Here is a 57,671-nt window from a genome sequence, read left to right on the forward strand (position 1 = left end):
TAAGCGTGTTCTGATCGCCGGTGGCGGCAATATTGGCGAGCGCCTGGCAGAAGCGATCGAAAGCCGCTACAACGTGCGCATCATCGAGAAGAACAAAAGCCGGGCCGACTATCTGTCACAGAACCTGGATAAAACCATCGTGCTGCACGGCAGCGCCTCGGACAAAGAACTGTTGATCGAGGAGAATATCGAAGACGTAGATATTTTCTGCGCTCTGACCAATGATGACGAAGCCAATATCATGTCCTCAATGCTGGCCAAACGGCTCGGCGCGCGCAAGGTCATGGCACTGATCAATAACCCTGCGTATGTCGACCTGGTACAGGGCGGCGAAATCGATATTGCCATTTCACCATCCCAGGCCACCATTGGCACGCTGCTGACCCATGTGCGCCGCGGCGATATTGTTAACGTTTACTCACTCCGTCGCGGGGCAGCTGAGGCCATCGAAGCCGTCGCACACGGCGACTCGCGCTCCTCCAAGGTGGTGGGACGCAAGATTGGCGAGATCAACCTGCCGCCGGGCACCACCATCGGCGCCATCGTCCGCGGCGAGGACGTCTTGATCGCCCATGACTCGACGCTGATCGAGCCCGAAGATCACGTCATCCTGTTCGTGATCGACAAAAAACATATCCGCGACGTCGAGCGCCTATTCCAGGTCGGGCTGACGTTCTTCTAATGGCCACTCTCCCGATCAACAGCCACTAAGGACGCGCATGCAGTTCACCCAAATTCAGCGCATTCTCGGCATTTTGCTGATGCTGTTTTCCACCAGCATGCTACCGGCCGTTGCGGTTGGCTTTTTCTATGGAGAGCAGGCCCGCGAAGCCTTTATGGTGGCCTTTTTGATCACCATGGTCGCAGGCTTTCTGATCTGGTTTCCCGCCCGTCACCAGCGCAACGAGCTGCGCACCCGCGACGGTTATCTGATTGTGGTGCTGTTCTGGCTGGTCTTGGGGCTGTTCGGGGCGGTGCCTTTGTATCTGCTGGACATGCCAGATCTGAGTGTTGCCGATTCGGTGTTCGAGTCCTTTTCCGGGCTGACCACCACAGGCGCCACGGTGATCACCGGCCTGGATACCTTGCCTCGGACATTGTTGTACTACCGGCAGCAATTGCAGTGGTTCGGCGGTATGGGGATCATCGTGCTGGCGGTCGCTATCCTGCCCATGCTGGGCGTTGGCGGCATGCAGCTGTACCGCGCAGAGATGCCCGGGCCGCTCAAGGAAAACAAGCTGACACCGCGCATCGCGGAAACCGCCAAAGTACTCTGGTTTATTTACGCAGGGCTGACGGTAGCCTGCGCGCTGGCTTACTGGGCGGCTGGCATGGAGCTATTCGACGCCATAGGTCACAGCTTCTCCACCGTAGCGATTGGCGGTTTCTCCACCCATGACGCGAGTATCGGCCATTACAACAGTTCGCTGATCGAGCTGATCTGCATCCTTTTTATGCTGATTTCCGGCATCAATTTCGCCCTGCATTTTCTTGCCTGGCGCTTTCGTTCGCTGAAAAACTACTGGCAAGACCCAGAATGCCGTGCCTATATCCTGATCCTCGCCGCCTTGTTTTTAGTGTGTTGCGTGATCCTGATTCACTTCCAGTACTATGATGTCTGGACCTCCATCCGCTACGCCGCTTTCCAGACCGTTTCCATTGCCACCACCACCGGCTTTGGCGTAACCGACTTTGCTGCCTGGCCCACCGTATTGCCCTTCCTGTTGCTTTATGCGAGTTTTATTGGCGCCTGTGCCGGGTCAACCGGGGGCGGTATGAAGGTTATCCGAGTACTGTTGCTGTACAAGCAGGGCTCGCGCGAGACGAAGAAACTGCTGCATCCGCACGGTGTGTTCCCCGTGAAGCTGGGCAACAAGGCGGTGCCTGACCGGGTCGTGGAGGCGGTGTGGGGATTCTGTGCGGTGTATGTTTTTGCCTTCGCCGTACTGTTTTTGATATTGCTCGGCACCGGGCTGGATTTCGTCACGGCTTTTTCAGCGTTGGCCGCCTGTATCAATAACCTCGGGCCGGGTCTGGGCGAAGTGTCCGCGCACTACGGTGATCTTTCGTCCACAGTCAAATGGATCCTCAGCTTTGCCATGCTGCTGGGCCGGCTTGAGGTGTTCACGCTGTTGGTGCTCTTCACCCCGATGTTCTGGCGGCGCTAGCGATTAGCCGCCCGCTTCGGAGTCAGTATCCAGGAAGGCCAACCCGATGCCTTCGCCTTCGATGGCGCGCTGCACCACCATGGCCAGCACTGGTGCTTCAATAGGCATGTCCTGAACCTGGCCCTGCACTTCGGTGCCGGCTGGGAGCACCACCAGATCCGAATTTTCAACAAACACCCCGCCATCTGAAAGGTCGCGGGTGAAACCATACAAATCACCAATATCTGGATGGCTGATCTTGATACGGCAACGCATGGGTGTGCGCGGATGTTGTCGCTGATTGGACATGTTGTTTATCCCCCCTGACGCGTTCTATTGATGGCTCAATACCATTTCTTCTCGCCCGGCGGGCGCTTCTTGAAGCGTTTCATGCTCCACATATACTGACTGGGCCAGCGTCGTACGTAGCTCTCGATGGTCTTGCTCATACTGGCCACAGCAGCATCAGCGTCCTCACTGTAAAGCGACTCGGGCGCCGCTTCCACTATCACTTTGAATCCGCTGTTATCCGCCAGCCGCAGGCAGTGTAAATAGATCGCCTGGGCATCGTTGCCCTTGAGCAGATTGGGTACGAACTTACTGGTCAACGCCTGAACAGCAAAGAAGGGCACGAAGAGGCCACTTTTCAGCGCCGGCTCCGGGTCCGCCGGGATGCCCACGGCACCACCCTTGCGCACTTCGCGCATGACGCTGATGATGCCCTCGCGGGTCGAGGGGGCAACCTTATTGCCCAATTGCACCCGTTGCTTTTTAAGCAGGTCATCCACCGCTTTCTGTTTTGGTGGGCGGTAGAAAATGACCGGTGAGCACTGGGAGCAATACCAGTGATTCAACACCTCCCAGTTGCCCAGGTGGCTGGTGATGCCTACCACGCCCTTACCCTCGGCCAGCGCCGCCTGCAGGATATCCATACCCTCGACCTCTTTGATCAGCCCGACAGTCTTCTGCGGGGTCCACATCCAGGCGCAGGCGCTCTCGGCAAAGGCGCGGCCGGTATCCAGCAGTGTCTTGCCAACCAGCTCCTCGCGTTCCTGCTCGCTCAGCTCCGGCATACAGTGTGCAAGGTTGGTTCTGACCACCTCACGCGAACGGTTGGGCAGCTTCCACATCAACCAGCCCAGGGCGGCGCCACAGCGTTGTGCCACGCCGAAGGGCAGGCTGGAAAAGAGTTTTAGAAATCCGACAATGATGGCGCCCTTGAACCGCTCCACTCGCTAACTCCCTCGTATATTATTCAGCCATTGTAAAGGCAAGCACGCCGTGCGGCGAGAACGCCGCGCCGGTCCGGCGCCGTCCGGCTCATCCCGTGCTCAAACAGGGGTAGCGGAAACAGTCCGTGGTGTGATCCATGACCATGCCCGTGGCCTGCATAAAGGCATAACAGATAGTCGGGCCAACAAAGGTAAATCCGGCCTTTTTCAGCGCCTTGCTCATGGCTTCTGCTTCATCGGTCTTGGTGGGTATCTGGCTGATGCCGTTGAAGTGATTGATCAACGGCCGGCCGCCGACAAACTGCCACAGCCATTCGCCAGGATCAGTCTGCTCGCTCAGGCGCAGCCAGGCCTGGGCATTCTGCCGTGCGCCTTTGACCTTGAGCCGGTTGCGGATGATGCCGGTATCCTCCAGCAGGTCGAGCAGATCATTATCAGTCAGATTGGCCATAAACTGCGGATCAAAGCCGCGGTACACCTCGCGGTATCGATCACGCTTTTTCAGGATGGTGATCCACGACAATCCAGCCTGAAAGCCATCGAGTAACAGCTTTTCAAACAGCCGCTGGGCATCGTATTCGGGCACGCCCCACTCGGTATCGTGGTAAGCCTGATAGACCGGATCGGCGGAACACCACTGGCAACGCTGCAGGGGATAATCGGAACTGGACATTAACCCTCCGGAGACAGATCTATGTGCCATCGCATGCGCTCAGACCTGTTCAATTCGGTCTGGCTGGATGCGGATGCGACCAAGCTTCATCAGCCCGCCAATGGCTTTCTTGAAATTGCCTTTGCTGACACCAAACTCGCGGGCGATTAGTTCCGGCGGGCTCTTGTCGCTGATCATCAGCACCCCATCATGCTCCTCTAGCCGTTGCATGATCTGCTCCTGCAATACATCAGCGGCCTCGCTACCAACCGGCTGCAGACTCAGGCTGATCTTGCCATCCGGGCGGATTTCCTTGATGTAACCGACTTCCTGCATACCGCTGCGCAGAAATTTGAAGGCTTCGTTCTTGTGCACCAGGCCCCAATGTTGACCATTGATGATCGCCTTGAAGCCCAGGTCGGTCACACCCGCGATCAGCAGACTGACTTGCTCCCCGACCTTGTAACGCACTGGTAGCTTGTCCAGATGGCGATCCAGGTGCGCGGTCGCAGTGATACGTCGGGTGTGCTTATCCAGATACAGATAGACCACGCAGTAATCACCCACCTCTAGCGGACGCTTTTCCTCGGAGTGCGGCAGCAGCACATCCTTGGGTAGACCCCAGTCGAGAAACAATCCGACCCGGTTGATCTCTGCGACCTTGAGGCTGGCGAAGTCGCCGACCTGCGCTTTGGGCGTCTCGGTGGTGGCGATCAATTTATCTTCGCTGTCGAGGTAGATAAACACATTCAGCCAGTCCTCGACTTCAGTCGGCGTGTCCTTGGGAATATAGCGATTGGGTAGCAGAATCTCGCCGTCCGGTCCGCCGTCGAGGTAAAGGCCAAAGCCGGTATGCTTGACGATTTGTAGGGTGTTGTAACGCCCGATAGCGGCCATATGGGTATTCCCGAATGAAGGTAAGAGCATTGTAGCAGCCTGTCCAATGGGACAAACCAGGTAACTAGACGCAGAGCCCGATATTCATTACGTCTTCCTGTGCCTTTTGACAACTGGCAGGCCGAGATGGAGAGCAGGCGCGGGCGCCTGGCAAATTGCCCTGCCAAATCCACGCCATTCCTGTATGTCCGGGGCCGTCTGATTGTATACTGCGGCCTTTATTTTAAAGCCTAACCGGACAAATCACGTGACTCAGACCAATCCAGCCACGCAAAGCTTCCAAGGCCTGATCCTTGCCCTGCAGAGTTACTGGGCAGAGAAGGGCTGTGTGATCCTCCAGCCCTACGATATGGAAATGGGCGCTGGCACCTTTCACACGGCCACCTTCCTGCGCGCCATCGGCCCGGAAACCTGGCACGCCGCCTATGTGCAGCCTAGCCGCCGTCCCTCTGACGGCCGCTACGGCGACAACCCCAACCGCTTGCAGCACTACTACCAATTCCAAGTGGTGTTGAAACCCAATCCCGGCGATATGCAGGAGTTGTATCTGGATTCGTTGAAACATATTGGTGTGGACACCCAGGTGCATGACGTCCGCTTCGTCGAAGACAACTGGGAGTCGCCCACGCTGGGTGCCTGGGGCCTGGGCTGGGAAGTCTGGCTGAACGGTATGGAGGTCACCCAGTTCACCTACTTCCAGCAGGTCGGCGGTGTCGAGTGCTATCCGGTGACCGGCGAGATCACTTACGGGCTTGAGCGGTTGGCAATGTACCTGCAGGGCGTCGATTCGGTCTACGACCTGGTGTATTCCGACGGCCCGTTCGGCAAGGTGACCTACGGTGATGTGTTCCATCAGAACGAGGTTGAGCAATCAACCTACAACTTCGAACACGCCAACGTCGAGAAGCAACTGGAGCTGTTTGATTTCTACGAAAGCGAAGCCAACCGTCTGATGGCTGCCGAGCTGCCGCTGCCAGCCTACGAAATGGTGATCAAGGCCTCCCACGCCTTCAACCTGCTGGATGCACGCCGGGCCATTTCCGTGACTGCGCGTCAGCAATACATACTGCGTGTGCGCACCCTGTCACGCGCCATCGCCCAGAGTTATCTGCAAGCCCGCGCCAAGCTCGGTTTCCCGATGGCCACGCCCGAACTGCGTGACGAAGTACTGGCCAAACTCAAGGAGGCCGAATAATGCTGGCTCAGGATTTTCTGGTAGAACTGGGCACCGAAGAGCTGCCCCCCAAATCGCTGAAGACGCTGGCCGAAGCCTTTCTCGCCGGCGTTGAAAAAGGCCTGAATGAGGCCGGACTGGAGTTCCAGAGCGCACGCCATTACGCAGCGCCTCGGCGTCTGGCCATTCTGGTCGAGCAACTGTCGACCCAACAGCCTGACCGCACACAACAGATGGACGGCCCACCACTGCAGGCGGCCTTCGACAGCGAAGGCAAACCGACTAAGGCCGCTGAAGGCTTTGCCAAGAAGTGCGGCGTGTCAGTTGCCGAACTGGATCAGAGCGGCCCCAAGCTGCGCTATGTACAAAGCATCCCCGGACAACCTGCGGCAGATCTGCTACCGGGTATTGTCGATGCAGCGCTAGCTGCTCTGCCGATTCCCAAGCGCATGCGCTGGGCAGCGAGCAAGACCGAATTTGTGCGTCCAACCCAGTGGCTGGTGATGCTCCAGGGCGACTCGATCATCCCTGTCGAGATCCTCTCCCAGCACGCCGCGCGTACCTCTCGCGGGCACCGCTTCCATCACCCGGAAGAGATCCGCATCGGTATTCCCGCCAGCTACGCCGACGACCTGCGCAAGGGTCACGTGATTGCCGATTTCGCCGAGCGCCGCGAACTAATTCGCCAGCGCGTCGAACAGCTGGCCGCCGAGCAGCAGGGCACTGCGATCATGCCCGATGACCTGCTCGATGAAGTTACTGCACTGGTCGAGTGGCCGGTGCCGCTGGTGTGTAGCTTCGAAGAACGCTTCCTCGACGTGCCCCAGGAAGCCCTTATCTCGACCATGCAGGACAACCAGAAGTACTTCTGCCTGCTCGATGCCAATGGCAAGCTGCTGCCACGCTTTATTACCGTGGCCAATATCGAATCCAAGGACCCGGCGCAGATCATCTCCGGTAACGAGAAGGTCGTGCGCCCGCGCCTGACGGACGCCGAGTTTTTCTTCCTGCAGGACAAGAAAACCCCGCTGGAAAGCCGTAATCAGCGCCTGGCCAATGTGGTATTTCAAGCCCAACTGGGCACCGTGTTCGACAAGGCCCAACGCATTTCCAGCCTGGCCGCCTTTATCGCCGGGCAGATCGGCGGGGCACCGGACAAGGCCGCGCGTGCCGGTCTGTTGAGCAAGTGCGACCTGGCCACCGAGATGGTCGGCGAGTTTCCCGAGCTGCAAGGTATCGCCGGTTATTACTACGCCAAGCATGATGGCGAGGCCGAGGATGTCGCCCTGGCGTTAAACGAGCAATATATGCCTCGCGGTGCAGGCGCCGAACTGCCAAGCACCCTGACTGGCGCTGCGGTAGCGCTGGCGGACAAGTTGGACACTTTGGTCGGCATCTTCGGTATCGGCATGCTGCCCACCGGCAGCAAGGATCCCTACGCACTGCGCCGCGCCGCGCTCGGAGTCCTGCGGATTCTGATCGAGAAGGGCCTGGAACTGGACCTGCACGCGGCAATTCAGGTCGCAGTGCAACAGTACGGGGACCGTGTGAAGGTCGAGAATCTGGCCAATCAGGTACAGGACTTTATCTTCGACCGGCTGCGCGCCCGCTACGAGGACGAGGGTATCGACGTCGCGGTATACCAATCAGTGCGCGCCGTCTGCCCGGCCTCGCCGCTGGACTTCGACCAACGCGTACAGGCGGTGCAGCTATTCCGCCGTTTGCCTGAAGCCGAAGCCCTGGCGGCAGCAAACAAGCGGGTATCCAACATCCTGTCCAAGGCCGACAGTCCAGTCGCGGCAGAGATCACGCAGGAGCAACTGCAGGAGCCAGCCGAACAAGCGCTGGCCGACGCCATTGTCGAGGCCGAGATGGCCGTAACGCCGCTAGCTGCGCAGCGCCAGTACAGCGCCGCGCTGGAGCGATTGGCGAGCCTGCGCGAGCCGGTAGACGCATTCTTCGATCAGGTATTGGTCAACGCCGAAGATCCGGCGGTACGGGCCAATCGCTATGCGCTACTGGCGCGCCTGCGCGGGTTATTCCTGGGTGTCGCCGACATCTCGCTGTTGGGATAAAACCTTCTATTAGCTTATACGCGGAACCGGGGCCACACTGCCCGGTTCAACGCTTGCAGCTTGCAGCTGGGGTTCTATGAAACTGATCATTCTTGATCGCGATGGTGTTATCAACGAAGACTCGGATGCCTTCGTCAAAAGTCTGGAAGAATGGCTTCCGCTACCAGGCTCGATTGATGCCATCGCGCGCCTGAGCAAGGCTGGCTGGACAGTGGCGATAGCCACCAATCAGTCCGGGTTGGGGCGCGGGTATTTTACTGAAGAAACGTTGCAGACGATGCATCAGCGCTTGATCGACTTGGTCGCAGAGCAGGGCGGCAAGGTGGATCTGATCCGCTACTGCCCGCACGCACCGGACGCCGGCTGCGATTGCCGCAAACCTGCGTCCGGCTTGTTCAAGCAGATAGCCGAATACTTTGACCTATCCTTACAACAGGTCCCTACCGTTGGCGACAGCCTGCGTGACCTGGAGGCTGGGGTAGCCGTCGGCTGCCGACCCTTCCTGGTCCGCACCGGCAAGGGCGCACTAACCGAACACAAAACGCTGCCCGAGGGTACGCTGATTTTTGACAACCTGGCCGCTGTGGTCGATTACCTTCTGGAAACTGAGCCATGTCTGTGCTGATGCCCCTGCGCGTCATTCTTTTCTATCTGCTGCTGGCGGCCAGCGCTGGTATCTGGGGCTTGCTGATGCTGATCATCACGCCCTTTATACCCTCCGCTAAGCTGCGTTCAAAGTTGATTATCAGTTGCTGGAGCCGCATGGCCATATGGCTTACCAAGCACCTGGTGGGCATCGACTATGAAGTAATTGGCCGCGAGAATATTCCCGATCAGCCGGGCGTTATCCTCGCCAACCACCAGAGCACTTGGGAAACCTTTTTTCTGCAGCAGGTCTTTCAGCCGCAGACGCAATTAATCAAAAAGGAGCTGCTCTATGTGCCCTTCTTTGGCTGGGCTTTCGCGCTAGCTAAACCCATTGCCATTGATCGCAAAAATGGTCGGGACTCACTCAAGCAGTTAAGCCTGATCGGCGGCAAACGTCTGGCTGAGGGCTTCTGGATTTTGGTGTTCCCCGAGGGCACGCGCATGCTACCCGGCACCACCATCAAATTCTCCCGCGGCGGGGCTGCATTGGCCTGCGCCAACAATGCGCCGGTGGTGCCTGTGGCGCACAATGCCGGCGAGTTCTGGCCTAAGGTGGGCTGGGGCAAGCGCCCGGGCACCATCAAGGTCATGATTGGCCCGGCGCTGTACCCCAAGGGCAGCGATCCCCGTGCTATTGTAGAAATCAACAAGCAGACCGAAGCCTGGATCAATCAGGCACTGGCTTCCCAACGCGGGGAATAACCAGGCGGTTTTTTTGCATGAACCTGTGCAAAAGCCTTTTGCAGTGATAGGGAGCTGTGCCGTATGGAGGTCAACGACTACTTGCGACGCCTGGCCGAACTCAAGGGTTCGGACCTATTTCTTAGCGTAGGTGCGCCGGCGACCATCAAACGAGAAGGTGCCTTCGTTAAGCTTGGCGAAGAAAAGATGGCGAAGGGCTCAGTAAAATCAATGGCTTATGCATTGATGAGCGAGAAACAGATCGACGAATTCGAGCGCGATCTGGAAATGAACCTGGCCGTTGGGTTGCAGGGCGTGGGTCGCTTCCGCGCCAACATCTACGTGCAGCGCGGCGAAGTCGCCATGGTCATACGCTATATTAATCATCTGATTCCCAGCTTTAACGACCTCGGTCTACCCCCGGTGCTCGGCAAACTGGTGATGCTCGACCGCGGTTTGATTTTGGTCACCGGCTCCACCGGCTCGGGTAAGTCCACTACCTTGGCGTCCATGCTTGACTATCGCAACAGCAACCGCGCCGGACATATCATCTGTATTGAAGACCCGATTGAATTCCTCCATCAGCACAAGGAATCCATCATCGATCAGCGCGAAGTCGGGCTCGATACCCACAGCTTTGCCGACGCGCTGCATAACGTGTTGCGCGAGGCCCCCAACGTGATCATGATCGGTGAGATCCGCGACCGCGCCACCATGCAGCATGCGCTGCACTACAGTGAAACCGGTCATTTGGTGCTGGCCACCATGCACGCAACCAATACCGTGCAGGCGGTTGACCGCATGGCCAACATGTTTCCGGAAGAGGCGAGAGGTCAGGTTTTAGGGGATATAGCAGCTAATCTGGCAGCCATTATAGGTCAGCGCCTGGCCACAGGTATCAGCAAACCGCGCCTGCCCGTAGTCGAGGTAATGGTCCGCACGCCCTATATCGTCAACCTGATTGCGCGGGACGAGACCCAGGATATCCGTGCAGCAATGACCCGCGCGACCGATGACAATACGCTCCAGACCTTCGACCAACATCTATTCCAACTGCTGACCGAAAAAGCAATTACGCTCAAGGAAGCCATGCGTCTTGCCGACTCGCGCAATGATCTGATGCTACGGGCAAAGATGGAATCCACCTCGGCTCCGACCACCGCTGCCGCTCCGCGCCCGGCCGCACCACCTCCGCTTAGCGAAAAAGACGCCAGTTCCTTCGATGCGGATCTGACTGACGATTTCAAATAGATTGCGCGAACAAGCTCAGGCGGTTTTGATCCAGGCCAGATAATCCTGTTCAAGCTGGGCGTTCAGCTCTTCTTTGTTCAATCCTGCACCCTGCAGCGCTTGCCAACGTTGCACCAACCAGCCGATAAACATGGACCGCGAAAAAGGACAAGGCGCGAGCGCATTGAGGTGCTCGGTCAGCGTTTCCAGCTGTCCGACAACCGATGAGTGATCTTGCATAGGAGTTTCTCTAACGACATTGAGGGCCCGTACAGACCTGCGCGTCGTCTAAACGCGGCAGGTCGTGCAAAAGGAGAAAGAGGCGTTGTGTCGACGGGCGATAAAATCGACATTCGACGCCATATATAAATCAACGAGTTACGATTAGAATGGGCAATATTAATGTCACGGTTACGCCAGATAAATTGACATTTCTTGCGTAGTCACTGGCTCGGTCATTCACACCAGACAGCCCATATTTACACCCTGTCAATATGTTACAGCTATGCGTCGTTACAGGCACTGGAAAATGAATCGCCCCAGGTTTCGTAGCCACGTTAGAGCCTTGCAATTGAGATACCCAGGACGTGGCTACGATACTGATGGCGCTTCGATCCTCACGCTCACTGCTTTGATCTCTCACATCAATAGAAGACTAACCCCTGACTTGTTTCACACCTACCAGCAGGTGCGTAGCCTCCCGTTGCTCTCTTTTCAGCGTAAAGGGAGCATGCTCCATCGACCATCCGAACAAACGAATCGCCCCACAAGAGCATCCTGACCAGTGGCACCGTGTGCCTGCCTTAGCCAGTCAAAAAGCTGTTGATGCGTAGAATCGCTTACTTGATAGTCGATGTATGCTTTGTAATCACAGTTGTAACCAGACAAGCCTACAGCCTTTTCACAGGCAACTTTTGTAAAGTCCCCAATTCTTAAACTGCTAGAGGCAACTCCCAAATTGATGTCCTTGTTCCCTGCAGCCTCTACCGCCGAGCGCATTTCATTCTCGGTTGGCTCGCGGCTGGTCTTTGGACACTGACCTCCTTCCGCCACCGGTGAAGGCACATCGACACTGCGAGTAAACGCAAACTGACTGCAAGCACCAAGGCTAGTGCGATCGCGGACCTGAATACTATCGCCATTCTTGGACAGTAGACCATTGAAACTACCCCAGCTCTTGTGAGAGTCCTCTTCGTCTGCGAAATAAACCCACTCCCCCTCCCAGCCAGATGAAAATCTCAATTTTACGGGAAAAGATATTGGATCCTGTCTGTCCGGGCCATACCCGTGGTGCCGAAATTCGGCGCTTTTTCCTTTGATTTCTATTTCTAAATCGACAGCACCCAGCGGGCATGTTGTACGACCTGTCCAGAGGCCCGTTAAATCAGGTTCCGCCGCAAAAACAGGCTCCAAGCCAGACAACGAAAAAATACCGATGCACATCAACCCAAGAATAGCCAACCGATGTAATAGCGCTTTCCCCATGATAGATCTCCTATTGTTCAACGCTAGAATTAAACCTGCGCGTCACCGAAGATGCTTCCAGATGATAATGGCTAGGCCGATTACGCGTAGTGGGTCAAGCAGACTAAAACCAGGGAGGGACAGCTGCCCCTTGACCGTTCTAGAGAGTAAAGTAGAGAACCTACTGAAGCGCAATAACCACAAGTTAGAGAACCACGTCCCACCTGCGAGGTGGAGCGAGTTCAGGTCCGATGAGAGGGTCAGCATAACGAGCGACGACCTCTGGCTGAAACTGCGGAGCGTCACGAACCGGCCAAGGTAATTGTCGCTCTATACTCATGGTTGGCATCCCTGAAATAAAACAATAGCCAAAAGACCATTGCAAGATAACGGACCTGCTATTCCAGAGGCTAAACAATCACGGCAGGGGTGTGCTACAAGGGCAGCCGTGCCCGACTGCGTTGAACCAGCTATCCAGTTTCAATCTGAGTGGACTGCTTTAGTAAGACAACTCACCTTAATATTTTTAACAAGAATATATAAGCTATTGATTTAATTAAAAAACCCCGACATAAGTCAGGGTTTTTTAGCCGTCACATGACAAGAACTTGTACAAACATGACAATTAACCTGCCCCTCGACAACGTGATTACACGTCGAGGTTGGAGACCGCTAGCGCGTTGGTTTCAATAAACTCACGGCGTGGTTCTACGTGATCACCCATCAAGGTGTTGAAGATCTGATCCGCAGCAATCGCGTCTTCGATATTCACGCGCAACATACGACGGCTTTCCGGGTCCATGGTGGTTTCCCATAACTGATCCGGGTTCATCTCACCCAGCCCTTTGTAGCGCTGGATAGTATGCCGGCGGGCGGTTTCGCTCATCATCCACTCCAGGCCTTCCTTGAAATGAGTGATTGGTTTTTTCTTCTCGCCGCGCTGCATGTACGCGCCTTCTTCCAACAGGCTCTGCAGCTTTTCGCCCAACTCAGCCATGGTGCGGTAATCATTACTGCCAAAAAGGTCACGATTGAACGTACAGTAGCTTGAGAGGCCGTGAGAGATCGATTCCACCTCAGGGAGCCATAGGCGGCGCTCTTTGTCTTCACGCAGGCTCACAGCGTATTGCAGGCCTGATTTCTCGCCAGTTTTGACCATGGTTTCGAACTGCGCGACCCAGTTCTGCATAAACGCTTTGTCCGCCAGATTATCCAGCGTCAAGCGGGGCAGATAGATAAAGTGCTCCATCAACTCCAGCGGATACAGCCGCGACAAGCGTTTCAGGGTCTTCATTACCGAGCGGAACTCTTGGACGATGCGCTCCAGACCTTCACCGGTGATGCCGCGTGCATCTTCGTTCACAAACAGATAGGAGTCTTCGAGCGCCGACTGGGTCAGATATTCCTCCAACGCCTCGTCGTCCTTCAAATACTGTTCCTGCTTACCCTTTTTGATCTTGTACAACGGCGGCTGAGCAATGTAGATATAGCCACGTTCGATCAGCAAGGGCATCTGCCGGAAGAAGAACGTCAGCAGCAACGTACGAATGTGTGAGCCGTCGACGTCAGCATCGGTCATGATGATGATGTTGTGATAGCGTAGCTTGTCGACGTTGAACTCATCACGGCCGATACCACAACCCAGTGCGGTGATCAGGGTGCCAACTTCGGCAGAGGAAAGCATCTTGTCAAAGCGGGCTTTTTCCACGTTGAGGATCTTGCCCTTCAACGGCAGAATGGCCTGGGTCTTGCGGTTACGGCCCTGTTTCGCCGAGCCACCCGCAGAGTCACCCTCCACTATGTAAAGTTCGGAAAGAGCCGGATCTTTCTCCTGGCAGTCAGCCAATTTACCCGGCAAACCGGCGATATCCAGCGCACCCTTACGACGAGTCATTTCACGCGCCTTGCGGGCAGCTTCGCGCGCACGTGCGGCGTCGATCATCTTACCCACTACCGCTTTCGCTTCGCTCGGTTTTTCCAATAGATAGTCGGCAAAGGCTTTGTTCATCTCCTGCTCGACGGCGGTTTTCACCTCAGATGAGACCAATTTGTCTTTGGTCTGCGAGGAGAACTTGGGATCAGGCACCTTGACTGAAATAATCGCCGTCAGACCTTCACGAGCGTCATCGCCCGAGGTGCTGACCTTGAGTTTTTTCAGCAGACCTTCTTGCTCAATATAGCTATTCAACGTGCGCGTGAGTGCACTACGGAAACCAGCCAGGTGAGCACCACCATCGCGCTGCGGAATATTATTGGTAAAGCACAGAATGCTTTCATTAAAGCTGTCGTTCCACTGCATCGCCACTTCGACGGCAATGCCATCGTCGCGCTGCAAATCAAAATGAAACACCGAGTTGATGGTCGACTTGTTGACGTTGAGATAGTCAACAAAGGCGCGCAAGCCACCTTCATACTTGAATAGCTCTTTCTTGCCGGAGCGCTCATCAGAGAGATGGATACCTACGCCGGAATTCAGAAAGGACAATTCGCGTAAACGCTTGGCGAGAATATCCCAGCTGAAGCTGATGCTGGTGAAGGTTTCCGCAGACGGTTTGAAGTGAATCTGCGTGCCGCTGGTGTCAGTGTCACCCACCTCTCTCAGGGGCTGCTGGGGCACGCCGTGGCTATAGGTCTGCTCCCATACTTTACCGGCCCTGCGAATGGTCAAGATGAGCTCTTCAGACAGCGCGTTGACCACTGAAACACCCACACCGTGCAGACCACCCGACACCTTGTAGCTGTTATCGTCGAATTTGCCACCGGCATGCAGTACGGTCATGATGACCTCTGCCGCAGAAACACCTTCCTCGTGCATATCGACGGGGATGCCCCGGCCATTATCTCTAACAGTAATGGATTCATCGGTGTGCATGACAATGCTGATGTCGGTGCAGTGACCGGCGAGCGCCTCGTCGATTGAGTTATCAACTACCTCGAACACCATGTGGTGCAGACCGGTACCGTCGTCCGTGTCACCGATGTACATGCCGGGGCGTTTCCGCACGGCATCAAGGCCTTTAAGTACCTTGATACTGGATGAATCATAGGCTCTATTTTCGGTCATATTCTCGTCACTCCAGACAGCGTTCGGTCTGCACAATGTGCCCATGTTCCACGTGGAACATCGACAAGGATGTTTCGGTTTGCCAGCAATTCGCCAGCTGTTCTGCTTCTACACCCGTAATAAACACCTGACAATCGAGGGCTTCTAACAGCCGGCACAGGGCATTACGGTGCTGCTCGTCTAACTCGGAAGGCAAATCATCCACCAGGAAAATGCAGTCCTGCTGGCGACCACGCTCCTTTAATAGGTGCCCTTGGGCTATCTTCAGGGCACATACGACCAACTTCTGCTGCCCGCGGGATAACACTTCAGCAGCATTCATCCCCTTGATCCTTAACCTCAAATCAGCTCTTTGCGGGCCCGCCTGGGTATGACCCAACTGGCAGTCTCGCTCGAACTGCGAGTCGATCACGGCCTGCAGGCCACGATCTTTGTCCCACCCACGAAAATAACTGAGGGTGAGATCGTCAAGATCAATCAACTGCGCCAGTACTGACTCGAACACGGGCTTGAGCTTGAGCAGGTAGGCTCTGCGGTACTCGTCTATACGCTCGCTTGCATCTACTAGCTCGGCTTCCCACGGGGCTATTAGCGAACGTTCGATTCTACCACGTCGGAGCAGTGAATTCCGTTGCTTGAGGCTTTTTTGCAAACGCTGCCAGGTACTCAGGAACTGATGTTCCACGTGGAACACACCCCAATCGAGATATTGCCGCCGCTGTTTCGGCGCACCCTCCAGTAAGCGAAAGCTATCCGGATTGATCAATTGCAAGGGTAGCGTGTCAGCCAATTGAGCTGTACTGCGTATAGTCTGCCCATCAATTCGGATCTGGTAATCGGCTTGCTTACTACGAGTGATGCCCATTGAGGTATGCAGTCCGCTATCCAATTCAATCTCCGCGAACACAGTGCAAGACTGATGCTCATGTTGAATAACCGGGTGCAGTCGCGTGCTGCGAAAAGAGCGGGCCAACCCAAGGATATGAATAGCTTCCAACAGGCTGGTCTTGCCGCTGCCGTTATCGCCGTAAATGAGATTAATGCGGGGGGAGGGGAAGATAGTCACCGGGTGCAAATTGCGCACCGCGGTGACAGACAGCTTCTTAAGCGGCATTAACGAACAAACTTAGAGACGCATTGGCATGACAACATAGACGCTGTCATCAGAATCAGCTTCCTGTACCAGGGCGCTACTATTGGCATCGGATAAAATCAATTTAACCTGCTCACTGCCCAGTACGCTCATCACGTCCAGGAGATAGCTCACATTAAAGCCAATCTCAAGCTCACTGCCGCTGTATTCAACAGCAATGTCTTCTACAGCCTCTTCCTGCTCAGGATTATTGGCCTGAATTTTCAACAGGGCATCGCTGAGCATCAAGCGAATACCGCGATACTTTTCGTTCGACAGAATCGCTGTCCGACTGAATGCATTACGCAAAACCTGACGATCGGCAAGCACGATCTTATCGCCACCTCGCGGTAGCACGCGCTCATAGTCAGGAAACTTGCCATCGACCAACTTGGAAGTGAAGGTAAAATCGCCGGTAGTAGCGCGGATATGGTGAGTGCCTAGAACGATGTTAACCAGATCATCCGCCTCGCCTAGCAGGCGCGCTAACTCAAGAATGCCTTTGCGTGGCACAATCAGTTGATAACGCTCCTGATAATCGATGTTCGCATCCTGGGTACACATCGCCATACGGTGACCATCTGTAGCCACAGCGCGCAGCTGGCCTTTATTGATTTCCAACAGCATGCCATTAAGGTAGTAACGCACGTCCTGCTGCGCCATGGCGAAGCTGGTACGTTCAATCAATCTGCGTAGCTTATTCTGGTTAATAGCGAAACTGAGAGAGCCTGGGCCATCTTCCACATTGGGAAAGTCAGAGGCCGGCAGGGTAGCAAGCGTAAAGCGGCTGCGGCCTGCGCGAATAATAGCTTTGTTATCTTCAACCTTAAGACTGATGGTCACGTCATCGGCCAAAGACTTGCAGATATCCATCAGCTTGCGCGCCGGCACAGTGATTTCGCCGGCCTCCGCAGGCTCTTCCAGGTTAATGCGGCCAACCAGCTCGACCTCCAGGTCGGTCCCGGTCATCGACAGTGTATTACCATCAACTACCAACAGCACATTAGACAGCACGGGCAGGGTTTGCCGACGTTCAACTACCCCGGCTACCAGTTGCAGGGGCTTCAACAGGGCTTCACGCTGAATGGTAAATTGCATTGTCTTCCTTCGACCTCGTGCAGGTGATTTTGTGCTGAACACCCTACCTCATATCAGGTAGTCAGTGTCCTCAGCAGGTTTTTGTAATCTTCGCGGATATCCGCATCCATTTCACGCAACTCAGCAATCTTGCGCGTCGCATGCAATACAGTCGTATGGTCACGCCCACCAAAAGCATCGCCGATTTCAGGCAGGCTATGGTTGGTCAACTCCTTGGACAACGCCATAGCCACCTGCCGGGGACGGGCAACTGACCGTGAACGACGCTTGGACAGCACATCCGAGACCTTGATCTTGTAGTACTCGGCCACGGTCCTCTGAATATTATCAATACTGACCAGCTTGTCCTGTAACGCGAGCAGATCCTTGAGGGATTCGCGGATCAATTCGATGGTGATGTCGCGGCCCATAAAATGAGCGCTCGCAATAACCCGCTTGAGCGCGCCTTCCAATTCGCGCACGTTCGAACGGATGCGTTGGGCAATAAAAAACGCGGCGTCATGCGGTAGATCCACGCGTGACTGCTCGGCTTTTTTCATCAAGATAGCTACGCGGGTTTCCAATTCCGGAGGTTCCACCGCGACGGTCAGTCCCCAGCCAAAACGCGACTTCAGGCGCTCTTCCAGACCGTCAATTTCTTTTGGATATCGGTCGCTGGTCAGGATGACTTGCTGACCCCCTTCCAATAACGCATTAAAGGTATGGAAGAACTCTTCTTGCGAACGCTCTTTTTTGGCAAAAAATTGAATATCGTCGATCAGCAATGCATCTACAGATCGGTAATAGCGTTTGAAGTCGTTGATCGCATTCATCTGCAGCGCCTTGACCATATCGGCAACAAAGCGCTCCGAATGCAGATAGACAATTTTGGCTGCGGGATTCTTTTTCAACAGATGATTGCCCACCGCATGCATCAGGTGAGTCTTACCCAGGCCCACACCACCGTACAGAAACAGCGGGTTGTATCCATGCTTGGGGTTATCAGCGACCTGCCAGGCCGCTGCGCGAGCCAACTGGTTGGATTTGCCTTCAACAAAGTTTTCAAATGTGAAGCTGCGATTCAAGTAACTGGTGTGCTTGATTACCGGGGAGCTCGGGCCCGCCTGATCAGCTCGCTGAGGAGGTCGAGGATCCTCTTCATCAATACGCACACCTCGGGATTGTTCAGGCTGAAAGCCCTGGGCAATGACCTGGGTACGCGGCGTTACAGGGGCACTGGCTGTTTGTACGGTGGCAGCAGACGCGGCTACCGATTGGACAGGTGCAGCAGCACTAACACTGGATTTGACCGCAGAGGCAGCACGGCGGCTGCCAATCAATAGCGACACCAGTGGTGCTTGACCTTGAGAAAGATCGTCGAGTAATTCCTGGACCCGGTTGAGATATTTGTCGTTTACCCAGTCAAGGACAAAACGGTTCGGCGCATAAAGACGCAGTTCAGTCTGATCGCCATCCACTTGCAAAGGCCTGATCCAGGTATTGAACTCTTGGGATGGTAGCTCATCACGCAGAAAATCGATGCATTGCTGCCAGAGTACAACCGACACAAAATCCCCCGGTATATCGGCCGCAAAAAGGCCTTGTTGTTGAACGCAACCAAGCCAGTTTCAAAGCGGTTTGAAAGCGCATTTTCAGCCGCCATTCTAGCGCTTTTGCCGGCCACTTATCCACACTCTTGGTAGCTCAAAGCGCACTATCGCACCTTAGACTTAAGTTAAAAAATATCGGCAATATGGCAAAAGCCTTGCATATTGCGGCCTTGAGCTCTGTGTGCAAGCGGGCCTGGGCTCTGTGGGTAAACCACCGCCAAAGTGGTGGATAACCCTACCTGTGGATAACTGGTCGCTTTATCCACAGGTAGGCCACAGGAGATCAAGGGTCCCACCAACCGTTTGCCCACATCTTTTTGGCTCTGCGAAGCTGTTGATTTATGAAAGCTTTTTCAGGATATCCACAGTAAACTGGCTGACCATTAGTATTAACTTCATTTATCTCTTAAAAGAATTAATCTTATATTGTTTTTAATGAACCCCCAGGCGAAATCGAATTGACCTGCACGGGGTTATTCTCTAGAATTGCCGGTCCCTTGAAAGGGCTCTCTGGCTCTAACGCGAATTAATCAGGTAACTCAAGATGAAAAGAACATTTCAACCCAGCGTTTTGAAGCGTAAGCGTAACCACGGTTTCCGCGCTCGTATGGCTACTGCCAATGGTCGCAACGTACTGGCACGCCGTCGCGCCAAAGGCCGCAAGCGTCTGTCAGCTTAAGATCCGGTTTTGCAGGTGGATTTCGGGTTCAGTCCTGAGTGCAGGCTATTAACGCCAAGCCAATTCAAGAACGTATTCGATGGTGCCACCCGCAAGGCTTCCGGGCCTTACGTATTGTTGTTGGCTAAGGCAAACACCCTGGACCAGCCAAGATTGGGCCTGGTGATTGCCAAGAAAAGTGTCCGCCGTGCCGTTGATCGCAACCGAATCAAGCGCATTGCTCGTGATTCATTCCGGCTGAATAAGCCGGAACTGGGCAATCTGGACATCGTCGTCCTGGCTCGCAAGGGCTTGGGTGAGCTGGATAATGCTGCGCTACATGAGCTATTCAAAAGCATGTGGCGCAAGCTATCCCGGTCAGCGGACAAGCCTCCACGTTCACGCCATTCCGGACCCCCGTCATCCAATGCGTAACCTCGCGCTCGGAGTGATCAAGGTATATCGCTACGCTATCAGCCCGCTGATGGCCAGCCATTGCCGTTTCTACCCGTCCTGCTCCTGCTATGCCCAAGAAGCCATCGAGCAACATGGCTTGCTCAAGGGTACGTTGCTCGGTGCAAGGCGTTTGAGTCGTTGCCATCCCTGGAATCCCGGTGGATACGATCCGGTACCGCCTGCCTCTGACACACCTTCTTCTCAGATGACCAATAAACCATGAACATGCAACGAAATATCCTGATAGCTGCCTTGCTCGTGATTACCTATCTCATGGTTTTGCAGTGGAATACTGATTACGGGCAGGAAGAACTGCCGCCGGTTGTCACCGAATCCAATCAGCCGAGTAATGCTGATATTCCAGCGTTACCCGATGGGCAAGGCGTGGCCGAAACCGCGAGAACCGATGACGTCCCTCCTGCGGTAGAGCCTGGTGGTGAAGCAGAAGTACCCCAGACCGCCGCCACGCCAGCAGAAACCAGTAATAATCTGATCAGAATCGAAACTGATACGCTGCGTGCAGAAATCGACCCGCGCGGTGGCGATCTGGTGACTTTGTCTCTGCCGAAGTATCCGGTACGCAAGGACCGACCTGACCTGCCATTTCCGATTCTGGAAAACTCCAGCGCCATGACCTACGTGGCGCAGAGCGGTCTCACCGGGAAAAACGGTCCTGATGCACGCGCCGCCGGCCGTCCTCTATACCGGGCAGAAAACCAGAGCTACAGCCTTGGAGATGATCAGCAACTGGTCGTTGACCTGCGTTTCGAAGAAAACAGCGTCAGCTACATCAAGCGTTTCACTTTCACCCGGGGTGAATATCTGGTGGACGTCGATTACATCGTCGATAACCAGAGTGATGAGACCTGGACCGGTAACCTGTTCGGCCAGATCAAACGCGATAAGAGCAACGATCCCTCCAGTTCGAGTGCTACCGGGATGGCTACCTACCTCGGGGCTGCCTACTGGAGTGCGGATGCGTCCTACACCAAAGTGTCGTTTTCCGATATGGACAAGGCACGCCTGAGCGAAACCGTCAGCGGAGGTTGGGTAGCCTGGTTGCAACACTACTTCGTCAGCGCCTGGATTCCTTCAGCCGATCAACAACATGTGTATCAAACACGCAAGGACAGCGCTGGCAATTACATTGTCGGTTTCACCAGTCCAGCGAGCATCGTCGAGCCAGGCCAACAGGCCAGCATCAGTGCTGGCTTTTATGCGGGTCCGAAAATTCAGGATAGCCTGAAAGAAATTTCCCCCGGCCTGGAATTGACCGTCGATTACGGTTTCCTTTGGTGGATTGCACAGCCGCTTTTCTGGGTGCTGAGCTTTATTCACAGCTTTGTCGGTAACTGGGGCTGGAGCATTATTCTGCTCACCGTGCTGATCAAGCTGGTGTTCTTCCCGCTGTCGGCCACCAGCTATCGCTCGATGGCCAACATGCGCCGGGTTGCTCCCAAGCTGCAGGCGCTGCGTGAGCTGCACGGCGATGACCGTCAGAAAATGTCCCAGGGCATGATGGAGCTATATAAGAAAGAAAAGATCAACCCATTGGGCGGCTGTCTGCCGATCCTGGTGCAGATGCCGGTGTTTATCGCGCTGTACTGGACCCTGATGGAAAGTGTGGAGATGCGTCAGGCCGAATGGCTGGGCTGGATCACTGACCTATCGCTCAAGGATCCTTTCTTCATTCTGCCGATCCTGATGGGCGCAACCATGTTCATTCAGCAGCAGTTGAACCCGGCACCACCGGATCCGATGCAGGCTAAGGTGATGAAGATGCTGCCCATCATCTTTACCTTCTTCTTCCTCTGGTTCCCGGCCGGACTAGTACTGTACTGGGTGGTCAACAACATGCTGTCGATCGCGCAACAGTGGTACATTACCCGTCAGATCGAAAAAGGCGCTGCAGCCAAAGGCGAGTAATCACGGCCTGAGCAGAGCTAACCAAGCGCCCCGATATCGGGGCGTTTTGCTATCTGTTTATCCACTTTTCAGAGAGTCGCCATGCCCAGTTATCACGTCGATACCATTGCCGCCATCGCGACACCGCCAGGTCAAGGTGGAGTAGGCATAATCCGCGTGTCCGGACCGGCGGCGCTGTCCATTGCAGAACAGATAGCGCGTATCCAGCCCAGACCCCGGCACGCCCATTACGGTACCTTCTGGCAACAGCAAGTAGCGCTTGATCAGGGCCTGACATTGTATTTTCCAGGGCCACATTCCTTCACTGGCGAAGATGTACTGGAGCTGCAAGGCCATGGTGGTCCCGTGGTGATGGATCTGCTGCTAAAAGCCTGCCTGCAGGCCGGTGCACGGCTGGCCAAACCGGGGGAATTCAGCGAACGAGCCTTCCTCAATGACAAACTCGACCTGGCTCAGGCCGAGGCTATCGCCGACTTGATCGAGGCCAGCTCGGAGCAGGCTGCACGCAATGCATTGCACTCATTACAGGGCGCGTTTTCCACGCGGGTCAATGCACTGACCGAAGCCCTTATTTCGCTCCGCATCTATGTTGAGGCTGCGATTGACTTCCCCGAAGAAGAGATTGATTTTCTCGCTGACGGCCACGTACTTGCCCAACTCCAGACAGTCCGTGAGCAGCTAGGACAAGTCCAGCGCGAGGCGGGCCAGGGGGCGTTATTACGTGACGGAATGACCGTAGTGATCGCGGGTCGGCCGAACGCCGGCAAATCCAGCTTGCTCAATGCGCTGGCCGGCAAAGACAGCGCCATCGTCACGGATATCGCCGGCACTACCCGGGATATCCTGCGCGAACATATTCACATCGACAGCATGCCGTTGCATATCATCGATACCGCAGGCTTGCGTGACACTGAAGACCAGGTCGAAAAGATCGGCGTCGAGCGTGCCATGGCCGCTATCGCCGAAGCTGACCGTATCCTGTTGATGGTCGATGCGTCGCAACCCGAAGCGCATCATCCTGACAACCTGTGGCCGGAGTTTCTATTGCAACGGCCTGACCCAGCCAAGGTCACCTTGATTCACAACAAGATCGACCTGATAGGGGAACAGGCAGGCCAGCAACAGGCAGCCGATGGCAGCGTCACCCTGAAGCTCTGCGCACGCACGGGCGAAGGCGTGGAGCTGCTACGCGAGCATCTGAAAACCTGTATGGGCTACGAGCAAACCGCCGAAAGCCTGTTCAGTGCGCGCCGTCGCCACCTGCAAGCGCTGGAGCAAGCCAGCGAGCACCTGTCTCATGGTCACGATCAATTAACTCTGATGGGCGCTGGAGAGCTGTTAGCAGAGGATTTGCGCATGGCTCAGCAAGCCCTGGGCAGCATCACCGGTGAATTTAGCGCCGACGATCTACTGGGTCGGATCTTCTCCAGTTTCTGCATCGGCAAATAAATGCAGCTTGATTCTTGATTCTTGATTCTTGATTCTTGAAATAGTGCCCTCCTAGGGGCACTCCTCGTTTTTTTTAAACCTTTTCACTTTATTTTTCCTTCCTTTGACCTGGTTAAGCCCTGTGTACAACTATGCCTAAGACTGGGGTAAAAGACTGTGCACAACCCTAGGGTAAAACCACCTGTGGATAAGTGCCCAAGTTACCCACAAGTAACACACCGCTTCAGGACCCATTCAAGCTCAGGCTAATCACAACCTTTCTTTCTTTTCAATCTACTGATTTAAAAAGGTTTTAATGACTTATTCACAGAAAACCGCTTACTCATTAACATTAACTATATAAAGCTTTTTAAATCTTTCTTTAATTTATTCTACTAATGAGCTGTGTTCCCTCAGAGCCGGGCCACGCTCCCAAGCTACTGTTCAAAAAACATCCAACTCAAGGCTGCAATTTTTTCTGCCAAAGCCTATAATCAGCGCCCTTTCCCGAAGCCAGCCGTTGTCTGGTAACGAGGTATACCGTGCAATTTCCAAGTCGTTTTGACGTTATCGTTGTAGGCGGAGGCCATGCTGGCACCGAAGCCGCGTTGGCTGCTGCCCGTATGGGTGTAAAAACCTTGCTGCTGAGCCACAACGTCGAAACACTCGGGCAGATGAGCTGTAACCCTGCCATCGGCGGGATTGGCAAGAGCCATCTGGTCAAGGAAATCGACGCCCTCGGTGGTGCCATGGCCCGAGCAACGGACCAGGCCGGTATCCAGTTTCGCGTGCTCAATAGCCGCAAAGGCCCTGCAGTACGTGCCACTCGTGCGCAGGCTGACCGTATTCTGTACAAAGCGGCAATTCGCGAGATATTGGAAAATCAACCTAACCTGTGGATATTCCAGCAGGCCTGTGATGACCTGATTGTCGAAAATGATCAGGTCTGTGGTGTTATCACCCAGATGGGGCTGCGTTTTCACGCGGCCAACGTGGTACTGACCACAGGCACCTTTCTCGGCGGTTTGATTCACATTGGTCTGGATAACTACGCGGGTGGTCGTGCCGGTGATCCGCCTGCGATCACGCTGGCCAATCGTCTACGTGAACTGCCTTTGCGCGTTGATCGACTGAAAACCGGTACGCCGCCGCGCATCGACGGACGCAGCGTGGATTTTAGCAAAATGACCGTGCAACCGGGTGACACTCCCTTGCCGGTGATGTCCTTCTTGGGCAATGTCAGCGAGCACCCGAAGCAGGTCAACTGTTGGATTACCTATACCAACGAGCGTACCCACGAGATTATCCGCAACAATTTGGATCGCTCACCCATGTACACCGGCGTGATCGAAGGGGTAGGGCCGCGCTATTGTCCGTCGATCGAAGACAAGATCCATCGCTTTGCCGACAAGAACCAGCATCAGGTGTTTATCGAACCTGAAGGTTTGACCACCCACGAACTGTATCCCAACGGCATTTCCACTTCGTTGCCGTTCGATGTGCAGCTGCAAATCGTGCAGTCAATTGAGGGCATGGAGAATGCGCACATTCTGCGTCCGGGTTATGCGATCGAATACGATTACTTCAATCCGCAGGATCTGAAGTACTCGCTGGAGACCAAAGTTATTGACGGGCTGTTCTTTGCCGGTCAGATCAATGGCACTACCGGTTACGAGGAAGCAGCCGCACAGGGACTATTGGCTGGCATGAACGCCGCGCGCCGTTCCCAGGATCAGGAAGCCTGGTGCCCGCGTCGTGACGAAGCCTACATTGGCGTGCTGGTCGACGATCTGATCACCATGGGGACCCGTGAGCCCTATCGGATGTTTACCTCCCGTGCCGAATATCGGCTAGTACTACGTGAAGACAATGCCGATCTGCGGCTGACCGAAAAGGGCCGGGAACTCGGACTGGTCGACGATCATCGCTGGGCGGTTTTCTGTGCCAAGCGCGAAGCGATCGACGCTGAGCGCAAGCGCTTGAGCAGCACCTGGGTGCAACCGAGTAGTGAGATAGGAAAGGCGTTTGCAGAGCGCTATGCCACCCCGTTGAACCACGAATACAGTTTGCTCGATCTGCTGCGGCGGCCGGAAGTGGACTACCAGGCGCTATGCGAGCTAAGTGGCAAGGTCGATATTCCAGCGGATGCCGCCGAGCAGGTCGAAATCCATACCAAGTACGCGGGTTATATCGAACGTCAGCAGGAAGAAATACTGCGTCTGCGGCAGCATGAACAAACCTTGTTGCCCGAGAGCTTTGATTACCTGACGCTGAATGGCTTATCCAATGAAATTCGCCATAAACTGGCCGATGTACGGCCGCAAACACTCGGACAAGCTTCGCGGATACCGGGTGTGACACCCGCTGCGATCAGCCTGTTACTGGTGCATTTGAAAAAACGCAACGCCGGCAGTAGCCTGGCAAAAGAGGCATGATCCGGATGGCCGACCACGCCCGTGAACTGACCGAGGGCGCCGCCCAGCTGGGTATTGATCTGAACCCTGAGCAGCGTGATCAATTGCTAGCGTACTTGCGCTTGCTGCACAAATGGAACAAAGCCTACAACCTGACCGCAGTGCGTGATCCGGATGAAATGGTCAGCCGCCATTTACTCGATAGCCTGAGTGTTCTGCCCTACGTGCACGGCGATCGCTGGCTGGATGTGGGGAGCGGCGGCGGGATGCCGGGCATCATTTTGGCGATTATGTTGCCGCAAGCGCGCTTCACGCTGTTGGACAGTAATGGCAAGAAGACGCGATTTCTTACCCAGGTGAAACTGGAGCTGGGATTGGCCAATCTGACCGTGGTGCAAAACCGGGTAGAAGCCTTCCACGCAGAGCTAGCGTTTCACGGTATCGTATCTCGAGCGTTCAGTTCCCTCGCGGATTTCACCGATCTGACGCGGCACCTCAGTGATGCGGATACACATTGGTTAGCGATGAAAGGCCAGTATCCGGAGGAAGAAATGGCTGCATTGCCGGTCGACTTCCAGGTTGCTGACAGCGCACAATTGGCGGTACCCGGTTGCCAAGGCAGTCGACATCTGCTGATACTGCGACGGCGGGTCCAGGTGGATAACGGATAGGAGGTCATAGTGGGCAAGGTATTGGCAATAGCCAACCAGAAAGGCGGCGTCGGCAAAACGACCACCTGCATCAACCTGGCCGCCTCACTGGCTGCGACCAAGCGCAAAGTGCTCCTGGTGGATCTGGATCCCCAGGGTAATGCGACCATGGGCAGCGGCATCGACAAGTCCGACCTGGAGTTTTCTGTTTACGAATTGCTCACCGGACGCTGTGAACTCAATCAGGCACTACAGCATTCCGAGAATGGCGGTTACGACATACTTCCGGCTAACGGTGATCTAACCGCCGCCGAGGTCGAGCTGCTGGATGTAAAAATGAAGGAAAGCCGCCTGCGCTACGCGCTGTCATCGTTGCGCAGTCAGTACGACTTCATTTTGATTGATTGCCCACCGTCGCTGAACATGCTGACGGTCAATGGGTTGGTGGCCGCTGACGGGGTGATCATTCCCATGCAGTGCGAGTATTACGCCTTGGAAGGTCTGTCGGCGCTGGTCAATACCATCCAGCGCATCAGCGCGGTACTCAATCCGTCGCTGCAGATCGAAGGTTTACTGCGTACCATGTACGACCCGCGCAACAGCTTGACACTGGATGTGTCGGCGCAACTGACCAGCCACTTTGGCGACCAACTGTATCAGACCGTGATTCCCCGGAATGTGCGCTTGGCCGAGGCCCCGAGTTTCGGTATGCCGGCACTGACGTATGATAAACAGTCCCGAGGCGCGGTGGCGTATCTGGCGTTGGCTGGAGAAGTGGTGAGACGCTCGAAACAGGCTGCCAAGGCGAGTGCCCTGGCAAGCGCGAACGAATAATCAAACAAGGACAATACCGGCATGGCGGTCAAGAAACGCGGCTTGGGACGGGGACTGGATGCGCTGCTTGGGCAATCCAACAGTGCCGGTCAGGCGAATAATAATCAGGATCAGCAGCTCAAGGAGCTGCCAGTGGATCTGATTCAACGGGGCAAATATCAGCCCCGCCGCGACATGGATCCCCAGGCTCTGGAAGAGCTGACCAATTCGATTCGCGTTCAGGGCGTCATGCAACCGATTGTGGTACGCCCAATTGCCGAAGGCCGCTATGAAATCATCGCCGGTGAGCGGCGCTGGCGCGCTACCCAGCAAGCCGGCCTGGATTCGATTCCTGCGGTCATCCGTGATGTGCCTGACGAAGCCGCTATCGCCATGGCGTTGATCGAGAACATTCAGCGCGAAGATCTCAACCCGATTGAAGAAGCCATTGCCCTGCAACGTTTGCAGATGGAGTTTGAGCTCACCCAGCAACAGGTTGCCGACGCGGTGGGCAAATCACGGGTCAGTATTACCAATCTGCTGCGTTTGATGGCGTTACCCGATGATGTCAAATTGTTGCTGGAACGGGGTGATCTAGAAATGGGCCATGCGCGGGCTTTACTCGGTCTGCCCAATGAAGATCAGACTGCCGCCGCGCGTCAGGTGGTAGCCAAAGGACTCACCGTACGCCAGACCGAAGCGTTGGTACGGCAGTGGCTGAACCCGCGCCGCGAAGCCGGTGAAACCCGCACCAACCCGGATATAGAGCGTTTACAGCAAGACCTTGCGGAGCGTATAGGTGCGGAAGTTCAAATTCAACATGGCGCAAAAGGCAAAGGCAAACTGGTCATCAGCTACAGTTCGCTGGATGAACTCGACGGCGTGCTGATGCACATCAAGTGAATAAGCCGAGGTTGGCACTGGCGAATGCCATACTTGCCAAACAGGCGGTTGAATGCCTCCTACCGATTGAAAATACGGGGGATTTGCCCGGTTGCTGTTGAATCGGAGGATTATTCAACCTATACTCCTCGCGCTATTTTAGCTGGTGAAATGCACCAGTTTGTTGCGGGGAAAGCCCCGGAAAAGAACCTGAAGCATCGGTCGCGAGGCGGGTAAATGGACGCAAGAACGCCCAATAAAACCCCCTTCCACCGATTACCCTCTTTTCCGGTGTTAGTGGTTCAGGCTTGCGTAGCCTTGTTGGTAGCGCTGATTCTGTGGCTGATCCAGAATCCTGTGGCCGGGTATTCCGGTCTTTTGGGTGGACTTGTTGCCTTGGTCCCCAATGCCTATTTTGCTTATCGGGTGTACCGCTACAGCGGAGCCCGATCGGCCCAGGCTATCGTCCGTGAATTCTATTCCGGCGAGGCTGGTAAAATAATATTGACCGCCGCACTCTTTGTGCTGGTGTGGGTAGGTGTAAAGCCGCTGGAGGCAACCGCAGTATTTGCCGGTTACCTCGCGGTACTGGCTGTTGGCGCCAGTGGCCTGCTCATAGTCAAACGTTTTCAAAAGCATTAGTCAGAGGCAAATATGGCAGGCACTTCAGCTGAATATATCCAGCACCATTTGCAGAACCTCACTTACGGCAAATTGCCCGCAGGTTACGAGCGTTATGATGGCACAGTTGTTCAGGAAACTACCTGGACACTAGCCAAATCAGGCGCTGAAGCAACCGATATGGGTTTTATGGCGTTCCACGTAGATACCCTGGGCTGGTCGGTCTTTATGGGGCTGATCTTCCTGTTCCTGTTTCGCACTGTGGCCAAGCGCGCTACCGTCGGGGTGCCCGGCAAGCTGCAGAACGTAGTCGAGATGACCGTGGAGTTCATCCAGGGCATCGTCAAGGACACCTTCCATGGCCGTAACGCCCTGGTCGCTCCGCTGGCACTGACCATCTTCGTCTGGGTGTTCCTGATGAACTCCCTGAAATGGATACCGGTGGATTACATCCCTGGTCTGGCGACGGCTCTGGGTCTGGACTACTTCAAGATTGTGCCGACCGCCGATCCGAACGGTACTTTCGGTATTTCCCTGGGTGTGTTCATCCTGATTATTTTCTACAGTTTCAAGGTCAAGGGCTTCGGCGGCTTTATCAAGGAGCTGTCCTTTACCCCCTTCAAGCACTGGGCGTTGATTCCCTTCAACCTGTTCCTCGAACTGCTCGGCCTGCTGACCAAACCACTGAGTCTGGCGCTGCGACTATTCGGTAACATGTACGCCGGTGAAGTGGTCTTTATTCTGATCGCGTTGCTGCCGTTCTACCTCCAATGGGGTTTGAACGTGCCGTGGGCTATCTTCCATATTCTTGTCATTCCGCTACAGGCCTTCATCTTCATGGTGCTGACTGTGGTGTATTTAAGTGCGGCTCATGAGGATGCTCACTGACGCACTCGAACCCTGTTCAATCAACCAACCTTGAACTGCAACCTTGAACTTTAGGAGTAATTATGGAACTCGTAATCATTGCTGCCTCCATCATGATCGGTCTGGGCGCCCTGGGTACCGGTATTGGCTTCGCCCTGTTGGGCGGCAAGCTGCTGGAATCCACTGCACGCCAGCCTGAACTGGGCCCGCAGCTGCAAACCAAAACCTTCCTGATGGCCGGTCTGCTCGACGCCGTGCCGATGATTGGTGTTGGTATCGCGATGTACCTGATCTTCGTTGTTGCCCCTGGCGTCGCCGCTTAATTCAGATGACTGATCTCCGGTAAACCTTGGTTTGCCGGACCTATCATCTGGATCAAGAGATCCGGGACTCAACGAATAGCACGAGGTAAATCGCTGTGAATATTAATCTGACGCTGTTTGGTCAAACGATTGCCTTCGCTATTTTTGTCTGGTTTTGCATGAAGTTTGTCTGGCCGCCGATCACGGCAGCCATGGCAGAGCGCCAGAAAAAAATCGCTGAAGGTCTGGACGCGGCTGGCCGCGCCCAGCGTGACCTTGACCTGGCCCAAGAGAAAGCTTCCCAGACCCTGCGTGAAACCAAGGAACAGGCTACTCAGATCATCGAGCAAGCCAACAAGGGTGCCAACCTCATTGTTGAGGAAGCTAAAGAGCTGGCCCGTTCTGAAGGTGAACGTCTGATCACCGCCGCCAAGGCTGAGATCGAACAGGAAGTGAATCGCGCCAAGGATGACCTTCGGGCCCAGGTGGCCGTATTGGCCGTTCGGGGCGCTGAGCAAATTCTGGGGTCGGAAATCGACGCCAAGGCGCACAGTGAGCTGGTCAATAAATTGGCCTCACAACTCTAAGCGAGGCGAGCTATGGCTACTATCAATACGCTAGCTCGGCCTTACGCAAAAGCAGCTTTTGAACACGCTTCTGCTGCCGGTGGTCTGGATGCCTGGTCTGGCATGCTGGCCCTGGCAGCAGCGGCCGTTCAGGATGAGGCTTTTGCCGCGAGGATGCGTAATCCCGGTTTGACCGAGGAACGCAAGGCCGACGACCTGCTCATGGTGTGCGAAGGTCATGTGGACGACGCTTTCGGCAATTTTGTCCGGACGCTGTCAGAGCATGACCGTTTGCCCTTGATCCCGGTTATTGCCGAGCTCTATGAGCAACACAAGGCAGAACATGATCGTAGCGTGGCAGTCGAGGTGGAATCCGCCTTTGAGCTGAGCGACGATCAACAGAAAACGCTGGCAACCGCTCTTTCCAAGCGGTTAGACCGGACAGTAACTCCTCATGTGACCATCAACCCGGCCTTGATCGGCGGTGTGTTGATTCGTGCGGGTGACTTGGTCATCGACGGTTCGGTCCGCGGCAAGCTGGATAAGCTGGCCGAGGCGTTGAAATCCTGATTTGAGGGACATGGCATGCAGCAATTGAATCCTTCCGAAATTAGCGAAATTATTAAGCAGCGCATCGAGAAACTCGATGTGTCTTCGCAGGCTCGCAATGTAGGCACCATCGTCAGCGTTTCCGACGGTATCGTGCGCATTCACGGCCTTGCTGATGTGATGTACGGGGAAATGATCGAATTCCCCGGTGGTGTATACGGTATGGCACTGAACCTGGAGCAGGACTCCGTGGGTTCTGTTGTATTGGGTGATTACCTGGGTCTGACCGAAGGCATGACTGCCAAATGTACCGGTCGTATTCTGGAAGTCCCGGTTGGTCCGGAATTGCTTGGTCGCGTCGTTGACGCACTGGGTAACCCGATCGACGGCAAGGGCGTAATCGATGCCAAGCTGACTGACGCGGTTGAAAAGGTTGCGCCTGGCGTAATCTGGCGTAAGTCGGTAGACCAGCCGGTGCAGACCGGCTACAAGTCCATCGATGCGATGATCCCGATCGGCCGTGGCCAGCGTGAGCTGATCATTGGTGACCGTCAGACAGGTAAGACGGCCATCGCGATCGACGCGATCATCAACCAGAAAGATTCCGGCATCAAGTGTGTGTACGTGGCTATTGGTCAGAAGCAGTCGACCATCGCCAACGTCGTGCGCAAGCTGGAAGAGCACGGCGCGATGAGCAACACCATCGTTGTGGCGGCTTCCGCTTCCGATCCGGCTGCCCTGCAGTTTCTGGCGCCTTACGCCGGTTGCACCATGGGTGAGTACTTCCGTGACCGCGGTGAAGACGCACTGATCATTTATGATGATCTGTCCAAGCAGGCTGTGGCTTATCGCCAGATCTCCCTGCTGCTGCGTCGTCCTCCGGGTCGTGAAGCCTACCCTGGCGACGTTTTCTATCTCCACAGCCGTCTGCTGGAACGCGCCTCGCGCATTTCCGCTGAATATGTGGAAAAGCTCACCAACGGTGAAGTGACAGGCAAAACCGGTTCTCTGACCGCACTGCCGATCATTGAAACGCTGGCGGGTGACGTATCTGCTTTCGTACCGACCAACGTGATCTCGATCACCGACGGCCAGATCTTCCTGGAATCCAACCTGTTCAACGCGGGTATCCGCCCGGCCGTTAACGCCGGTGTCTCGGTATCCCGTGTTGGTGGTGCAGCCCAGACCAAGATTATCAAGAAGCTGTCCGGTGGTATTCGTACCGCGCTGGCTCAGTATCGTGAACTGGCGGCCTTCGCCCAGTTTGCTTCGGACCTCGATGAGGCTACCCGCAAGCAGCTGGAGCACGGTCAGCGCGTTACTGAACTGATGAAGCAGCACCAGTATGCGCCTATGTCGATCGCTGACATGGCCATCAGTCTGTACGCTGCCGAGAAGGGCTTCCTGGTCGATGTCGAGCTGAACAAAGTTGGCTCGTTCGAGAAGACTCTGCTCGCCTACTTCAAACGTGAGAAGGCCGATCTGTTGGCCAAGATCAACGAGAAGGGCGACTACAACGACGAGATCGAAGCCGGTATCAAGTCTGGCATCGAGAACTTCAAGGCAACCCAGAGCTGGTAAGCCGAGCGCGGGGCATGATTCGATCATGTCCCGCATCGTGCGATCTGGCCTCGGGCTAACCTGAAAGGTGAGACATGGCAGGCGCAAAAGAGATACGCGGTAAAATTTCGAGTATCAAAAGTACTCAGAAGATCACCAGCGCCATGGAGAAAGTGGCGGTCAGCAAGATGCGCAGAGCACAACAGCGCATGGCCTCCAGCCGTCCCTACGCTGAACGTATCCGTCAGGTCATTGGCCATTTGGCCAATGCCAACCCCGAATATCGTCACCCGTTCATGCAAGAGCGTGAAGTCAAACGGGTCGGCTATATCGTGGTCAGTACGGATCGGGGTCTTTGCGGTGGTTTGAACACTAACCTGTTCAAGGCGCTGGTACAAAACATGAAAGAGTGGCGTGACCGTAACGTCGAGACCGAGCTGTGCGTGATTGGCAGCAAGGGCGCCGCGTTTTTTCGCAGTTATGGCGGTAACGTTGTCGCAGCGATCAGTCACCTGGGCGAGCAGCCCTCGTTGAATGATCTGATCGGTAGCGTCAAGGTCATGCTCGATGGTTATCAGGAAGGTCGTATTGACCGTTTGTACCTGGTGTCCAATGCCTTTGTGAACACCATGGTGCAAACGCCCAAGGTTGAACAATTGATCCCGCTGGTTCCGGCTGACAGAGCGGAACTCAAGGGGCATTGGGACTATGTGTATGAGCCTGACGCCAACGAGCTGCTCGATGGCTTGTTGACCCGTTATATCGAGTCGCAAGTGTATCAGGCAGTGATCGAAAACAACGCCAGCGAACAGGCGGCACGGATGATCGCAATGAAAAGCGCGACCGACAATGCAGGGGACATCATCGATAGCCTGCAGCTTATTTACAACAAAGCTCGTCAGTCTGCGATCACCCAGGAAATTTCGGAAATCGTCGGCGGCGCCGCCGCAGTCTCGTGAGACTTCGGACAGACGATAACGGTTTCATACCACTTAGAGGAACCAAACATGAGTAGCGGACGTATCGTTCAAATCATCGGCGCCGTCATTGACGTGGAATTCCCACGCGACAGCGTGCCGAAGGTGTATGACGCGCTGCATGTCGACGAAAAGGGTCTGACCCTGGAAGTCCAGCAGCAATTGGGTGATGGCATTGTACGAACCATCGCCATGGGTACTACCGAAGGTGTCAAGCGCGGCCTGGCCGTGACTACCACTGGTGCAGCCATTTCCGTACCCGTGGGTATCAAGACCCTGGGCCGGATCATGGATGTACTCGGCAATCCTATCGACGAAGCCGGCCCGATTGGCGAAGAAGAACGCTGGGGCATTCACCGCCCGGCGCCTTCTTACGCGGAACAGGCCAGCTCCAACGAGCTGCTGGAAACCGGCATCAAGGTTATCGACCTGATCTGCCCGTTTGCCAAGGGCGGTAAAGTGGGTCTGTTCGGTGGTGCCGGTGTTGGTAAAACCGTCAACATGATGGAGCTGATTCGTAACATCGCCATCGAGCACAGCGGTTATTCCGTATTTGCCGGTGTGGGTGAGCGGACTCGTGAAGGTAACGACTTCTATCACGAGATGAAGGACTCCAACGTACTGGACAAGGTAGCGCTGGTTTACGGTCAGATGAACGAGCCGCCGGGTAACCGTCTGCGCGTAGCACTGACCGGCCTGACCATGGCCGAGAAGTTCCGGGACGAAGGTCGTGACGTACTGTTGTTTATTGACAACATCTACCGTTACACCCTGGCCGGTACCGAAGTATCCGCACTGCTCGGGCGTATGCCTTCAGCGGTAGGTTACCAGCCGACGCTGGCCGAGGAGATGGGTGTTCTGCAGGAGCGTATTACCTCCACCAAGCAGGGCTCCATTACGTCGATTCAGGCGGTATACGTACCAGCCGATGACTTGACCGACCCCTCGCCGGCTACCACCTTCGCCCACTTGGATGCGACCGTGGTATTGTCCCGTGATATCGCCTCGCTGGGTATCTACCCTGCGGTAGATCCGTTGGACTCCACCTCCCGTCAACTGGACCCCCAGGTGATTGGTCAGGAGCACTACGATACGGCCCGTGGCGTACAGTATGTTCTGCAGCGCTACAAAGAGCTGAAAGACATCATCGCGATTCTGGGTATGGACGAACTGTCCGAGGAAGACAAGCAACTGGTAGCCCGCGCTCGTAAGATCCAGCGTTACCTGTCGCAGCCGTTCTTCGTGGCCGAGGTCTTCACCGGTTCTCCAGGCAAGTACGTTTCTCTGAAGGACACTATCCGTGCCTTCAAAGGCATTCTGGATGGCGAGTTCGACCACCTGCCCGAGCAGGCGTTTTACATGGTCGGCACCATCGATGAAGCCATCGAGAAAGCCAAGAAAATGTAATGCTAGCGCCCGCGCAAGCGGGCGCAGAATCGAGGCAATGACATGGCTATGACAGTGCACTGCGATATCGTCAGCGCGGAAGAAGAGCTGTTTTCGGGTCTGGCTACGATGGTCGTCGCACACGGCAACATGGGTGATCTGGGTATTCTGCCCGGTCACACGCCGTTGCTCACCGACCTCAAGCCTGGCCCGGTTCGGGTGATCAAGCAGGATGGCAGTGAGGAAGTGTTCTACATTTCCGGCGGCTTCCTGGAGATCCAGCCGAGCATGGTCAAGGTGCTTGCCGACACGGCTATCCGTGCTGGTGACATCGACGAAGCGTCTGCAATTGAAGCGAAAAAGGCCGCTGAAAAGGCCTTGAGCGAGAAGGGATCCGAGTTTGATTACGGTTCCGCTTCTGCGCGTCTTGCTGAAGCTGCGGCACAGCTGCGTACCGTGCAGGAACTGCGCAAGAAATACGGCGGACCGGCGTTCAACAATCGCTGAGTTCGTTTGCAATAAAAAAGGCAGCCTTGGCTGCCTTTTTTATTGCTTCCAGCTTCCAGCTTCCCGTTTCCAGCTTTGCTATCATCTACCCACTCTTAAGCAACCACGGTTCACACTATGATATTGGATATCGTCATCCTCGCCGCCGGTCAGGGCACTCGTATGCGCTCAGCACTGCCCAAAGTGCTTCACCCGGTAGCAGGCAAACCTATGCTTGGGCATGTGATTGACTGCGCAAGGGCACTGGCACCTCGGCGGATCCACGTGGTCATTGGCCACGGTGCGGACAAGGTGCGCGAGACCTTGGCGGCGGACGATATCAACTGGGTGGTGCAGAGCGAACAGCTCGGTACCGGGCATGCGGTCGCACAGGCGTTACCTGACATCACCGATGCCGACCAGATACTGGTGCTGTACGGCGACGTTCCGCTGCTGCGCGCTGAGACCCTTCAGCGATTGAGTACCCAGGCTGGCGTCCAGGCGTTGGGCTTGCTGACGGTCACCATGGCCGATCCTACCGGTTATGGGCGCATCGTCCGTAGCCCTGGCGGGGCGGTAGAAGCCATTGTCGAGCAAAAAGATGCCAGCGCAGAACATCTGCTGATCACCGAAGGCAATACCGGCATTATGGCGTTGCCGGGCAACCAAGCGGCCCAATGGCTGTCCAGCTTGTCCAACGACAATGCCCAGGGCGAATATTATCTGACCGATGTCGTGGCGCTGGCAGTCAGTCACAAGGTACCGGTCGAGGTGGCACAGCCGTTGGATGAACTCGAGGTGATGGGTGCGAATAACCGTCAGCAGCTGTCGGTGCTTGAGCGTGCCTGGCAACAACGCGAAGGCCTGCGCTTGATGAGCGAAGGCGTGACCCTAGCGGATCCGGCGCGCGTTGACGTGCGCGGCAATGTCACCGTCGGGCGGGATATCTTTATGGATATCAATGTTGTGCTTGAAGGCGACGTCAACATTGGTGACAACGTCGAAATTGGCCCGCATTGCGTCATACGTAACAGTAGTATCGCCGCAGGCACGGTAATCAAGGCCTTCAGCCATATTGATGGTGCGCAAGTGGGCGAGGATTGCGATATTGGTCCTTATGCGCGGCTGCGTCCCGGCACTCGTATGCAAACAGGCGCGAAGATCGGTAATTTTGTCGAAACCAAAAAGGCCGATATCGGCGCGGGTTCGAAGATCAATCACTTGTCCTACGTCGGAGACGCGGTAGTAGGTGCGCAGGTCAATATTGGTGCAGGCACTATTACCTGTAACTATGACGGTGTTAACAAATTCGTCACACGTATTGGCGACGGTGTTTTTGTTGGCTCGAACACTGCGTTGGTGGCGCCTGTCAGCATTGGTGCCGGTGCAACCACAGCGGCGGGCTCGACGCTGACCCAGGATGTCCCGGCGCAGGCACTGGCGGTGGGCCGTGCGAGACAGAAGAATATTGAAGGCTGGAAGCGTCCGAGCAAAAAGAGCTGATATAAGGTGTTTCCAGCTCCAGCCGGACCTACCCGGCTGGACCGTGACACCCGAGGAAATTGGTCTATATTAAGGAGGGGAACGCGGGGCGCGAAATCTGGACTATTTGGAGGGTGGGTATGCTAAGGCAACTTTACGAGACCTTGAGCAAGCTGAAACTACCTTTGCGGATTATGCTTTCCGGAGGGCCCACCCTGGATCTGGGGCCAGAGCCGAAAGTGACCTTGGAAATTATTGACCCCCTTCTGCTCAATGACCTGCGTCAACCCAGCCTGGATAAGCTGGGCGAAGCCTATATCGATAAGCGCATGGAGGTGCGCGGCCCGATCATGCAAGTGGTCGAGATAGCCGATCGTCTGAGTAAGGGATTGCTGGGTGATCGCAGCGACCCAGTCAAACCGCGCACTGCACATGATAAAGCCATGGACGCAGAGGCCATTGCCTACCATTATGATCTCTCTAATGACTTCTACGCACTTTGGCTTGATCCTGAGATGCTTTACTCCTGCGCGTACTTTCGAGATTCTGAGCACGACAGCCTGGCCCAGGCGCAGATCAACAAGCTGGATCATATATGCCGCAAGCTACGGCTCCAGCCCGGAGAGCGGCTGCTGGACGTAGGCTGTGGTTGGGGAGGCTTAGCGCGTCATGCGGCCCAGCATTACGGCGTCAGCGTCTACGGCATCACTTTGAGCAAAGAGCAACTGGTTCTGGCGCGGGAGAAAAATGCCGCCGCCGGGCTTGGCGAGGCGATCGAGTTGCAGTTGCAAGATTACCGGGATCTACCGGGCCGCGAGAATTTCGATAAAGTGGTCAGTGTTGGCATGTTTGAGCATGTTGGACAGGCCAATCTGGATACCTATTTCAAAGTGCTGCACGATCAGGTCAAACCGGGTGGACTGGTGATGAACCACGGCATTACCGCCAAGCACGTGGATGGCCGACCGGTGAGCCGGGGTGCGGGTACTTTTATCGGGCGTTACGTCTTTCCGCATGGCGAGTTGCCGCATTTATCCACCGCGATTGCCAGTATGAGTGAGCAGGGCCTGGAGGTGGTCGATGTGGAAAGCCTGCGTTTGCATTATGCCCGGACTCTTGAGCACTGGAGCGACAACCTCGAAGCTCGGCTTGAGGAGGCGAGGGCATTGGTGCCCGATAAAACGTTACGAATCTGGAGAGTCTATCTGGCTGGCTGTGCTTACGGCTTTCGCAAGAACTGGATCAATATTCACCAAATTCTTGCCGTTAAGCCATTTCCTGACGGGCACCACAATATGCCGTGGACGCGTGAAGATATCTATTTTTCGGGGTGAATGCTGGGCTTGCGAATCAATTGCTAAGTAGGCAGATTGATATCACAGCGCTGCAGGTGGCTGTGATACATTTGTTGCGCTTTCACCTGATTTGCACTGGAGACCAGGCGTGACCTTGATACCCCTTACAGAACAAGAAGTCAGCGTGGGTAAACCGTTGCAGTGGGACCTTCTTGACGCTAAGGGCAGTGTTCTGATGGAGCAGTCGCGCATTATCGATAGTGAGCCGCTGTTGGCTCAGTTATTGAAGATGGGTCTCTATCGAGCAGCACCCGAGCGCAACGCCGCAGAAGAAAAGCTCGACGTGGCTGGCAATGGTGCGGCTTCAGAAGTCCAGATCTCCAGCTTGTCACAAATCCAACTGGCGCCCGGCGATTTGGTGCAGCTACAGACGCTCCACCCGACTCACGCAGAGCGGTATCAGGTCCGGATGATCGGATTTTATGCACCCGTCAGCCTGATGGTGACCTCTCCGACGGTCCAGGGTCGCCTGGTGTTTGTTAAGGAAGGGCAGCAGTTTCTGGTCCGCGGATTTGTTGGCAAGGATGCGGTCGCTTACAAAACGCGGGTGATCAAATCGAATCTGGCGCCATTCCCCTATCTGCATCTGGCCTATCCGGAAACCGTGCAGTCCATGCGCATCCGCGGCTCGTCGCGAGTGTCCGTGGAGCTGGTCACGGCAGTGAGTGGCCCCGCCGGTCAGGCATCAGCCAAGATAGTCGACCTTAGCTGCGGTGGTGCACGAATGATGTCACCCAGGCCGGTCGCCGAGAAGGGTGATGATGTGAAGCTCTCATTCCGTATTAACCCTTCGGGCCTGGATGTGTACCTGACCATTAATGCCAAGGTTCGCGCGGTGAGCTGTGATGAAACGGCCAATAGTCAGGTGGCCACTGGCGTCGAGTTTGTTGATCTGAATGAACAGGACAGGCTGTACCTGACCAATATGGTTTACCAGAATTTGTTGAAGGATAACTTATGATCCGAGCGGCATGGAAGCGCGGGTTTGCGGCCTTGCTATTGGCGACCATGCTGGTAACCACCGCATTTGCTCAGACGTCGACCATGACCGAGGGGGAATGGTGGGATATACAGCTAGCGCAAGAGACGTTTCGCCTGCAGCGTGTAGCTGACCCGGACAGCCGCCGCCAAGGGCTGATGGGGCGTGAGTTGGCGGCGGACGAAGGGATGCTGTTTGATTTCCCAGCGGGCACAGTGCCTGCTATCTGGATGCGCAATATGCGTATCAGCCTTGATCTGGTGTATGTCGATGACGATGGCCACATCGCCAATATTTTCTCCGCCGTACCCCCTTGCCACAGCATGCCCTGTGCTATTTATCGTGCAGACAGGGCACTACGCTTTGTGCTCGAACTGCCAGCCGGTACGGCTGGTCGGCTGAGATTGATGGGCGGACAGAAATTGCAGATGGATGAGCTACTGGCCCTGCCAGTGCCCTCGGAGTAACGATTGCTCAGGGTGTCTCCCAACGCCCGTTGCTAATATTTTCGCAATAGGCCTTGAGCACCGGTGCATCATCTGCGTCGCTGTAATAGTGAATTGCCTGTTCATAGGCCACGCCCAGAGATTTGGCCCCCCTGCAAATACCGTATGCGCCCGCTGGGCATGCTTCGGTGAAGGCGATCTCAAAGCTGCGATCAGGGATCTGCGGTTGGCAAAAACTCTGATTGAACAGCGACGGCGGTATGCTGATATTTTGCTGACACATGCGAATAGGCAGTTGGTCATCGTTAGAGGTGATTACGCAGGCCGAGGCCAACGCCTGAGTGCTGAACAGAGCGATGACCGACAGGCTGAGGTATTTTAGGCTCATGGTGTGCGCCAAGTAGAAGAAAGTAAGCCATTGGTAGCCCGTTACCTTAATCGCTGTTTATGACCGCTCGCAAGCCCTGCTCCAGAACAAGCCGGTCTGGACGCTGGGCAGTAATCAGCTCAATGCGGTTGTCCTGTTGCCAATCGCTGCGCTGCCAGCGAATAGGCTCCGCTGGCAAAGCATTGAAAGATCGCCAACCCTCCGCGCTACGTACTACTCCTTTCGCACGCAGCCAAGGGTGCGTAAGCAGCCACGTCTGCAATGCCGCCAGGTCAAATACCTGATCAGGGTGTATTTGCCAACCAATACTGTGATGCTCACCGGCTGCCTGGCTATGACAATGCCAGTCTGCAGTACTGCGCCATAGCGGGGGGAGCGTCGGCACGGAAGAGGCTGGAGGCATCGCGGTATGCGTGTGAGTCACTTGGGCTTGTCGAAGAGGCAGGCTGTCGAGTCGGATATCGGCTTGTTCACACCACAATTTGTCGCACGTAGGCAGTCGCGCCTCCAGCGTCTGCTTGGCGGTGCTATCCAGGCGTGCGGACTTGTTCAGCAGCAGTAAACCGGCCTGGGGCAAAGCCAACTGCTGGGCCTCAGGTAGCGGCGTGCCCTGGGCCATCTTGTTGGCGTCGAGCACCATCACCAAGGGTTGCAGGTTCAGTATGCCCAACCAGGGCGGCGCGCTCAGTTGCTGCAGCAACTGGAGCGGATGGCCGAGGCCCGATGTCTCGATAAATAGCCTGGTGGGGCGTCCTTTACGCAGGAGCCGGTTCAGTCCTACCTGAAAGGGCACACCATTGACGCAACAAAGGCAGCCACCTGGTACCTCGGCCAGCGCCACCCCTTCGGCATCCTGTTGCAGTAGCGCCGCATCAATGCCGATCTGGCCAAATTCGTTGATTAATATCGCCCAACGCTCATGCGGCGGCCGCTGGCGCATCAACTGCTTCAGCAGCGTGGTTTTACCCGCACCCAGAGGGCCGGCGATAAGGTGGGTAGGGATATCTTGAATCATGCCGCCCAGCATAAAGGTTGCTGCTGGTTGTCACCAGAGGTTCCACGTGGAACCTGCCAGTACGGGGTTGGAGGCGGCATCAGCGCAGTCTCAGGGTTGGATCAGTCCTGACTGCAAGCGCTTGGGCAGTTTGGTCACGACTAATTGATGTGATCGACGAAGCAGCTGGCGCAGCTCTGCGTCCTCCAGCCTATAGGGGTAATCCAGGCTGACCCAATGGGCTCGGGCCAGATAAGGCGCGGGATGAAAACCAGGTCTATCACAAAATCCGAGGAAAACGTCATCATCTACTTTGAACGCGCAGCTATTGTTGCTTAAGTCGATGAGAGCGAACATTTTGGTAGCAGCCACGGAAAAAACGCGATTCTGGCCCCATTTGAGGTCCTCCCGCACAGCTGGCAGGCTGAGGCAAAAATGCGTGAGTTGCGCGGCGTTCATAGCAGTCTATTGCTAGGGCAGTCTTGATGAACTGGCCCTGATCCGGGGAAGGGATGGGGTGCCAGATCAATTCCCAGTAGGTGGCTGCCGTGCAATTGAATGGAGCCGCTGTAGCGGCGCTCACCGGTAACGGTGAATTCAAAGCCATAGCGGCGCACTACACCAAAACGTCCGGCCTGGTTGCGGGCCAGCCGAATTCGGCTGAGTACTATGCTTTCGTCCAGCAACTGCACGTCGACCTGTTTGCAGTGCTGCCGCACCAGCATTAGGGCGCGGTCGCGCAAGCCCAGGCCGCGCCATATCCAAGCGCCCACCATGGCTGCCAGCATGAGTAAAGCCACATGGCCCAGATCAAACATCAGCCAATCTCGCGTGTACATCATCTGTCCAGCTTATGACGCGGTTGCGACCGCTGGATTTAGCTGCATATAGGGCCTGATCGGCACGTTTGAACAAGCTATCCAGCTGGTCCCCGGCTTGCCAGGTGGCCAAGCCAACGCTGACCCGCAACCCGAATGATTCTGCACCCTGTTGCAGAGCGAGTTTACTGACTTCCTGGCGTAGTCGTTCGAGTAACGCCATCGCTGCGGCGTCATCGGTCTGTGTAAGAAGCACCACAAACTCCTCGCCCCCGAAACGGGAAAAGATATCGCTCTCGCGTAACAGTCTCCGGCAAAGGCCGGCGAACTGTTGCAGGGCATGATCCCCCGCGAGGTGGCCGTAACTGTCATTGATACTCTTGAAATGATCCAGATCGAGTATGGCGAGGCTCAGGGGCTGCTGATAACGAGCCGCTCGCTTGAACTCTTGCTGTGCCCGCTCATTGAATGCGCGGCGGTTCAGTGCCCCGGTCAGCGAGTCTTGCGTTGCCAACAACTGCAGCTGTTGCTCCAGTGCCTTACGATGACTGACATCGCGAATTTCCAGCAGCAGATCATTGCTGTCTGCGCTGAGTGGGGCGATGCTGATCTCGGCAGGGAAGCTCTTGCCGCTGGTATGTAGAGCGTCCACATCCAACTGGCTGGCATGGGCGCGTGACAGGTGTTGCTCAATCAGATTACGGCTTTGGCTGGGAAACAAAGTGATAACCGGTTGCTGAAGTAGGCTCTGTCGCGACAGGCCGGTAAGTTGTTCCAGCCGGCGATTGGCATCCTGGATAAGCCCAGTTTTCACGATCATGACGGCAGAAGTAGTGGCGCCGAGCAGGCGCTCGAAACGTAGGGCATTGTGGCGTGCCTGTTCAGCATGTATTTCACTGTTGGCGAGAATTCGCTGCATGGTCATTAGCGTAACCCCAATAAAGCCCATGACTAAAGCGGGGATCGCAAAATTGTAAGGCAGCAGGTAGCTGAATGATTCATATGGGTTGATATAGGGCGCGTCCAGCCACCAGTCGCGATAGCCCAGATAGCCACGCAGTAGCGTAACTGCGGAGTAAATCAGCAGACTGATACCGACCAGAAGGCGTGCGGGACGCGTAGCGGGATCGGACTTTTCCCGCAGTAACAACCAGACCGCCTGAGCCGGCAGTAGGCCGGCGATCGTCGAATAGATACCCATGAGAAAATCTGAATGGCCGTCGAACATCCAGTAGTGAATATTGAACAGAACCATAAGACTGACACTTAGAGGCACAATCCACCACGGCAGTTGGCGCCCCATGAAGCGGAATATACCCAAGAGGAACAGCGCTTCTCCTGCCAGTTGTGCAGCGTTGCCAAGCACATTCAGAGTTGGGCTGCCGGTCAATATGAAAGCGATAAACAAGCCAATCCCGCCGATCAGCGACCAACTGCCGGCCATCCAGAATCCGGGTCCAGAATAGGGTCGTGATATTTGCCATAGCGCCGTTGCCGCGATGGCGACTGCCAGCAGTAAGCATAATCCGAGCAACATGGGTGAGTAATACAACAAGTGTGTTTACCTGCGAGCCATCTGGGCCATCTGTATGGCGAGTATAGCCGTTGATGTTGGCTCAAGTCGCGCCTTGGTTAGTGCTGGCATTACGCGCTTGAGCCGGTGATTCAGTGCGTCGCTGGGGGTTGCTCTTCGACGGATATTACACAGATGCGATCGGGTTGCGGGTAATGCCAGCACACATTTAAATCCCAGAAACGTACCCCATAGCGGCGTTCCTCTGTGGGTCGTTGATAGGCAGGCTTGGGGTCTTGAGCCAGGCACTGTTCAATCAACTCGACCACCGGTTGGCGCAGCCTGACTGCCTGGTCCCGGGCCTGTTGTAACGATTCCGGCAGCCAATCGACCCTAAGCAGTGTTGGTGCGGCGTCAGCCAGACTATTGCGCGCCAACGGCAGGCTGTCGGCATAGGGTACGTAAGGCTTTATGTCGAGAATCGGCGTGCCGTCGAGCAGGTCAATCGACGAGATGAGTAAACGACCTGGCTCCATCCCATCAAGCCTGACCACCGACTGACCAATGGGATTGGGCCGGTGGGTCGAGCGGCTGGCGAATACGCCAATGCGTTGATTACCGCCCAGTCGTGGCGGCCTTACGCGCAGATGTGCCGGGCCCGACGTTGCGGCATGAAACACGAACAGTAGCCAGAGATGAGACACGCCCTCAAGTCCGGCTACTGCTTCGGGCCGATTGTAGGGCGCGATCAGTTCGACAACGCCCTTGGCCGCTGGCGCGAGACTGGGCTGCCGGGGTATAGCAAATTTTTCGCTGAAGCAGGATCGTACGATGCCTATGGTCTCGAACTGGTAAGTCACGCTTAGCTCTGCTGCAACGGAGGGATGCTTTCGGGGTGGTCAGGCAGAACAAAATGGCTGCCCCCATCGATCTCGATGATCTGCAGGTTTTCTGCCTGCCGAGCACTGGCCAGCATCGCCGCGCTTTGTAGTACGCGATCATTGCCAGGCACCAGGATCGCGCCGCGTTTGACGTATTGGTAAATATCCGTGCTGGTGTCTGGCATCCAGTCAGCCATGTCCTTGAGGTTGGCCAACATGATGGCGGCGCGCTTGGGATTGAATGGCACGCCCATGATCAGTTCGCGTTTGCGCGGGTTATCCAGGGGGCCCCAAATGCTTCGGTTTCGATCGTTGATCGGTTGTTGCTGCCAGAAGGGTAGGAAAAATGGCAAACACCAGCGGACTATGCCTGGCAGGGGTGCATAAGGCAGACCCTGTGGCAGCACCGGTGCCTCCAGCACAACCTCCACCTGCTCAAACAAAGCGGGTTGTTGGCGTGCGGCTTCCAACGCCACGGCTCCGCCGCGCGAGTGGCCATGCACGCGCACGTTTTGCGTCGTTACCAGGTGGGTTAAAGCCAGGTTCAGTACCGCCGCGTCATAGGCGATGCTGCCTGGGCGAGCTTTAGGGGGCTTGGCCCATTGCGCGGTACTGAAGCGCGGTCTAGTCACGGGCACATGGTAATCAGCGCTGGTCAGCAGGATCAGTTCAATGGTCGGGTCAGCATAGTACTCGGTGAAGTAAAGGAAGTTTTCCACAAAGCCGGGGATGACTATTACGGTGGAGGTGGCGCCGCTATGCGCCCGCTTGGCGATACACGCCAGACCGACCTGGAACAGTTCACCATCGAATGGCAGCGCCTGCTGTTGCGGAGATTCCTTTCTTAGCAGGTACTTGCGCAGGTAAAAAATCACCAGTAACGCGAGTCCCGTAATTCCGATCAAAGATTCCATTTGAACTCCTGGCTAACTGGTAAGGCAGAGTGCCAAGCATACCGGAAATAGTGACGGGATTACCCACCCGGACGGGGGAGACGCGAGGATTCACTCGCCGTCGTAAACCCAGACCTTGTCGGCGTCGAAGCGATAGCTGGCGTCGGCCAACTCGTTGCTGGTCTGGTCGATATGCAGCGTGCCGGACATCCAGAATGCCTCATAGATATCATCGATGCGAATACCCTGTGGATAGTCGACCAGGATAATCTGGTTGGGTGGTGGCGGCGGGACGTGAATACAGGCACCGGCGTAGGGCACCAGGAAGAAGGAGGTATAAGCGCCGCGCTCGTTGGTTTCCAGCGGCACCGGGAAGCCGGCAATTTTCAGCTCCTGTGCGTCCATGCTGTCGACCACGCGGGTGGAATACATCACCTCGGGCAGGTCGTCGCGCTGGCGCAGGCTCTGAGTGAAATCACCGGGCGCTTCCTCCCCACCATCATGGCCGATTTCAGGCATCTCAAGCATGGCCTGGTAGTCCTCTTCGGGTAACAGGTCCAACCAGTCAACGGTGCGAGGGGCGGCATGGGCGGCGGCCGTTAGGCCAAGGCAAAATGCTATTAGGAAAAGCCGGCGCATAACAATACTCAAGAAGAAGAGGGCACAGCCTCTGACAGGTGTCCTGCTGAGGAGTTTCCCGTAGTGCGCGGGCTTTGCCAAGAACGGATTTTTCTCAGTTCCAGCCAGGCCTAAGGATAGCGCTGCCGATGGTTGCCGAGGGTAATAACTCAGCTTTGTTCGTCCTGCAAGAAGCGGCCAAGGCGTTGTTTCAGATAAGCATTTTCCGCTTTGAGTTGCTCTACCTCCTCAAGCAAGCCAAGCACCAAGGGAATATCGGCCCATTCGACCGTCAGGTCGCGGTGGAGTCGTTCAGCCTTGTGCACCAGGCTGACGCTGGTGCTGGCAAACCTCCACTCCTCGGGCAGTGTACCGGCCTCAGGGGTGAGGATCCCTTCGGCAACCAGCTCCAGCAATTGCTCTTCGCTGATGCTTACGCACTGGCGTAGCTCGGCAAAATTGATAGTGACCTGCGTGACGGTGCTCATGATGTTTGGCTCCACTCTGCTCGCGGATCGAATCCGGCTGCGTTGGCCAGCTGTGTCCATAGTGCTCGGGTTGCCTCGTCAGCTTGCTGGGGCATAACCACCTTCAGTACTGCGAACAGGTCGCCCGATCCCTCTTTGCCGATCAGCCCCTTACCTTTGATACGCAGCCTTTGTCCTGATTGACTGTTGGGGCGAATGGTCAATTGAATTTTGCCGACCAGGGTCGGGATCGTCACCTTGGTGCCCAGCGCCGCCTCCCAGGGAGCCAGCGGTACGGTAATGACCAGGTTATGACCCTCTACATCGAATAGCGGATGAGGTACCAGGCGGATATGCAGGTACAGGTCGCCGTTCGCAGCATTGCCGCTGCCGGGTGCGCCCTGGCCCTTTAAGCGAATGCGCTCGCCATCGCGTACCCCCGCCGGAACCTTCACCTTGAGTGATTTTTTCAGTTCCTGCATGCGGCCGCGTTCATCGCGGTAGGGCAGCATGAACTCGATGGGTTTGGTGGTGTTTTCGAGGGTTTCTTCCAGAAACACCGGCATTTCTATTTCCACATCACGCCCTTTCTGAGCAAAGCGGTTGTCGTCAAAGGGCGATTGGCGAGCGCCTGCGGAGCCAAACATGGACTCGAAGAAGTCGGCAAAATCCTGATTCGTTTCGGCTGAGCCCGCTTGACCACCACGGGACCCGCCGCTGAAGCGTTGCCGCTGCTGTCGCGCCTGACGCAGTTCATCGTATTCGGCGCGCTTCTCTACGTTGTGCAACACGTCGTAGGCTTCGGCGACTTCCTTGAACTTCTCTTCAGCGCCGGCAAGGCTGCTGACATCGGGGTGGTATTGGCGTGCCAGTTTGCGATAAGCGGTTTTGATCGTCTTGTCGTCTGCGTCCGGTTCCACGCCGAGCGTAGCGTAATAGTCCTTGAATTCCATAGGTGCGGCCCGTTGTCTTTGATGAGGTAGGCGAGCGGCCTGCCTCCATCCTGCATATCATTGCCCTGAGCATAGAGCATGTTGATCTACAACGGGAAATAGTTGTCAGCTCGCCTGACGAGCAGACCACCCACACAGGGACTCAACTGGGTTTGAATGTGGGGTGACTCTAGTGGTCACCCTGGTTGTCACTAAGCTTGTAATTAAGGCTGTATCAGTCGCTGGACGTCATCGATGCGCGCTTTCAACGTCATGCTATCGGCGCAGCGCAGCGTTGCATGTCCGACCTTGCGGCCGCTCTTGAAGGCTTTACCGTAGTGATGCAGATGGCAATTGCTGATCGCTGTGACCTTCTCTACTGCGGGCACTTCGCCGATAAAGTTGAGCATCGCGCTTTCGCCGACCTTGGCGGTGGAGCCCAGGGGCAGGCCGGCGATCGCGCGCAAGTGGTTTTCAAACTGGCTGCACTCGGCGCCTTCAATGGTCCAGTGGCCGGAATTGTGGACGCGGGGCGCGATTTCGTTGGCTTTCAAGCCGCCGTCGATTTCGAAGAACTCGAAGGCGAGTACGCCGACGTAATCCAGTTGCTGCAGAACCCGGTGGGCATAATCCTCGGCCAGGCCCTGCAACGGATGCTCGGTACTGGCTACTGAAAGGCGCAAAATGCCCTGTTCGTGCGTGTTATGCACCAAGGGGTAAAACGCGATTTCGCCGTTTCGGCCGCGCACGGCGATCAGCGACACTTCGCCGGTAAAGGGCACAAAGCCCTCGAGGATACAGGGTACGCTGCCCAGCTCGGCAAAGGCGTCTTGCACATCCTCAGGATGACGCAGCACCTTCTGGCCCTTGCCATCGTAGCCGAGCGTGCGGGTTTTCATCACTGCGGGCAGGCCGATGCGCTTGACTGCTGCATCGAGATTATCCTGAGACTGGATATCGGCAAATTCAGGCGTGGGGATGTCCAGATCCTGGAACATGGATTTCTCAAACCAGCGATCCCGGGCGATGCGCAGGGACTCGGCATTGGGGAAAACCGGGACGAACTGCGAGAGAAAGGCCACGGTTTCTGCTGGCACGCTTTCAAATTCGAAGGTCACCACATCCGCTTCATCAGCCAGCTGGCGCAGGTGATCACGGTCGCTGTAATCGGCGCGGATATGCTCACCAAGGGCCTGGGCGCAGGCATCAGGCGCCGGGTCGAGAAAGGCGAATTGCTGGCCTAGCGGCGTACCGGCCAGGGCCAGCATGCGTCCGAGTTGTCCACCACCAATCACACCGATCTTCATTGCATTATCCTCAGGCCTGACGTGGGTCAGGATTATTCAGCACGGTATCCGTCTGCTGGGTACGGAAGGCTTCCAGCGCCCGATGGTATTCAGGGTATTTGCCGCCGAGGATGCTGGCAGAGAGTAAGGCGGCATTGATGGCGCCGGCCTTGCCGATGGCCAGGGTCGCGACCGGCACACCGGCGGGCATCTGCACGATCGACAACAGCGAGTCCACACCCGAGAGCATGGATGATTGCACCGGCACGCCGAGCACCGGGAGGTGCGTCTTGGCCGCGCACATACCGGGCAGGTGGGCGGCACCGCCAGCACCGGCGATGATGACTTCTATGCCTCTGCCAGCGGCCTCTTCGGCGTACTGAAACAGCAGGTCCGGTGTGCGATGGGCAGAGACCACTTTCACCTCGTAGGGAATGCCCAGTTGCTCAAGCATATCCGCCGTATGGCTCAAAGTGGACCAGTCTGACTTGGAGCCCATGATCACGCCAACCAATGCGGTCATCGTTCGCTGCCTCGCTTATTGTCCGCGCTGGGGCGGACTGAAAGGAAAAGCGGGACATTATGAAGCTACAAGCTGGAAGCTACAAGCCACACCGCTTTCGCCGCGAGGCCGCGGCTCCTACAGTGGCTCGACCAGCTCCTGCTGGAGCGAGCGCTGGCCAGGCCATGGAGTAGGCCTCCGTTATCAGCGGGCGAGACCATAGCGCCTATTGGTGGGAGCGCCGGCCTCGTTATCGCCGCGGGGCCGCAGCGGCTACCGCGAGAACTTCTCCGGTCTGAGTACTTCTACTTCACTCAGATAGCAGACCATCGCATAGTTGGCGTAATAACGTTCCTGCAGGTGTCGGGCGATACGCTCGGCCAGCTCGCGGGCACAGATAATCTCCAGGCGAATATTGCCGTCGTTGTCCCAGCCGGCACTGCGCACCCCTCGGCTGCCGCTGCCGCGCGCATCGGACAGCGTCCAACCAGGTGCGCCGAGTTGCTCCAGGTCCTTGATCAAGCGGGCTTCCAGCGCGGTTTCGCAGATCAAGGTGAGCAGGGTGCGGGTAGGCATACTCATGGTGTGCTCCTCAGGCGGCCAGCCATTCGGCCAACGACAGATACAGTGGGATGCCCACCAGTATATTGAATGGGAAGGTGATGCCCAACGACGCGGTCAGCGACAGTGCCGGATTGGCTTCAGGCAGCGCCAGGCGCATGGCTGCGGGTACCGCTATATAAGAGCCACTGGCACCCAGTGTGGCCAATACGGTCATGCCGCCCACCGAGAGGCCGATAAGCTGGCCGAGCAGGGCACCGATGGTGGCACCGATCAGCGGAAAGACAAGCGCAAAGGCGACCAAACGCACGCCCGTTGTACGCAGACTGCCCAGATGCCGCGAGGCGATAAGGCCCATCTCCAGCAAGAAGAACGCCAGTACCGGCTTGAACATGCTGGTGTACAGGGGCTCCAGCGGCGCAATGGCTTCCTTGCCGGCCAGCACGCCAATCATCAGTCCGCCAAGCAACAGCATGATGCTCTTGCCGAGAAACACCTCATGGCCCAGCGCCTTCCAGTCGGTATCGCGACGGATACCTTTGGCCAGCAGAATGCCGACGATAATCGCCGGTACTTCGAGTACCGCGACGAATAGCGGCATATAGCTTTCAAACACGATATCGCGGGCCAGCAGATAGGCGATCACCACGGCAAAGGTACCGGCGCTGACCGAGCCGTAATGCGCAGCGATACTGGCTGCATCGACGCGCGGAAAGCGCAGCCCGCGCAGCAGCGGAAAGGCCAGCAGTGGCAGCGCGACACCCATTGCCAGCACCGCCAGAGTCTGCCCCAGCAGTGCCGCGCTGGCCTGCTCTGCCAGCTCGACGCCGCCATGCAAGCCGATGGCCAGCAGCAACACGATGGACAGCGTGTCATACAACGCTGGCGGCAGTTTTAACTCGCTCTTGACTAACCCGGCGATCAGGCCGAAAACAAAAAACAGCACTACGGGATCGAGACCCATACTTTCCCCCCGGGAAAGCAGCCTCAAGCGGCAAGTTATAAGAGACTTGCCGCTTGAGGCTGCGTTTATTCGATTTCTATCAGAATCTCACCCGGATTGACCCGGTCACCCTTAGTGACGTTCACGGCCTTGACCGTGCCGCTGATCGCCGCCTGGATTTCGCTTTCCATCTTCATCGCTTCGCTGACCAGCACGCCCTGGCCGGCCTTGACCACATCGCCCACCGCCACCAGCACATCGACCACGTTACCGGGCATGCTGGTGGTCACGTGGCCGGGTTGGCTGGCCTGCTTGCGTTGGCTGCCGCCGTTGCCGCTGAAGGAACTCAGCGGCTCGAACACGGCCTCTTCGGGCATGCCGTCCAGGCTCAGGTAAAAATGCCGCTTGCCGTCACCCTTGACGCTCACGCCAGTGATGTCTACCCGGTAGCTCTCGCCATGCACGTCGATAATGAACTCGGTCGGCGCGCCGTCTTTGGCCATCGGCTTGCCCGGCGCGCCGGGCGCGGGCAGCAGTGCCTCGGGTTTGAGTGTACCGGCAGCACGCTCTTCGAGGAACTTGCGGCCAATGTCCGGGAACATGGCGTAGGTCAGCACATCTTCGTCAGATTCTGCAAGGCTACCCACTTCGGCCTTGAGTTTGTTCATCTCCGGTTTGATTAAGTCGGCCGGACGCACATCAATAACGGACTCGTTGCCGATGGCGCGGCGTTGCAGCTCGGCATTGACCTCGCCCGGGGCTTGGCCGTAACGGCCTTGCAAGTAAAGTTTTACCTCGTTAGTGATGGTCTTGTAGCGCTCGCCAGCCAGCACGTTGAACACCGCCTGGGTGCCGACAATCTGCGATGTGGGCGTTACCAGCGGCGGGAAGCCCAGGTCTGCACGCACGCGCGGAATCTCGTCAAAGACTTCCTGAATGCGGTCGAGGGCATTCTGCTCTTTCAACTGGTTGGCCAGGTTGGACATCATGCCGCCGGGTACCTGATTGACTTGTACGCGGGTGTCCACGCCAGTGAAGTCACTTTCGAACTGGTGGTACTTTTTGCGCACGGCATGGAAATACATGCCGATTTCCTGCAACAGCGCCAGATCCAGGCCAGTATCGAATGGCGTGCCGCGCAACGCGGCGACCATGGATTCGGTACCCGGATGGCTGGTGCCCCAGGCCATGCTGGAAATGGCCGTGTCGATATGATCCGCGCCGTTCTCGATCGCCTTGAGCTGGCACATGGCAGCGAGGCCGGCGGTGTCGTGTGAATGCACAAAGACCGGCAGCGATTGCTCAGCCTTCAACGCCTTGACCAGTTCGCCGGTGGCATAGGGTGTGAGCAGGCCAGCCATATCCTTGATCGCCAGCGAGTCGCAGCCCAGCGCTTCCATGGCCTGGGCCTGCTTCACAAAGGCCTCGACCGTATGTACCGGGCTGGTGGTATAGGCAATGGTGCCCTGGGCATGCTTGCCGGCATCCTTGACCGCCTTGATCGAGGTCTCAAGATTACGCACATCGTTCATGGCGTCGAAGATGCGGAACACGTCGATGCCGTTGGCTGCGGCCTTGGCCACGAAGGCACGCACAACGTCATCGCTGTAATGCCGATAGCCGAGCAGATTCTGCCCGCGCAAAAGCATCTGCAAGCGCGTGTTGGGCAGCGCTTCACGCAGTTGGCGCAGGCGCTCCCAGGGGTCTTCCTTGAGAAAGCGAATGCAGGCATCGAAAGTCGCGCCGCCCCAGACTTCCAGCGACCAGTAGCCGACCTGGTCGAGCTTGGCGCAGATCGGCAGCATGTCCTCGGTGCGCATGCGTGTGGCCAGCAATGACTGGTGGGCATCGCGCAGGACGGTGTCGGTGACGGTAATTTTGCGTGTGGTGCTCATCATCTGTTCCTCGTTAGCTGCAAGCTGATCGTTATGCTCTTGCAGCTTGCCGCTGTGTTTATAGTCCCGCATGCGCTGCGATGGCGGTGGCGATGGCCAGAGCGAGCTCTTCGGGTTTGCGTTTTACCGAGTAGCGCGTCAGTTCGGGGTGTGCTTCAACGAAGCTGGTGTCGAATACGCCCGAGCGAAATTCGTTATTCCGCAAAATCTCCTGGTAGTAGGCGGTCGTGGTTTTCACCCCCTGCAGGCGCATGTCGTCCAGCGCGCGCAGGCCGCGATCCAGCGCTTCTTCCCAGGTCAGCGCCCAGACAATCAGCTTCAGGCACATGGAGTCGTAATAGGGTGGGATGCTGTAGCCGGTGTAGATCGCCGTGTCCACCCGTACGCCAGGGCCGCCGGGTGCGTAATAGCGGGTGATCTTGCCGAACGAGGGCAAGAAATCGTTCTTCGGATCTTCGGCATTGATGCGGAACTGGATGGCGAAGCCGCGATGCTGAATGTCCTCCTGCTTGACCGACAGCGGTAACCCCGAGGCAATGCGGATTTGCTCACGGACGATATCAATACCGGTGATCTGCTCGGTGATGGTGTGTTCGACCTGAACGCGGGTATTCATTTCCATGAAATACACCTCGCCCTCGGCGAGCAGAAATTCCACCGTACCGGCATTCTCGTAGCCGACGGCCTGAGCAGCCTTGACTGACAGATTACCAATGTAGGCGCGTTGTTCCGGGGTCAGCTGCGGGCTGGGGGCGATTTCAATCAGCTTCTGGTTGCGGCGTTGGATCGAGCAGTCGCGCTCGAACAGGTGCACGGTATTGCCCTGGCTATCGGCGAGGATCTGCGCTTCGATATGCTTGGGATTAACGATGCATTTTTCCAGAAACACGTCGGCCGAGCCGAATGCCTTGGTCGCTTCGGAGATCACCCGTGGCCAGGCCTGCTCCAGCTCAGAGGGGCTGTTGCAACGGCGAATGCCGCGGCCGCCGCCACCCGAGGTGGCCTTGAGCATGATCGGGTAGCCGACACGCTCGGCTTCGCTCAGGGCGTCGGCAAGATCCGCCAGATTGCCCTCGGTGCCGGGTGTCACGGGCACGCCGGCTTTGATCATGCTGCGCCGGGCTTCGGTCTTGTCGCCCATGCGGCGAATGACCTCACCGCTGGGGCCGATAAACTTGATGCCGCGTTCCGCGCAGATATCCGCCAGCTCGGCGTTTTCGGAGAGAAAACCATAACCTGGGTGCAGGGCATCGCAGCCGGTCTGCACCGCCAGATTGACCAGCTGACGGGCATTCAGATAGCCAGCCAGAGGGTCGCTACCCAGGTTGTAGGACTCGTCGGCGCGTTTGACATGCAGTGCATAACGGTCAGCTTCGGAGTAGATGGCCACCGAACGAATGCCCATTTCCGCGCAAGCGCGAACGATACGTACGGCAATTTCCCCGCGGTTGGCGATAAGAATTTTCTTGATCACGGCCGCTGTCCTCTTGGTGGTGATCGGATAGCTTTACGCTACGCCTCCATTGCGCCGAAGAAAAATGAATAATAATGACCTTGAGTATAAGTAATAACTTATACATGCTGGCGCAAACTCGATTCCTTCTCGTTCAGGGTAGTCCAGCATGCGCAAATCTCTCTATCGCCTGACCTTGCGTCAGATGCAGGTTTTTCAGGCGGTGTGCCGTAGCCTCTCGTATAGCCGGGCAGCGGAGGAAATGTCGTTGACCCAATCGGCGGTGAGCCAGCAGATTCGCCAACTGGAAGAGTTGGTCGGGCAAGGGCTGTTTGAGTACGTCGGCAAAAAGCTCTATATGACCGAGGCCGCCGACAGCCTGCTACAGGCCAGTGGCGATATTTTTGCCCGCCTGGACAGCCTGGACATGAGTTTGACGACCCTGCAAGGCAGTCTGCAGGGTGAGTTGCGCCTGGCGGTGGTCAGCAGCATTCAGTATCTGACTCCGCATCTTTTAGCCGCTTTTCGGCAATGTTACCCCCAGGTCAGCTTTCGGCTGGAGGTTACACGACGTTCACAGGTGATACAGCGGTTACAGGATAACCAGGACGATGTCGTGCTGATGGGCCTGGTGCCAGAGGATCGGGCGCTGGAGTTTTTCCCGTTCTTGGACAACGCGATTATTGCGGTGGCTGCACCTAGTCATGCTCTGGCAGATCGAGGCTCGCTCGCGCTGGCCGAACTCGAAACCCAGTGCGTATTGCAGCGTGAGCCGGGCTCGGGTACGCGCAAGGCCTGTGACGATTTCTTCGTGCAGCGCCGGGTCCATCCGCAGCACGCCATGCAAATGGGCTCAGGCGAAAGTATGATACAGGGCGCGGCGGCTGGGTTGGGCATAGCGCTGGTGTCCGAGCATTCTGCAGCAGCTTTTTTGCGCAACGGCGATCTGGTACGCCTGAATTTCACCGATCTGCCGCTGTATCGCAGCTGGTGCGCGGTGCATGCTCGCGGTAAAAGGATGAGCCCGGTGGCCGATGCCTTTCTGCGTTTTCTGCGCGAGGAGCGAGCGGGCATTAAAAAGATCGCCGCCCGCTTTACGGTGAAAGGCTAGTTGAGCCGCTGCGGGTGGCGGGGAAGATCTCATTAACAATATTGCGAATCATTATCGTTATCAGTAGTATCTGAAGGCTCAGCCATTCAATGTGAGCCACGTCCATGCTGTCAGCGGCACAACCTACTCTCGATCGACTTTATACCAGCCACAGCCATTGGTTGAAGGCGGTGGTCTACCGCCGAGTGGGTTGTGCAGAAATCTCTGCAGATCTGGTGCAGGATGTGTTTATGCGCCTACTCGGAAAGGCCAGCATCCCAGTCATGGACGAGCCCCGCGCCTATCTGGCACGCATTGCCCACGGGCTATTGGTCGATTACCGGCGACGGCAGGCGCTGGAGCGGGCCTGGCTGGAGAGTCTGGCGTCGTTGCCAGAAGCCGATATGCCCTCGCCTGAAGAACACCTGCAGATTGTCGAGGCGCTGGCGCGCATCGACGCATTGCTCGACGGCCTCAACCCCCGGGTACGCAGAGTGTTTTTGCTCTCCCGGCTGGAAGGTAGAAGTTACCCGCTGATAGCCGAGCAGCTAAGCGTATCCCTGAGTACGGTGGAAAAGGACATGGCTCAAGCCCTGCGCCACTGTTATCAGGTTCTGATGGGCTAACCTCATGAGCGCTGGGCACGAGAATCACGACATTCCCGAGCAGGTGTTGGAGCAGGCGATTACCTGGGCGGTCGCTCTGGGCGCTGATGGCGTGGAAGCCGCCAAGCGCCATGCGTTTGAGCAGTGGCTGCAGGCGCATTCGTTACATCGCACCGCCTGGCAACGGTTGCAACTGATCGAAAGCGAGTTTGCCGGGGTGCGCAGATGTCAGTCTGAAGGAAAGCGAGTCTTGCTGGATGTGGTGCAGCACCGCAAGCGCCGGCCAGGCTTGGGGGTTAGTACGGCGGGCCTGTTGATACTGGTCCTGTTGCTGGCCATTCCCTATGCCAGCCGCCCACAGACAAGCGCTGGTACGCCAGAAAGCGGCCAACTGAGCCAGACACCAGCGGCGTGGTCCTGCGCAATCTTGCGTGGCATGGCTAGCCTTCGGCCGTCCGTAGACGGCATCTGTCAATACCCTCGCGCCTGCAGGGGTTGAGAGGGCGGCTGACGTCGGAACAGCGGCTGGCCTCTGCAAAAGCTTTACGGGTTTGCGCTGCTCGCTCGGCAAAGGGGTAATCATTTCTATGCCGAGGGTTAAATCCATGTCACATCCGCCGCGTCGCGCTCACGTCCTTGCCCGCTATTCTCTGTTGTCCCTGAGCGTCAGTCTGGCTGCTGCTGGTGTCGCGCCAGCCTGGGCCCAGGGTCAGGCTGGGCAGAGCATGCAGCATGATGAATCCATTACGCTCGAACCGGTCACCGTGACCGCTGAAGCGGGAAAGACCCCTATCACCGAAGGCACCGAGTCCTACACCACCGATTCGATGAACACCGCCACCCGGCTTTCCCTGCCGATCCGTCACACCCCGCAGTCCGTCTCGGTGGTCACTCGCCAGATGATCGATGATATGGCGCTGGAGTCCATCACCGATGTGGTCAACGTCACCACCGGTGTAACCTCCAAGGCGCTCGACAGTTCGCGCAGCGGCTTCGCGGCACGGGGGTTCGATATCACCAATCTGCAGATCGACGGCGTACCGACCACCTGGAGCAGTGGCTGGGCCGCAGGCGAGACCGACATGGATACGCTGATCTATGATCGGGTCGAGATCGTACGGGGTGCCACCGGTCTGGTCACTGGTGCAGGCAATCCTTCGGCCGCGATCAATCTGGTCAGAAAACGCGCCGACAGCAAAGTTTTCACTGGCTCGGTCAGTGGTCAGGTGGGCTCCTGGGATCGCTATCAGGGGACGATGGATGTATCCGCTGCACTGAATGAAAGCGGTAGCGTAAGAGGCCGGGTAGTCGGCAGTTACCTGGAGGAAGATTCCTTCGTGGATCTGGCTGCGAACGAAAAATCGGTTCTGTTCGGCACGCTGGGTATCGACCTGACAGACAACACCCAGCTCAATCTGGGTGCCAGCTATCAGGAGAATAGCCCGACGGGGTCGATGTGGGGCGGCTTGCCGACCTGGTTCAGTGATGGCACGCGGACTGACTGGAGTCGCTCCAAGACCACCGCCGCCGACTGGACGGAGTGGGCCTCCAAGCACAGTACCTATTACGCCAATATCGAGCATTCGTTTGATTCAGGTACCAAGCTCTATGCGGCCTACAGCAGAAGCGTCAATGAAGGTGACCTGCGTTTATTGTATCTGTCTGGTGCTCCCGACAAGACTACCGGGCTGGGCATGAGCGCCAGCCCGACCTGGTATGACGTCAAGCGCGAGCAGGACAATCTGGACCTGTACGCTACCACGCCTTTCCAATTTGGCGGCCGGTCCCACGAGGTGACGGTGGGCCTTATGCATAGCAAACAGGAGCTGATTACGGACAACCGCGCGCGTCTGAGCGTCCCGGCAGTGGGTAACTATTACCAATGGGATGGTTCCTATGCCGAGCCTCAATGGGGCCCTTCACGCACCTACACGACGCAGGATACC

Annotated in this window: 59 protein-coding genes (2 of these 59 cut by a window edge); 33 read left to right on the top strand and 26 right to left on the bottom strand. The window is 56.4% G+C overall.

The window, feature by feature from the left end:
* Positions 1–682, top strand: the final stretch of a protein-coding gene (gene trkA / locus K787_RS0100440) for a Trk system potassium transporter TrkA (RefSeq protein WP_022960802.1). The gene continues 692 nt to the left of window position 1, outside the view; only the last 682 of its 1,374 coding nucleotides appear in the window; its start codon lies off the left edge, out of view; the stop codon is at positions 680–682.
* Between the two features lie 37 nt (positions 683–719).
* A complete protein-coding gene (locus K787_RS0100445) occupies positions 720–2,168 on the top strand; it encodes a TrkH family potassium uptake protein (RefSeq protein WP_022960803.1) in 1,449 nt (482 codons plus the stop codon).
* 3 nt (positions 2,169–2,171) lie between these two features.
* Here the strand turns inward: K787_RS0100445 and K787_RS0100450 are convergent, their stop codons facing one another.
* The 4 genes from K787_RS0100450 to K787_RS0100465 all read right to left on the bottom strand — a co-directional run bounded on the left by K787_RS0100450 (position 2,172) and on the right by K787_RS0100465 (position 4,928).
* The gene (locus K787_RS0100450) at positions 2,172–2,456 is read right to left on the bottom strand and encodes a PilZ domain-containing protein (protein ID WP_022960804.1); all 285 of its coding nucleotides are present in this window, start codon (positions 2,454–2,456) and stop codon (positions 2,172–2,174) included.
* Between the two features lie 35 nt (positions 2,457–2,491).
* Entirely contained in the window at positions 2,492–3,379 is an 888-nt protein-coding gene (locus tag K787_RS0100455; RefSeq protein WP_022960805.1) for a lysophospholipid acyltransferase, read from the bottom strand.
* An 88-nt stretch (positions 3,380–3,467) separates the two neighbouring features.
* Complete coding sequence (locus K787_RS0100460) at positions 3,468–4,031, bottom strand: DNA-3-methyladenine glycosylase I (protein WP_028614447.1); 564 nt, start codon at positions 4,029–4,031, stop codon at positions 3,468–3,470.
* 60 nt (positions 4,032–4,091) lie between these two features.
* Positions 4,092–4,928 (bottom strand): CvfB family protein, encoded by an 837-nt coding sequence (locus tag K787_RS0100465; RefSeq protein ID WP_022960807.1) that lies wholly within the window; start codon positions 4,926–4,928, stop codon positions 4,092–4,094.
* A 247-nt stretch (positions 4,929–5,175) separates the two neighbouring features.
* Between K787_RS0100465 and glyQ the strand changes: the two genes are divergently transcribed.
* The 5 genes from glyQ to K787_RS21780 all read left to right on the top strand — a co-directional run bounded on the left by glyQ (position 5,176) and on the right by K787_RS21780 (position 10,757).
* Positions 5,176–6,123, top strand: coding sequence for a glycine--tRNA ligase subunit alpha (glyQ, locus tag K787_RS0100470; protein ID WP_022960808.1), 948 nt, complete (start codon positions 5,176–5,178; stop codon positions 6,121–6,123).
* Positions 6,123–8,177 (top strand): glycine--tRNA ligase subunit beta, encoded by a 2,055-nt coding sequence (gene glyS, locus K787_RS0100475; RefSeq protein WP_022960809.1) that lies wholly within the window; start codon positions 6,123–6,125, stop codon positions 8,175–8,177. The genes glyQ and glyS overlap by 1 nt, the downstream gene beginning before the upstream one ends.
* 76 nt (positions 8,178–8,253) lie before the next feature.
* Complete coding sequence (gene gmhB, locus K787_RS0100480; RefSeq protein ID WP_022960810.1) at positions 8,254–8,802, top strand: D-glycero-beta-D-manno-heptose 1,7-bisphosphate 7-phosphatase; 549 nt, start codon at positions 8,254–8,256, stop codon at positions 8,800–8,802.
* The gene (locus tag K787_RS0100485; RefSeq protein ID WP_022960811.1) at positions 8,790–9,527 is read left to right on the top strand and encodes a lysophospholipid acyltransferase family protein; all 738 of its coding nucleotides are present in this window, start codon (positions 8,790–8,792) and stop codon (positions 9,525–9,527) included. Before gmhB ends, K787_RS0100485 begins: the two co-directional genes overlap by 13 nt.
* Positions 9,528–9,590: 63 nt before the next feature.
* Positions 9,591–10,757 (top strand): PilT/PilU family type 4a pilus ATPase, encoded by a 1,167-nt coding sequence (locus K787_RS21780; RefSeq protein ID WP_022960812.1) that lies wholly within the window; start codon positions 9,591–9,593, stop codon positions 10,755–10,757.
* A gap of 15 nt (positions 10,758–10,772) precedes the next feature.
* On the opposite strand, the gene K787_RS0100495 is transcribed toward K787_RS21780, so the two are convergent.
* From K787_RS0100495 to dnaA, 6 genes are all read right to left on the bottom strand, one after another.
* Positions 10,773–10,976, bottom strand: coding sequence for a hypothetical protein (locus tag K787_RS0100495; protein WP_022960813.1), 204 nt, complete (start codon positions 10,974–10,976; stop codon positions 10,773–10,775).
* Between the two features lie 474 nt (positions 10,977–11,450).
* A complete protein-coding gene (locus K787_RS0100500) occupies positions 11,451–12,221 on the bottom strand; it encodes a hypothetical protein (protein ID WP_022960814.1) in 771 nt (256 codons plus the stop codon).
* 628 nt (positions 12,222–12,849) lie between these two features.
* A complete protein-coding gene (gene gyrB, locus K787_RS0100510) occupies positions 12,850–15,264 on the bottom strand; it encodes a DNA topoisomerase (ATP-hydrolyzing) subunit B (protein ID WP_022960816.1) in 2,415 nt (804 codons plus the stop codon).
* A 7-nt stretch (positions 15,265–15,271) separates the two neighbouring features.
* A complete protein-coding gene (gene recF, locus K787_RS0100515) occupies positions 15,272–16,378 on the bottom strand; it encodes a DNA replication/repair protein RecF (protein ID WP_022960817.1) in 1,107 nt (368 codons plus the stop codon).
* A 12-nt stretch (positions 16,379–16,390) separates the two neighbouring features.
* On the bottom strand, positions 16,391–17,494 hold the full coding sequence (dnaN, locus tag K787_RS0100520) for a DNA polymerase III subunit beta (RefSeq protein ID WP_022960818.1): 1,104 nt from the start codon (positions 17,492–17,494) through the stop codon (positions 16,391–16,393).
* Positions 17,495–17,547: 53 nt separating this feature from the next.
* On the bottom strand, positions 17,548–19,041 hold the full coding sequence (dnaA, locus tag K787_RS0100525) for a chromosomal replication initiator protein DnaA (RefSeq protein ID WP_022960819.1): 1,494 nt from the start codon (positions 19,039–19,041) through the stop codon (positions 17,548–17,550).
* Between the two features lie 586 nt (positions 19,042–19,627).
* Here dnaA and rpmH point away from each other — a divergent pair.
* From rpmH to K787_RS21785, 22 genes are all read left to right on the top strand, one after another.
* Entirely contained in the window at positions 19,628–19,762 is a 135-nt protein-coding gene (gene rpmH / locus K787_RS24530) for a 50S ribosomal protein L34 (RefSeq protein WP_084671860.1), read from the top strand.
* A 15-nt stretch (positions 19,763–19,777) separates the two neighbouring features.
* Positions 19,778–20,176 (top strand): ribonuclease P protein component, encoded by a 399-nt coding sequence (gene rnpA / locus K787_RS0100530; RefSeq protein WP_040640711.1) that lies wholly within the window; start codon positions 19,778–19,780, stop codon positions 20,174–20,176.
* The gene (yidD, locus tag K787_RS24535) at positions 20,169–20,420 is read left to right on the top strand and encodes a membrane protein insertion efficiency factor YidD (protein WP_235801882.1); all 252 of its coding nucleotides are present in this window, start codon (positions 20,169–20,171) and stop codon (positions 20,418–20,420) included. The genes rnpA and yidD overlap by 8 nt, the downstream gene beginning before the upstream one ends.
* Positions 20,417–22,123 carry a membrane protein insertase YidC gene (gene yidC / locus K787_RS0100535; RefSeq protein WP_022960821.1) on the top strand — a complete coding sequence of 569 codons (1,707 nt, stop codon included), beginning with the start codon at positions 20,417–20,419 and terminating at the stop codon, positions 22,121–22,123. The genes yidD and yidC overlap by 4 nt, the downstream gene beginning before the upstream one ends.
* A gap of 81 nt (positions 22,124–22,204) precedes the next feature.
* Complete coding sequence (gene mnmE / locus K787_RS0100540) at positions 22,205–23,572, top strand: tRNA uridine-5-carboxymethylaminomethyl(34) synthesis GTPase MnmE (protein WP_022960822.1); 1,368 nt, start codon at positions 22,205–22,207, stop codon at positions 23,570–23,572.
* 521 nt (positions 23,573–24,093) lie between these two features.
* Positions 24,094–25,986: a tRNA uridine-5-carboxymethylaminomethyl(34) synthesis enzyme MnmG gene (mnmG, locus tag K787_RS0100545; RefSeq protein WP_022960823.1), complete on the top strand. Its 1,893-nt coding sequence runs from the start codon at positions 24,094–24,096 to the stop codon at positions 25,984–25,986.
* Complete coding sequence (rsmG, locus tag K787_RS0100550; protein ID WP_022960824.1) at positions 25,983–26,636, top strand: 16S rRNA (guanine(527)-N(7))-methyltransferase RsmG; 654 nt, start codon at positions 25,983–25,985, stop codon at positions 26,634–26,636. Before mnmG ends, rsmG begins: the two co-directional genes overlap by 4 nt.
* A gap of 9 nt (positions 26,637–26,645) precedes the next feature.
* Positions 26,646–27,449 carry a ParA family protein gene (locus K787_RS0100555; RefSeq protein WP_022960825.1) on the top strand — a complete coding sequence of 268 codons (804 nt, stop codon included), beginning with the start codon at positions 26,646–26,648 and terminating at the stop codon, positions 27,447–27,449.
* A gap of 21 nt (positions 27,450–27,470) precedes the next feature.
* On the top strand, positions 27,471–28,331 hold the full coding sequence (locus K787_RS0100560; protein ID WP_022960826.1) for a ParB/RepB/Spo0J family partition protein: 861 nt from the start codon (positions 27,471–27,473) through the stop codon (positions 28,329–28,331).
* 216 nt (positions 28,332–28,547) lie between these two features.
* Positions 28,548–28,952 (top strand): F0F1 ATP synthase subunit I, encoded by a 405-nt coding sequence (locus K787_RS0100565; RefSeq protein ID WP_022960827.1) that lies wholly within the window; start codon positions 28,548–28,550, stop codon positions 28,950–28,952.
* 12 nt (positions 28,953–28,964) lie between these two features.
* Positions 28,965–29,819: a F0F1 ATP synthase subunit A gene (atpB, locus tag K787_RS0100570; protein WP_022960828.1), complete on the top strand. Its 855-nt coding sequence runs from the start codon at positions 28,965–28,967 to the stop codon at positions 29,817–29,819.
* A gap of 62 nt (positions 29,820–29,881) precedes the next feature.
* Entirely contained in the window at positions 29,882–30,121 is a 240-nt protein-coding gene (atpE, locus tag K787_RS0100575) for a F0F1 ATP synthase subunit C (protein WP_022960829.1), read from the top strand.
* Positions 30,122–30,216: 95 nt separating this feature from the next.
* Positions 30,217–30,687 (top strand): F0F1 ATP synthase subunit B, encoded by a 471-nt coding sequence (locus K787_RS0100580; RefSeq protein ID WP_022960830.1) that lies wholly within the window; start codon positions 30,217–30,219, stop codon positions 30,685–30,687.
* A 12-nt stretch (positions 30,688–30,699) separates the two neighbouring features.
* Positions 30,700–31,236, top strand: a complete 537-nt coding sequence (locus K787_RS0100585; protein ID WP_022960831.1) for a F0F1 ATP synthase subunit delta — start codon at positions 30,700–30,702, stop codon at positions 31,234–31,236.
* A gap of 15 nt (positions 31,237–31,251) precedes the next feature.
* The gene (atpA, locus tag K787_RS0100590) at positions 31,252–32,796 is read left to right on the top strand and encodes a F0F1 ATP synthase subunit alpha (protein WP_022960832.1); all 1,545 of its coding nucleotides are present in this window, start codon (positions 31,252–31,254) and stop codon (positions 32,794–32,796) included.
* A gap of 74 nt (positions 32,797–32,870) precedes the next feature.
* Positions 32,871–33,734: a F0F1 ATP synthase subunit gamma gene (atpG, locus tag K787_RS0100595; protein WP_022960833.1), complete on the top strand. Its 864-nt coding sequence runs from the start codon at positions 32,871–32,873 to the stop codon at positions 33,732–33,734.
* A 48-nt stretch (positions 33,735–33,782) separates the two neighbouring features.
* Positions 33,783–35,159, top strand: a complete 1,377-nt coding sequence (gene atpD / locus K787_RS0100600; RefSeq protein ID WP_022960834.1) for a F0F1 ATP synthase subunit beta — start codon at positions 33,783–33,785, stop codon at positions 35,157–35,159.
* Between the two features lie 42 nt (positions 35,160–35,201).
* Complete coding sequence (locus K787_RS0100605) at positions 35,202–35,645, top strand: F0F1 ATP synthase subunit epsilon (RefSeq protein ID WP_022960835.1); 444 nt, start codon at positions 35,202–35,204, stop codon at positions 35,643–35,645.
* A gap of 117 nt (positions 35,646–35,762) precedes the next feature.
* Positions 35,763–37,127: a bifunctional UDP-N-acetylglucosamine diphosphorylase/glucosamine-1-phosphate N-acetyltransferase GlmU gene (glmU, locus tag K787_RS0100610; protein WP_022960836.1), complete on the top strand. Its 1,365-nt coding sequence runs from the start codon at positions 35,763–35,765 to the stop codon at positions 37,125–37,127.
* 119 nt (positions 37,128–37,246) lie between these two features.
* Complete coding sequence (cfaB, locus tag K787_RS0100615) at positions 37,247–38,440, top strand: C17 cyclopropane fatty acid synthase CfaB (protein WP_022960837.1); 1,194 nt, start codon at positions 37,247–37,249, stop codon at positions 38,438–38,440.
* 109 nt (positions 38,441–38,549) lie between these two features.
* The gene (locus K787_RS0100620) at positions 38,550–39,422 is read left to right on the top strand and encodes a flagellar brake protein (protein ID WP_022960838.1); all 873 of its coding nucleotides are present in this window, start codon (positions 38,550–38,552) and stop codon (positions 39,420–39,422) included.
* The gene (locus K787_RS21785) at positions 39,419–39,907 is read left to right on the top strand and encodes a DUF192 domain-containing protein (RefSeq protein WP_022960839.1); all 489 of its coding nucleotides are present in this window, start codon (positions 39,419–39,421) and stop codon (positions 39,905–39,907) included. The genes K787_RS0100620 and K787_RS21785 overlap by 4 nt, the downstream gene beginning before the upstream one ends.
* 7 nt (positions 39,908–39,914) lie before the next feature.
* Here the strand turns inward: K787_RS21785 and K787_RS0100630 are convergent, their stop codons facing one another.
* From K787_RS0100630 to K787_RS0100705, 16 genes are all read right to left on the bottom strand, one after another.
* Entirely contained in the window at positions 39,915–40,274 is a 360-nt protein-coding gene (locus K787_RS0100630) for a hypothetical protein (RefSeq protein ID WP_022960840.1), read from the bottom strand.
* A 46-nt stretch (positions 40,275–40,320) separates the two neighbouring features.
* Positions 40,321–41,289 carry a CobW family GTP-binding protein gene (locus K787_RS0100635; RefSeq protein ID WP_028614449.1) on the bottom strand — a complete coding sequence of 323 codons (969 nt, stop codon included), beginning with the start codon at positions 41,287–41,289 and terminating at the stop codon, positions 40,321–40,323.
* 90 nt (positions 41,290–41,379) lie between these two features.
* Positions 41,380–41,727, bottom strand: coding sequence for an MmcQ/YjbR family DNA-binding protein (locus tag K787_RS0100640; RefSeq protein WP_022960842.1), 348 nt, complete (start codon positions 41,725–41,727; stop codon positions 41,380–41,382).
* Complete coding sequence (locus tag K787_RS0100645; RefSeq protein ID WP_022960843.1) at positions 41,724–42,107, bottom strand: DUF3301 domain-containing protein; 384 nt, start codon at positions 42,105–42,107, stop codon at positions 41,724–41,726. Before K787_RS0100645 ends, K787_RS0100640 begins: the two co-directional genes overlap by 4 nt.
* Complete coding sequence (locus K787_RS24185) at positions 42,079–43,530, bottom strand: sensor domain-containing diguanylate cyclase (protein WP_022960844.1); 1,452 nt, start codon at positions 43,528–43,530, stop codon at positions 42,079–42,081. The genes K787_RS0100645 and K787_RS24185 overlap by 29 nt, the downstream gene beginning before the upstream one ends.
* Before the next feature lie 221 nt (positions 43,531–43,751).
* Positions 43,752–44,459, bottom strand: a complete 708-nt coding sequence (gene tsaA / locus K787_RS0100655) for a tRNA (N6-threonylcarbamoyladenosine(37)-N6)-methyltransferase TrmO (RefSeq protein ID WP_022960845.1) — start codon at positions 44,457–44,459, stop codon at positions 43,752–43,754.
* 2 nt (positions 44,460–44,461) lie between these two features.
* Positions 44,462–45,394: an alpha/beta hydrolase gene (locus tag K787_RS0100660; RefSeq protein ID WP_022960846.1), complete on the bottom strand. Its 933-nt coding sequence runs from the start codon at positions 45,392–45,394 to the stop codon at positions 44,462–44,464.
* Positions 45,395–45,484: 90 nt separating this feature from the next.
* Positions 45,485–46,012, bottom strand: coding sequence for a DUF3299 domain-containing protein (locus K787_RS0100665; protein ID WP_022960847.1), 528 nt, complete (start codon positions 46,010–46,012; stop codon positions 45,485–45,487).
* A gap of 149 nt (positions 46,013–46,161) precedes the next feature.
* Positions 46,162–46,479, bottom strand: a complete 318-nt coding sequence (locus K787_RS0100670; RefSeq protein WP_022960848.1) for a chaperone modulator CbpM — start codon at positions 46,477–46,479, stop codon at positions 46,162–46,164.
* A complete protein-coding gene (gene cbpA / locus K787_RS0100675; RefSeq protein ID WP_022960849.1) occupies positions 46,476–47,411 on the bottom strand; it encodes a curved DNA-binding protein in 936 nt (311 codons plus the stop codon). The genes K787_RS0100670 and cbpA overlap by 4 nt, the downstream gene beginning before the upstream one ends.
* Before the next feature lie 203 nt (positions 47,412–47,614).
* A complete protein-coding gene (locus tag K787_RS0100680) occupies positions 47,615–48,697 on the bottom strand; it encodes a 5-(carboxyamino)imidazole ribonucleotide synthase (RefSeq protein ID WP_022960850.1) in 1,083 nt (360 codons plus the stop codon).
* Between the two features lie 10 nt (positions 48,698–48,707).
* Positions 48,708–49,199, bottom strand: coding sequence for a 5-(carboxyamino)imidazole ribonucleotide mutase (purE, locus tag K787_RS0100685; protein ID WP_022960851.1), 492 nt, complete (start codon positions 49,197–49,199; stop codon positions 48,708–48,710).
* 252 nt (positions 49,200–49,451) lie between these two features.
* Entirely contained in the window at positions 49,452–49,760 is a 309-nt protein-coding gene (locus K787_RS0100690; RefSeq protein WP_022960852.1) for a P-II family nitrogen regulator, read from the bottom strand.
* Between the two features lie 10 nt (positions 49,761–49,770).
* Entirely contained in the window at positions 49,771–50,703 is a 933-nt protein-coding gene (locus K787_RS0100695) for a sodium-dependent bicarbonate transport family permease (protein ID WP_022960853.1), read from the bottom strand.
* A gap of 65 nt (positions 50,704–50,768) precedes the next feature.
* Positions 50,769–52,577, bottom strand: coding sequence for a sodium-extruding oxaloacetate decarboxylase subunit alpha (gene oadA, locus K787_RS0100700; RefSeq protein WP_028614452.1), 1,809 nt, complete (start codon positions 52,575–52,577; stop codon positions 50,769–50,771).
* Positions 52,578–52,635: 58 nt separating this feature from the next.
* The gene (locus tag K787_RS0100705; RefSeq protein ID WP_022960855.1) at positions 52,636–54,051 is read right to left on the bottom strand and encodes an acetyl-CoA carboxylase biotin carboxylase subunit; all 1,416 of its coding nucleotides are present in this window, start codon (positions 54,049–54,051) and stop codon (positions 52,636–52,638) included.
* A gap of 148 nt (positions 54,052–54,199) precedes the next feature.
* Between K787_RS0100705 and K787_RS0100710 the strand changes: the two genes are divergently transcribed.
* From K787_RS0100710 to K787_RS0100725, 4 genes are all read left to right on the top strand, one after another.
* Positions 54,200–55,141: a LysR family transcriptional regulator gene (locus tag K787_RS0100710; protein ID WP_022960856.1), complete on the top strand. Its 942-nt coding sequence runs from the start codon at positions 54,200–54,202 to the stop codon at positions 55,139–55,141.
* Between the two features lie 104 nt (positions 55,142–55,245).
* Positions 55,246–55,746 carry a sigma-70 family RNA polymerase sigma factor gene (locus tag K787_RS0100715; protein ID WP_022960857.1) on the top strand — a complete coding sequence of 167 codons (501 nt, stop codon included), beginning with the start codon at positions 55,246–55,248 and terminating at the stop codon, positions 55,744–55,746.
* Positions 55,747–55,750: 4 nt separating this feature from the next.
* Complete coding sequence (locus tag K787_RS0100720) at positions 55,751–56,224, top strand: FecR/PupR family sigma factor regulator (RefSeq protein ID WP_022960858.1); 474 nt, start codon at positions 55,751–55,753, stop codon at positions 56,222–56,224.
* Positions 56,225–56,330: 106 nt separating this feature from the next.
* A protein-coding gene (locus tag K787_RS0100725) for a TonB-dependent siderophore receptor (protein ID WP_022960859.1) crosses the window boundary here: on the top strand, positions 56,331–57,671 show its 5' portion. 858 nt of this gene lie beyond the right edge of the window; only the first 1,341 of its 2,199 coding nucleotides appear in the window; it begins with the start codon at positions 56,331–56,333; its stop codon lies beyond the right edge, outside the window.

Origin of the sequence: Halopseudomonas pelagia CL-AP6 (assembly GCF_000410875.1) — a bacterium.
Classification (GTDB): domain Bacteria; phylum Pseudomonadota; class Gammaproteobacteria; order Pseudomonadales; family Pseudomonadaceae; genus Halopseudomonas; species Halopseudomonas pelagia.

Bases quoted from the DNA above. Each gene is read 5' to 3' on its own strand.
- K787_RS21780 (WP_022960812.1), top strand. From the start codon at position 9,591: ATGGAGGTCAACGACTACTTGCGACGCCTGGCCGAACTCAAGGGTTCG.
- rsmG (WP_022960824.1), top strand. From the start codon at position 25,983: ATGATCCGGATGGCCGACCACGCCCGTGAACTGACCGAGGGCGCCGCC.
- K787_RS0100445 (WP_022960803.1), top strand. From the start codon at position 720: ATGCAGTTCACCCAAATTCAGCGCATTCTCGGCATTTTGCTGATGCTG.
- recF (WP_022960817.1), bottom strand. From the start codon at position 16,378: ATGCCGCTTAAGAAGCTGTCTGTCACCGCGGTGCGCAATTTGCACCCG.
- atpB (WP_022960828.1), top strand. From the start codon at position 28,965: ATGGCAGGCACTTCAGCTGAATATATCCAGCACCATTTGCAGAACCTC.
- K787_RS0100720 (WP_022960858.1), top strand. From the start codon at position 55,751: ATGAGCGCTGGGCACGAGAATCACGACATTCCCGAGCAGGTGTTGGAG.
- cfaB (WP_022960837.1), top strand. From the start codon at position 37,247: ATGCTAAGGCAACTTTACGAGACCTTGAGCAAGCTGAAACTACCTTTG.
- K787_RS0100710 (WP_022960856.1), top strand. From the start codon at position 54,200: ATGCGCAAATCTCTCTATCGCCTGACCTTGCGTCAGATGCAGGTTTTT.
- K787_RS0100500 (WP_022960814.1), bottom strand. From the start codon at position 12,221: ATGGGGAAAGCGCTATTACATCGGTTGGCTATTCTTGGGTTGATGTGC.
- oadA (WP_028614452.1), bottom strand. From the start codon at position 52,577: ATGAGCACCACACGCAAAATTACCGTCACCGACACCGTCCTGCGCGAT.
- K787_RS0100660 (WP_022960846.1), bottom strand. From the start codon at position 45,394: ATGGAATCTTTGATCGGAATTACGGGACTCGCGTTACTGGTGATTTTT.
- K787_RS21785 (WP_022960839.1), top strand. From the start codon at position 39,419: ATGATCCGAGCGGCATGGAAGCGCGGGTTTGCGGCCTTGCTATTGGCG.
- K787_RS0100690 (WP_022960852.1), bottom strand. From the start codon at position 49,760: ATGAGTATGCCTACCCGCACCCTGCTCACCTTGATCTGCGAAACCGCG.
- K787_RS0100585 (WP_022960831.1), top strand. From the start codon at position 30,700: ATGGCTACTATCAATACGCTAGCTCGGCCTTACGCAAAAGCAGCTTTT.
- gmhB (WP_022960810.1), top strand. From the start codon at position 8,254: ATGAAACTGATCATTCTTGATCGCGATGGTGTTATCAACGAAGACTCG.
- cbpA (WP_022960849.1), bottom strand. From the start codon at position 47,411: ATGGAATTCAAGGACTATTACGCTACGCTCGGCGTGGAACCGGACGCA.
- K787_RS0100450 (WP_022960804.1), bottom strand. From the start codon at position 2,456: ATGTCCAATCAGCGACAACATCCGCGCACACCCATGCGTTGCCGTATC.
- K787_RS0100645 (WP_022960843.1), bottom strand. From the start codon at position 42,107: ATGTACACGCGAGATTGGCTGATGTTTGATCTGGGCCATGTGGCTTTA.
- K787_RS0100695 (WP_022960853.1), bottom strand. From the start codon at position 50,703: ATGGGTCTCGATCCCGTAGTGCTGTTTTTTGTTTTCGGCCTGATCGCC.
- K787_RS0100465 (WP_022960807.1), bottom strand. From the start codon at position 4,928: ATGGCCGCTATCGGGCGTTACAACACCCTACAAATCGTCAAGCATACC.
- glmU (WP_022960836.1), top strand. From the start codon at position 35,763: ATGATATTGGATATCGTCATCCTCGCCGCCGGTCAGGGCACTCGTATG.
- K787_RS24185 (WP_022960844.1), bottom strand. From the start codon at position 43,530: ATGGCCGGCAGTTGGTCGCTGATCGGCGGGATTGGCTTGTTTATCGCT.
- mnmE (WP_022960822.1), top strand. From the start codon at position 22,205: ATGCCCAGTTATCACGTCGATACCATTGCCGCCATCGCGACACCGCCA.
- K787_RS0100715 (WP_022960857.1), top strand. From the start codon at position 55,246: ATGCTGTCAGCGGCACAACCTACTCTCGATCGACTTTATACCAGCCAC.
- K787_RS0100560 (WP_022960826.1), top strand. From the start codon at position 27,471: ATGGCGGTCAAGAAACGCGGCTTGGGACGGGGACTGGATGCGCTGCTT.
- K787_RS0100640 (WP_022960842.1), bottom strand. From the start codon at position 41,727: ATGAACGCCGCGCAACTCACGCATTTTTGCCTCAGCCTGCCAGCTGTG.
- atpA (WP_022960832.1), top strand. From the start codon at position 31,252: ATGCAGCAATTGAATCCTTCCGAAATTAGCGAAATTATTAAGCAGCGC.
- K787_RS0100665 (WP_022960847.1), bottom strand. From the start codon at position 46,012: ATGCGCCGGCTTTTCCTAATAGCATTTTGCCTTGGCCTAACGGCCGCC.
- yidC (WP_022960821.1), top strand. From the start codon at position 20,417: ATGAACATGCAACGAAATATCCTGATAGCTGCCTTGCTCGTGATTACC.
- K787_RS0100680 (WP_022960850.1), bottom strand. From the start codon at position 48,697: ATGAAGATCGGTGTGATTGGTGGTGGACAACTCGGACGCATGCTGGCC.
- atpE (WP_022960829.1), top strand. From the start codon at position 29,882: ATGGAACTCGTAATCATTGCTGCCTCCATCATGATCGGTCTGGGCGCC.
- K787_RS0100605 (WP_022960835.1), top strand. From the start codon at position 35,202: ATGGCTATGACAGTGCACTGCGATATCGTCAGCGCGGAAGAAGAGCTG.
- K787_RS0100630 (WP_022960840.1), bottom strand. From the start codon at position 40,274: ATGAGCCTAAAATACCTCAGCCTGTCGGTCATCGCTCTGTTCAGCACT.
- K787_RS0100670 (WP_022960848.1), bottom strand. From the start codon at position 46,479: ATGAGCACCGTCACGCAGGTCACTATCAATTTTGCCGAGCTACGCCAG.
- K787_RS0100565 (WP_022960827.1), top strand. From the start codon at position 28,548: ATGGACGCAAGAACGCCCAATAAAACCCCCTTCCACCGATTACCCTCT.
- dnaN (WP_022960818.1), bottom strand. From the start codon at position 17,494: ATGCAATTTACCATTCAGCGTGAAGCCCTGTTGAAGCCCCTGCAACTG.
- K787_RS0100635 (WP_028614449.1), bottom strand. From the start codon at position 41,289: ATGATTCAAGATATCCCTACCCACCTTATCGCCGGCCCTCTGGGTGCG.
- rpmH (WP_084671860.1), top strand. From the start codon at position 19,628: ATGAAAAGAACATTTCAACCCAGCGTTTTGAAGCGTAAGCGTAACCAC.
- glyS (WP_022960809.1), top strand. From the start codon at position 6,123: ATGCTGGCTCAGGATTTTCTGGTAGAACTGGGCACCGAAGAGCTGCCC.
- K787_RS0100485 (WP_022960811.1), top strand. From the start codon at position 8,790: ATGTCTGTGCTGATGCCCCTGCGCGTCATTCTTTTCTATCTGCTGCTG.
- gyrB (WP_022960816.1), bottom strand. From the start codon at position 15,264: ATGACCGAAAATAGAGCCTATGATTCATCCAGTATCAAGGTACTTAAA.
- atpG (WP_022960833.1), top strand. From the start codon at position 32,871: ATGGCAGGCGCAAAAGAGATACGCGGTAAAATTTCGAGTATCAAAAGT.
- purE (WP_022960851.1), bottom strand. From the start codon at position 49,199: ATGACCGCATTGGTTGGCGTGATCATGGGCTCCAAGTCAGACTGGTCC.
- atpD (WP_022960834.1), top strand. From the start codon at position 33,783: ATGAGTAGCGGACGTATCGTTCAAATCATCGGCGCCGTCATTGACGTG.
- K787_RS0100495 (WP_022960813.1), bottom strand. From the start codon at position 10,976: ATGCAAGATCACTCATCGGTTGTCGGACAGCTGGAAACGCTGACCGAG.
- yidD (WP_235801882.1), top strand. From the start codon at position 20,169: ATGCGTAACCTCGCGCTCGGAGTGATCAAGGTATATCGCTACGCTATC.